Annotated in this window: 34 protein-coding genes (1 of these 34 only partly in view); 10 read left to right on the top strand and 24 right to left on the bottom strand. The window is 66.2% G+C overall.

The window, feature by feature from the left end:
• Together D1610_RS04170 and D1610_RS04165 are read left to right on the top strand one after the other, a co-directional pair.
• On the top strand, window positions 1–1,749 hold the 3' portion of the coding sequence (locus D1610_RS04170) for a glycoside hydrolase family 2 protein (RefSeq protein WP_245941973.1). 258 nt of this gene lie to the left of the window's left edge; only the last 1,749 of its 2,007 coding nucleotides appear in the window; its start codon lies off the left edge, out of view; it ends in the stop codon at window positions 1,747–1,749.
• A gap of 133 nt (window positions 1,750–1,882) precedes the next feature.
• Window positions 1,883–3,508, top strand: a complete 1,626-nt coding sequence (locus tag D1610_RS04165; protein WP_118862813.1) for a DUF6311 domain-containing protein — start codon at window positions 1,883–1,885, stop codon at window positions 3,506–3,508.
• 16 nt (window positions 3,509–3,524) lie between these two features.
• On the opposite strand, the gene D1610_RS04160 is transcribed toward D1610_RS04165, so the two are convergent.
• The 10 genes from D1610_RS04160 to D1610_RS04115 all read right to left on the bottom strand — a co-directional run bounded on the left by D1610_RS04160 (window position 3,525) and on the right by D1610_RS04115 (window position 23,137).
• The gene (locus D1610_RS04160; protein ID WP_118862993.1) at window positions 3,525–5,834 is read right to left on the bottom strand and encodes a GH92 family glycosyl hydrolase; all 2,310 of its coding nucleotides are present in this window, start codon (window positions 5,832–5,834) and stop codon (window positions 3,525–3,527) included.
• Between the two features lie 2 nt (window positions 5,835–5,836).
• Window positions 5,837–6,805: an ROK family protein gene (locus tag D1610_RS04155; RefSeq protein WP_118862812.1), complete on the bottom strand. Its 969-nt coding sequence runs from the start codon at window positions 6,803–6,805 to the stop codon at window positions 5,837–5,839.
• On the bottom strand, window positions 6,802–9,144 hold the full coding sequence (locus D1610_RS04150; protein WP_118862811.1) for a GH92 family glycosyl hydrolase: 2,343 nt from the start codon (window positions 9,142–9,144) through the stop codon (window positions 6,802–6,804). Before D1610_RS04150 ends, D1610_RS04155 begins: the two co-directional genes overlap by 4 nt.
• Window positions 9,145–9,146: 2 nt before the next feature.
• Window positions 9,147–10,577, bottom strand: a complete 1,431-nt coding sequence (locus D1610_RS04145; RefSeq protein WP_118862810.1) for a glycoside hydrolase family 125 protein — start codon at window positions 10,575–10,577, stop codon at window positions 9,147–9,149.
• A 4-nt stretch (window positions 10,578–10,581) separates the two neighbouring features.
• Window positions 10,582–12,903 (bottom strand): GH92 family glycosyl hydrolase, encoded by a 2,322-nt coding sequence (locus D1610_RS04140; RefSeq protein ID WP_118862809.1) that lies wholly within the window; start codon window positions 12,901–12,903, stop codon window positions 10,582–10,584.
• Window positions 12,904–12,973: 70 nt separating this feature from the next.
• Window positions 12,974–14,023: a glycoside hydrolase family 43 protein gene (locus D1610_RS04135; RefSeq protein WP_118862808.1), complete on the bottom strand. Its 1,050-nt coding sequence runs from the start codon at window positions 14,021–14,023 to the stop codon at window positions 12,974–12,976.
• A 146-nt stretch (window positions 14,024–14,169) separates the two neighbouring features.
• Window positions 14,170–17,070, bottom strand: a complete 2,901-nt coding sequence (locus tag D1610_RS04130; RefSeq protein ID WP_245941985.1) for a TonB-dependent receptor — start codon at window positions 17,068–17,070, stop codon at window positions 14,170–14,172.
• A gap of 298 nt (window positions 17,071–17,368) precedes the next feature.
• Window positions 17,369–19,321 (bottom strand): glycoside hydrolase family 2 protein, encoded by a 1,953-nt coding sequence (locus D1610_RS04125; RefSeq protein ID WP_182466688.1) that lies wholly within the window; start codon window positions 19,319–19,321, stop codon window positions 17,369–17,371.
• The gene (locus D1610_RS04120; RefSeq protein ID WP_118862806.1) at window positions 19,318–21,711 is read right to left on the bottom strand and encodes a GH92 family glycosyl hydrolase; all 2,394 of its coding nucleotides are present in this window, start codon (window positions 21,709–21,711) and stop codon (window positions 19,318–19,320) included. The genes D1610_RS04125 and D1610_RS04120 overlap by 4 nt, the downstream gene beginning before the upstream one ends.
• A gap of 202 nt (window positions 21,712–21,913) precedes the next feature.
• A complete protein-coding gene (locus D1610_RS04115; protein ID WP_118862805.1) occupies window positions 21,914–23,137 on the bottom strand; it encodes an ROK family transcriptional regulator in 1,224 nt (407 codons plus the stop codon).
• 65 nt (window positions 23,138–23,202) lie between these two features.
• Here D1610_RS04115 and D1610_RS04110 point away from each other — a divergent pair, with 65 nt between their 5' ends.
• Window positions 23,203–23,940 carry a copper homeostasis protein CutC gene (locus tag D1610_RS04110; RefSeq protein ID WP_118862804.1) on the top strand — a complete coding sequence of 246 codons (738 nt, stop codon included), beginning with the start codon at window positions 23,203–23,205 and terminating at the stop codon, window positions 23,938–23,940.
• On the top strand, window positions 23,933–24,937 hold the full coding sequence (locus D1610_RS04105) for a glycosylasparaginase (protein ID WP_118862803.1): 1,005 nt from the start codon (window positions 23,933–23,935) through the stop codon (window positions 24,935–24,937). Before D1610_RS04110 ends, D1610_RS04105 begins: the two co-directional genes overlap by 8 nt.
• Here D1610_RS04105 and D1610_RS04100 read toward each other — a convergent pair.
• Both D1610_RS04100 and D1610_RS04095 read right to left on the bottom strand, forming a co-directional pair.
• Complete coding sequence (locus tag D1610_RS04100) at window positions 24,934–26,445, bottom strand: MFS transporter (protein WP_118862802.1); 1,512 nt, start codon at window positions 26,443–26,445, stop codon at window positions 24,934–24,936. The two genes, D1610_RS04105 and D1610_RS04100, sit on opposite strands and share 4 nt — an antisense overlap.
• Window positions 26,442–27,293, bottom strand: a complete 852-nt coding sequence (locus D1610_RS04095) for a helix-turn-helix domain-containing protein (RefSeq protein ID WP_118862801.1) — start codon at window positions 27,291–27,293, stop codon at window positions 26,442–26,444. The genes D1610_RS04100 and D1610_RS04095 overlap by 4 nt, the downstream gene beginning before the upstream one ends.
• Window positions 27,294–27,532: 239 nt before the next feature.
• Here D1610_RS04095 and D1610_RS04090 point away from each other — a divergent pair, with 239 nt between their 5' ends.
• The 4 genes from D1610_RS04090 to D1610_RS04075 are packed head-to-tail and all read left to right on the top strand — an operon-like array spanning window position 27,533 to window position 31,861.
• Window positions 27,533–28,345, top strand: coding sequence for a phytanoyl-CoA dioxygenase family protein (locus tag D1610_RS04090; protein WP_118862800.1), 813 nt, complete (start codon window positions 27,533–27,535; stop codon window positions 28,343–28,345).
• Complete coding sequence (locus tag D1610_RS04085; RefSeq protein ID WP_222926924.1) at window positions 28,342–29,460, top strand: alcohol dehydrogenase catalytic domain-containing protein; 1,119 nt, start codon at window positions 28,342–28,344, stop codon at window positions 29,458–29,460. The genes D1610_RS04090 and D1610_RS04085 overlap by 4 nt, the downstream gene beginning before the upstream one ends.
• Window positions 29,460–30,293 carry an alpha/beta hydrolase gene (locus tag D1610_RS04080; protein WP_118862799.1) on the top strand — a complete coding sequence of 278 codons (834 nt, stop codon included), beginning with the start codon at window positions 29,460–29,462 and terminating at the stop codon, window positions 30,291–30,293. The genes D1610_RS04085 and D1610_RS04080 overlap by 1 nt, the downstream gene beginning before the upstream one ends.
• Window positions 30,290–31,861 (top strand): alpha-amylase family glycosyl hydrolase, encoded by a 1,572-nt coding sequence (locus D1610_RS04075; protein WP_118862798.1) that lies wholly within the window; start codon window positions 30,290–30,292, stop codon window positions 31,859–31,861. The genes D1610_RS04080 and D1610_RS04075 overlap by 4 nt, the downstream gene beginning before the upstream one ends.
• A 29-nt stretch (window positions 31,862–31,890) precedes the next feature.
• Here D1610_RS04075 and D1610_RS04070 read toward each other — a convergent pair whose 3' ends face one another.
• From D1610_RS04070 to D1610_RS04020, 11 genes are all read right to left on the bottom strand, one after another.
• Window positions 31,891–33,204: a Gfo/Idh/MocA family protein gene (locus tag D1610_RS04070; protein ID WP_118862797.1), complete on the bottom strand. Its 1,314-nt coding sequence runs from the start codon at window positions 33,202–33,204 to the stop codon at window positions 31,891–31,893.
• Entirely contained in the window at window positions 33,201–34,034 is an 834-nt protein-coding gene (locus tag D1610_RS04065; RefSeq protein WP_118862796.1) for a 3-keto-disaccharide hydrolase, read from the bottom strand. The genes D1610_RS04070 and D1610_RS04065 overlap by 4 nt, the downstream gene beginning before the upstream one ends.
• A gap of 444 nt (window positions 34,035–34,478) precedes the next feature.
• Window positions 34,479–35,498, bottom strand: a complete 1,020-nt coding sequence (locus D1610_RS04060; protein ID WP_118862795.1) for a YihY/virulence factor BrkB family protein — start codon at window positions 35,496–35,498, stop codon at window positions 34,479–34,481.
• A 30-nt stretch (window positions 35,499–35,528) separates the two neighbouring features.
• Window positions 35,529–39,641 (bottom strand): translocation/assembly module TamB domain-containing protein, encoded by a 4,113-nt coding sequence (locus tag D1610_RS04055; protein ID WP_245941970.1) that lies wholly within the window; start codon window positions 39,639–39,641, stop codon window positions 35,529–35,531.
• Between the two features lie 74 nt (window positions 39,642–39,715).
• Entirely contained in the window at window positions 39,716–41,884 is a 2,169-nt protein-coding gene (locus D1610_RS04050; RefSeq protein WP_118862793.1) for a BamA/TamA family outer membrane protein, read from the bottom strand.
• A gap of 472 nt (window positions 41,885–42,356) precedes the next feature.
• Window positions 42,357–43,253: an SDR family NAD(P)-dependent oxidoreductase gene (locus D1610_RS04045; protein ID WP_118862792.1), complete on the bottom strand. Its 897-nt coding sequence runs from the start codon at window positions 43,251–43,253 to the stop codon at window positions 42,357–42,359.
• Window positions 43,254–43,327: 74 nt separating this feature from the next.
• Window positions 43,328–44,014, bottom strand: a complete 687-nt coding sequence (locus D1610_RS04040; protein WP_425453197.1) for a TetR/AcrR family transcriptional regulator — start codon at window positions 44,012–44,014, stop codon at window positions 43,328–43,330.
• 64 nt (window positions 44,015–44,078) lie between these two features.
• The gene (locus D1610_RS04035) at window positions 44,079–45,665 is read right to left on the bottom strand and encodes an AMP-binding protein (protein WP_118862790.1); all 1,587 of its coding nucleotides are present in this window, start codon (window positions 45,663–45,665) and stop codon (window positions 44,079–44,081) included.
• Complete coding sequence (locus tag D1610_RS04030) at window positions 45,662–47,290, bottom strand: carboxylesterase/lipase family protein (RefSeq protein WP_118862789.1); 1,629 nt, start codon at window positions 47,288–47,290, stop codon at window positions 45,662–45,664. The genes D1610_RS04035 and D1610_RS04030 overlap by 4 nt, the downstream gene beginning before the upstream one ends.
• Window positions 47,287–48,591, bottom strand: a complete 1,305-nt coding sequence (locus D1610_RS04025) for a spinster family MFS transporter (RefSeq protein WP_118862990.1) — start codon at window positions 48,589–48,591, stop codon at window positions 47,287–47,289. Before D1610_RS04025 ends, D1610_RS04030 begins: the two co-directional genes overlap by 4 nt.
• Before the next feature lie 4 nt (window positions 48,592–48,595).
• On the bottom strand, window positions 48,596–50,899 hold the full coding sequence (locus D1610_RS04020) for a TonB-dependent receptor (RefSeq protein ID WP_118862788.1): 2,304 nt from the start codon (window positions 50,897–50,899) through the stop codon (window positions 48,596–48,598).
• A 49-nt stretch (window positions 50,900–50,948) separates the two neighbouring features.
• On the opposite strand from D1610_RS04020, the gene D1610_RS04015 reads away from it, so the two are divergent.
• Entirely contained in the window at window positions 50,949–53,933 is a 2,985-nt protein-coding gene (locus tag D1610_RS04015; protein WP_245941969.1) for a TonB-dependent receptor, read from the top strand.
• Window positions 53,934–53,974: 41 nt separating this feature from the next.
• Complete coding sequence (locus D1610_RS04010; protein ID WP_118862786.1) at window positions 53,975–55,417, top strand: sulfatase-like hydrolase/transferase; 1,443 nt, start codon at window positions 53,975–53,977, stop codon at window positions 55,415–55,417.
• A 107-nt stretch (window positions 55,418–55,524) separates the two neighbouring features.
• Here D1610_RS04010 and D1610_RS04005 read toward each other — a convergent pair whose 3' ends face one another.
• Window positions 55,525–57,624 carry a CehA/McbA family metallohydrolase domain-containing protein gene (locus tag D1610_RS04005; RefSeq protein WP_147414258.1) on the bottom strand — a complete coding sequence of 700 codons (2,100 nt, stop codon included), beginning with the start codon at window positions 57,622–57,624 and terminating at the stop codon, window positions 55,525–55,527.
• Between the last annotated feature and the right edge of the window lie 47 nt (window positions 57,625–57,671).

Raw genomic sequence — 57,671 nt, 5'->3', positions numbered from 1 at the left:
TGGCTCAATCTGAACGGCCATTGGGATTACGCCATCACCCCGGCGACCGCGGCGGGCGCGCCCGCCGCGATGGACGGCAAGATCCTGGTCCCCTTCGCGGTCGAATCGAAGCTGTCGGGCGTCGCGCGCAAGCTGCTGCCCAATGACCGGCTATGGTATCGCCGCAGCTTCACGCTTCCCGCCAACTGGCCGGGCAAGCGCACCTTGCTGCATTTCGGCGCGGTCGATTTCGAATCCTTCGTCTGGATCAACGGCGTGCTGATCGGCAGCCACAAGGGCGGATCGGACCCGTTCAGCTTCGACGTCACGCCGCATCTGAAGCAGGGCGCGAACGAGATCGTCGTCAAGGTCGCCGATCCCACCTCGACGGGCGATCAGCCGCGCGGCAAGCAGACGCTCGAGCCGCGCGGCATCTGGTACACCGCGGTCAGCGGCATCTGGCAGACGGTGTGGCTGGAACCGGTGCCCGATCTGCATATCCAGGAGCTCCGCGCGACTCCCGACATCGACAAGGGCGTGGTCACCGTCGATGTCCTGCTCAACTCGGCGACGACGCCCGGCGATGCGGTGCGGCTGACCGCGCGCGCCGGCGATCGCACGGTGGCGACGGCGCTCGTCCGCGGCAATCGCCGCGCGACCCTGTCGATCCCCAAGCCGCGGCTGTGGTCGCCCGATGATCCCTTCCTCTACGATCTGACCGCGGAGCTGGTGAAGGTCGACACGCCCTGGATGGAGCTGCCGCCGCGCGACCAGCCGCAGCCCATGACACAGGCAGAGGCCGAGGCCTACGCCAAGGCGCGTGTCGCCGAAGGCGGGCGCGACCGCGTCGAGAGCTATTTCGGCATGCGCAAGATCTCGACCGGCAAGCATCCGCGCACCGGCCGGCCGGCGATCTTCCTCAACAACAAGCCGATCTTCCAGAACGGCACGCTCGATCAGGGCTGGTGGCCCGAAAGCCTGCTCACCCCGCCCTCCGCGGAAGCCGCGCGCTACGACATGGAATGGCTCAAGAGCGCTGGCTTCAACATGCTGCGCAAGCACATCAAGGTCGAGCCGGCGCAATATTATCACGACGCGGATCGCCTCGGCATGCTGATCTGGCAGGACATGCCCTCGGGCGCGTTGGGCGACCAGGCGGTGCGCCGGCCCAGCGATCGCGAGGCGACGATGTCCTCCGAAGCGATGTCGCAATACCAGCTTGAACTGTCGCGCGTGATCGGCGCGCTCCGGCATTTCCCTTCGATCGTTATGTGGGTCACCAACAACGAAGGCTGGGGCCAGTATGACGCCAACGCCGTCGGCGGCCTCGCCAAGGCGATGGACCCGAGCCGCCTGGTCAATTCGGCGAGCGGCTGGTTCGATCGTCCCGGCATCATCTCCGACGTCTACGACATCCACACCTATCACGAGGTGCCGGTCGCGCCCGAGCCGCATGGCGACAGGCCGCTGGTGACCGGCGAATATGGCGGCGTCGGCCTGCCCGTGCCGGGGCATCTGTGGTTCACCGATCGCGATGCGCGCATCTACCAGTTCGCCAAGGACCCCGCCGACTATCGCGCCCGCTACAAGCGCAAGTTCGACGAGATCATCCGCCAGGCGAAGGAAATCGGATTGAGCGCCGCGGTCTATACGGAAACCAGCGACGTCGAAGGCGAGCTCAACGGCCTGCTCACCTATGATCGCAAGGTCGCCAAGATCCCGCCCGCAGACCTCAGGGAGATGGCCGCACCGCTGTTCGAACAGCCGTGAGGCGCCATGACATCATTGTCTGATGCCTGCCGATCGAAGTAGCACCCTGCGCCAACGGTAGATCGTTGGTCGGGAGAACCGGATGTCCGCGCGTGATCGAAGATTGGTTACGCGCTTGAGGCATCGGGAACGCTTGGCGGAGCTCCTCATCGGCGCGCTGCTGGCGCTGACGTTCTTCAATGCCTGGATGCATTGGGAAGTCCTCGCTCCCGGGAATGTCGGATGGCTGCTCGACGGCAATGATCGCGGCATCACGCTGATCGGGCTGGCCGCCTATCTGAGCGGCCAGCCGGTCTGGCCATCGCTGCACAATTCATTGTTGATGGCGCCCGAAGGCATCCCGGTCGCCTTTACCGACAGCAATCCTCTGGCGGCGCTCCTGCTTCAACCTTTCGCCACCTGGCTGCCGGTGGATGTTCAGTTCATCGGCATCTGGCTCCTGCTCTGCGCTGTCCTGCAGCTTCTCTTCGCCTGGCTCCTGCTGCGCCCCTATGCGCCGGGCCCGGTGAGCGCGATGGCAGGGGCCTGCCTGCTCGCCTTCATGCCGGCGCTGATCAACCGGCCGGGGCACGTCAACCTGTGCGCCCATTGGCTCATCCTCTGGGTGCTGTGGACCTACCTCGATGCGAAGCGGAGCCGTCAGCCGCAGCATTGGATCGCGATCCTCGGCTTGAGCGTGCTGATCCATCCTTACCTGCTCGTCTTGACGGCCGCCTTCTGGGGCTCGGCGGTGCTGCGTGCGATGGCGACCGAGAAGGATCGGGCGTCCGTTGCGGCCAGGGCAGCCATTGTCGCCGGGACGATTACGGCGATCGTCGTCTGGGCCGGGCTGCTCACGCCAGCGATTCCGACGCTCGGCTACGGCGTGTTCGGGATGCCGCTCGATGCGCTGTGGAATGTCGGCAAAGAGGGATATTCGGCCCTGCTGCCGCCGCCTCCGCCTGCACCCGGCGTCAATGATTTCGAAGGACTGAACTATCTGGGCGCGGGCTTGCTTGCGCTGTTGGTCGCCATGCCGGCGCTGCTCATCATCGAGCGGCGGTCCGGCCAGGACGGGATTGAGAGCCTCAGGCCGCTGCTATGGCTGATCCCCGCCTTCGTCGTGCTTACGACGGTTGCAATCGGGCCAATGGTCGTCTGGCGCGGCCAGATTGTCGACGTCATCGACATACCCGAACGGCTGCGGGCCGCGCTCGACCCGGTGCGCGCGGCGGGAAGGCTGTTCTGGCCCGTCGGTTACACCATCGCCTTCGCGGCGATCGTGGTGACGTGCCGCTCGCGCGCGGCGCCGTTCCTGCTGGCCGGCGCGCTGGCGCTTCAGGCGATCGACCTCAAGCCGATGCTTGAAAGCGTGCGGGAACAGTCGGCCAATGCCCTGGATCGGCGGACCTACCATCGCACGCTCGATCCGCGTTGGAAGACGCTGATCGACCGGGCGACGGACATACAGTTCGAGCCCGCGGCGATCTACATGGATTTGGGCCTTCAGGAAGAGATCGCCTGGCGCGCGATCACGGCATGCCGGCCGGTTCCGCTCCGCTTCTTCACCGTCTCGCGTGAGATGGAGCCGATCCGGCGGAGGCTGGAAGCCGATGCCGCCCAGCTGCGCGCAGGACATCCCGCGCCGGATCGTCTCTACATCTTTCTCCAGGGCAAAGTTCCGCCGCCGCTCACGGCGCGCGCGATGATCATCGACGGAGTCGCGGTCATCCCGCCGCTCAAGCCGCGACCACCGCCAGACTGCGCCCGCCCGAACTGAGGCGCCCCCAATCGCATCAACGCCGGCTCATCGAATAGGGCCGGTCGGCCTGCGCCACGGCCCATGTCCGGTTCGGCTGCGCCTGCATCTCGAAACGAAGCTCGCCGCCGGCCATGATCTCTTCGTGCCGCAGATAGCTGCGCGTCAACGGACGGCCGTTCAGCAGCACCCGGCCGACATAAGGCCGGTCCTCTCCGACATTCGCCGCGATCGTGAAGCGCTTGCCGTTCGGCAGGTTCAGCGTCGCCCGTTCCACGAACGGCCGACCGATGACATATTCCAGGCTCCCCGGCGTGACGGGGTAGAAGCCGAGCGCGGTGAACATCAGCCAGGCCGACATCTGGCCCAGGTCGTCGTTACCCGACAGGCCGTCGGGCGTCGGCTTGTACTGGCTGTCGACGATCTGCTTCAGCCGCTCCTGCGTCCGCCATGGCGCGCCCGCATAGTTGTAGAGATAGGCGACGTGGTGGCTCGGCTCGTTGCCGTGGATATATTGGCCGATCAGCCCGGCGATGTCCTCTGCATGGCTGTAGTCGATGCCCGACATGTCGAATTCGAACATCTCGTCGAGCTTCTTCACCACCGCCGCGTCGCCGCCCATCACGTCGAACAGCGCCGCCTGATCGTGGGGGACGAACCAGCTATATTGCCAGGCGTTGCCCTCGGTATAGTCGGAGCCGTAGTTGATCGCGGTGGGATCGAACGGCACGCGGAAGCCGCCGTCGCTCTTGCGGGCGCGCAGGAAGCCGGTCTTGGCGTCGAAGCTGTTGCGCCAGTTGCCCGCGCGCTTGGAAAAGGCCGCGGCGATATCCTTGCGACCCATCGCCTCGGCCATGCGCGCGATGGTCCAGTCGTCATAGGCGTATTCGACCGTCTTCGACGCCGCTTCCGGCTCGCGGTCGATCGCGACATAGCCCAGCTTCATATAGTCGCCCAGGCCGCCATAGGGCGCATAGGTGGCGCTCGCGACCATCGCCTCGAGCGCCTCGTTCGCGTCGAACCCGCCGATGCCCTTCAGATAGGCTTCGGCGATGACCGGAACCGCGTGGTAGCCGATCATCGTCCAGGTTTCCTGCCCCTGGAACTGCCAGACCGGGAGGATTCCGTGCGGGCTGGCCTTGCGGCTGGCGATGAGCGAGCGGACGAAGTCGCTGTTGGTCTTCTCCGGCTGGATCAGCGTCAGCAGCGGATGCTCGGCGCGGAAGGTGTCCCATAGCGAGAAGGTCGAGCGGAAGGTGAAGCCGTCGGCCCGGTGGACCGCATTGTCGGGACCGCGATAACGGCCGTCGGCGTCGCCCGCCACCGACGGCGCGAGCAGCGTGTGATACAGCGCCGTGTACAGATTCTTGCGCATCGGCGCGGGCGCTTCGATCTCGACTGCCGACAGCGCCTTCTCCCAGGCCGCTCTGGCGTTCGCCCGCACTGCGTCGAAGCCCCCCGCCTCACTCTCGAGGTTGGCGATCGCGCCAGCTTCGTCGACCGATGAGAGCGCGACCTTCACTTCGAGCGGCTCGTCCAGCTTGCCGAAGTCGAAACGCCCGACCAGCGCTCTGCCGGATCGTTCGGCCACGTTCTCGGTGCCGTGCCCCGGCGCCCGGAACCCCTTGTAGGCGACATCCTTTTCGGTGCTGATAAAGGCGTGATCCTTGAGTGGCGCCGAGAAGCGCATCGCGAAGAACAGCTTGCGCGCGGGCGCCCAGCCACGCGTCTCGCGCGAGCCGGTGATCGTGCCGTCCGGATGGAGCCGGAGCGAGGACCACAGGATCTTGCCCGGATAATTGTACAGCGAGCTGCGCAGATCGAGCACCAGATGCGCGGCCTTGCCTTTTGGGAAGCTATAGCGGTGCACGCCGATGCGCGTCCCCGCGGTCATCTCGGCGCGCACGCCCGGATCGCTCAGCGTGACCGCATAATAGCCCGGCTGCGCGATTTCGGTGTCGTGGCTGAAGCGCGACCGATAGCCGGAGCCCGGCTTCTTCGCGTCTCCCGGCTCGATCGGCACGGCGTCGCCGGCCACCGGCATCAGCAGGAAGTCGCCCAGGTCCGAATGGCCGGAACCCGAGAAATGCGTGTGCGAGAAGCCTTGGATCGTCGGGTCTTCGTACCGATAGCCCGCCGCATGGTCATAGCATTCGCGGATGACGCAGCTCGTATCGGTATCCGGGCTCAGCTGCACCATGCCAAATGGCGAGACCGCGCCGGGAAAGGTGTGCCCCTCCCCGCCCGTGCCGATGAACGGGTCGACATCGTCATACCCCTGGGCGACCAGCGGGGCGGCGAGGATGAGAGCGAGCGCGGCGGCGAAGCGGGGGCGGAACATGGCCATGATCATCGCCCGAACGCCCGGTCATGCAATGGTGAAAACTCGATCTGGCCGCTCGCGCTTTCGGCCGCGTTGGCGGCCAGCGCGATCGATCCGAGCGGCCCGGCCGAGACCCCGAGCAGCGGCGCGACGATGTAGTCGCCCGATTTCGGCAGGTCGAGATAGCCGTTGAGGCTGTCGATCAGCCTTGTCTCGATCCGCCCCAGCAGATGGGACTGCCCCGACACCACCCCGCCGCCGATCGCGATGCGGCGCGGACCGGTCGTGCAGACCAGCGCGTGACACATTGCCGCAAGCGCGTCGACGATCGGCGTCCAGACCGGATCGTCGGGGGGAACGTCGCGCACCGCGCGCCCGCCAAGCCGCTCCACCAGCGCGGTGCCGGAGGCGAGGCCCTCGACGCAATCCTCATGGAAGCCGCACACGCTTTGGTGTGTGTCGCCCACCGTTCGCGGCACGCGCAAATGGCCGATCTCGCTATGGCCGATCCCGCGCGTCGGACGCCCATGGACGATCAGGCCGACACCGACGCCGGTGCCGACGGTGACATAGGCGAAATCCTCCAGCCCGCGCCCGCAGCCCCAGCGAATCTCGGCGAGGGCAGCGCCGTTGACATCGGTGTCGAACGCGGTCGGCGCGTCGAACGGCGCCGACAGATGGTGCAGCACGTCGATGCCGGACCAGCCCGGCTTGTTGGTGCTGAGTATCTGGCCGTACCGGCTGGACGCGGCGTCCAACTCCAGCGGGCCGAACGATGCGACGCCGAGGGCGCGAAAGCCGCTCCCCGCCCGCCATTCCCGCAGGATCGCGACGATCGCCGGCAGCGTCTCGTCGGGCGTGGTCGTCGGAACCGTTCGCTGGTCGAGGATCGCGCCGGGACCGTGCGCAAGGGTGACGATGCATTTGGTGCCGCCCAGCTCGACGCCCGCAAGCGGCAAAAGCTGTCCGCGTCTGTCGGTCGATGCGACGCTCATTCGCCTGTCTCCGCCGGCCGGCCGAAGGACGGCGGACGGTCCGCCTTGGCCGATCCGAAGCGCGAGGGGCTCGCGCCCATCTCGAATTCCAGCTCGCCGCCCTGGGCCAGCGTGGCATGGCCGATCCAGTTGCGGGTCCACGGCTCTCCGTTCCAGCGGACCGACTGGACATAAGGCGCGTTCGGCCCGTTGCCGCGCGCACGCACGCGCAGCGTCCTGCCGCCGCCCAGGTCCATTTCGGCATCGTCGAACAGCGGCGATCCGAAGACATAGACCGCGCTCACCGGATCGACCGGGTAAAAGCCCAATGCGGAGAGGACGAACCAGGCGCTCATCTGGCCGCAATCGTCGTTGCCGATCACCCCGTCCGGGGCGGCCTTGTACATCTCGGTGAGCAGCCGCCGCACCATCGCCTGCGTCTTATGCGGCGCGCCGGCATAGGCGTAGAGATAGGGCGCGTGCTGGTCGGGCTCATTGCCATGCGCATATTGCCCGACCAGCCCCGAGATGTCGGGCGGCGCGTTGTCGGGCAGCGTCGAGGGCGCGTTGAAGAAGGCGTCGAGCTTGTTCTCGAACGCCTTGTCGCCGCCGAACAGCTCGATCTGGCCGTAAATGTCGTGCTGGTTGAGGAAGGTCGTCTGCCAGCCGTTCGCCTCGGTATAGTCGCGATGCTTCTTCGGATCATGGCCGATCTGGATCGGATCGTAAGGCGCCCACCATGTCCCGTCGGAGAATTTGGGCCGGGCGAAGCCGATCGAGGCGTCGAGGACATTGCGATAGTTCAGGCTGCGCTTGCGCAGCGTCTCCGCATCCTCCCCCGCGCCCGCCGCATCGGCGAGCACCGCCATCGCCCAGTCGTCATAGGCATATTCCTGGGTGCGGCTGACCGACTCCCACACCTTGTCGGCGGGAATGTAGCCGAGATCGTAATAGTAGCCGCGGCCAAGCGAGCTGTCGCTGTCCTTGAAGCTGCGGTCGAAGGCGCGGCGACGGATGTTGGGCCAGGCGGCGGCATAGTCCGCCTCGATCCCCTTCGCCTTGGCCTCGGCGAGCACCACCACCGAATGCCAGCCGATCATCGTGCCGGTCTCGACTCCCTGCAGCGGCCAGACCGGCGGGCCATAGGGGCTTTCCTGCGTCTGGCGGATGAGGTCGCGGGTGAATGTCGCCGAGCGCTCGGGCTGGACCAATGTCAGCAGCGGATGCAGCGCGCGATACGTGTCCCACAGCGAATAGGTGGAGAAGGCCAGCTCGCCCTCGGGCGCCTGGTGCACCTGCCGGTCGAGGCCCATGTAGCGGCCGTCGCGGTCGGTGAAGAGCGTCGGCGCGAGGAAGCAATGATAGAGCGCGCTCGCCATGATCGTGCGCTGGTCCTTGGTGCCGCCCCTGACGCGCACCAGGTTCAGCTCGCGCGCCCAGACGTCGCGCGCCGCCTTGCGCGCGCCGTCGAAGTCCCAGCCCGGCGCTTCGGCCGCGAGCGCCGCCTTGGCGCCTTCCAGCGCGACACCCGACAAGCCGGTCTTGATCAGGATCGGCTCGCCGCCGGCATCGTCGAAGAACAGTGCGACCTTCAGGCGCTTGCCGGCGATCTCGGTGGTGCCGTCCGCTGCCGGCGTGTCGCCGTCGCCGAAGAACTGGATGTGGTCGGGTTTGCGCGACAGCCGCATCGCGAAATGGATGTGCCGCCCCTTGGCCCAGCGGTTGACCTGGCGGTGGCCGGTCAGCGTGCCGTCGGCCTCCAGCGCCATCCTCGCCTGCTCAATCAGCTCGCCCTTGTCCCATGAATCGAGGATCATGTGCGCGAAGTCGATCAGGATATGCCCCGGCCCCTCCGGGAAGCGATAGCGGCTGATCCCGCATCGCTCGGTCACGGTCAGGTCGGCCTGCACCCCGGATTCGAGACCGACGCGGTAATAGCCGGGCTCGGCGAACTCGTCGGTGAAGCGCTGTCGATAGCCCTCATCGGGGCTGCCGAGCTTGCCCGGCACGAGCTCGAGCTTGCCGCGCGTCGGCACCACCAGCACGTCGAGCATGTCGCCGATGCCGGTTCCCGACAGATGCGTATGGCTGAACCCCATGATCGAGCCGTCGGTGCGGTGATAGCCCGAGCACGCGTCCCAACGGGCATTGTCGGTGTCGGGGCTCAATTGCGCCATGCCGAACGGCAGCGACGCGCCGGGAAAGGTGTGGCCGTGCCCGCCGGTGCCGACGAACAGGTCGGGCCTGCCCGCAACCGGCGGTTCGTCCCACAGGTCGTTCGGCCCGCATCCGGCGAGCGCGAGCATTCCGGCGCCGCCGAGCAAGCCGCGACGGTTGATACGCAGCACATCGTTCCGCATCGTCAGATCCGCCCCGCGATGATCGCCGGCTTGCGGCGTTCGAGGTCGAGGATCAGGTCGCCGAACAGGCCGTTCGCCCAGGCGAACCAGCTCCGCGTGAACTTCGCCGGATCGTCCTTGTGGAAGCTTTCGTGCATGAAGCCGGTGCCGCCATGCGTGGTCTTCAGCCATTTGAGGCACTGACGGATGGTGGCCTCGTCATCGCTCAGCAGCGCGCGGGTGATCAGCGACATCGGCCAGACCATGTCCATGCCGATATGCGGGCCGCCGATGCCCTCGGCCGCGGTCCCCTTGAAGAAATAGGGGTTGCGCTCGCTCCAGGCGAGCGCGGCGGTGCGGCGATAGAGCGGATCGTCGCGCTCGGCCGAACCCAGCAGCGGCAGCGCCGAAAGGCTGGGGACGTTGGCGTCGTCCATGAAGATCGCGTTGCCATAACCGTCGACCTCATAGGCCCAGACCTCGCCGCCCTTGCCGTCGGGCATCTTGCCATGGGCATTGAGCGCCGCCTCGACCTCGCCAGCCAGCGCTTCGCAATCGCGTGCGAAGGCGGAATCGTCGCGCGTGTCGCGCAGCACGGTCGCGAGCATCCGCAGGGCCGAGACCGCGAACAGGTTGGACGGGATCAGGAACGGGAATTTGCAGGCGTCGTCCGATGGGCGGAAGCCCGAATGGATCAGCCCCACCTTGCGCGTCGGCGCGCCGAAGCCGTCGAACATCAGGGTTTCGGTCGGCGACTTGTCGACGCGTTGGAAATGATAGGGCCCAGGCCCGTCCTTGCGCTGCTGCACCCTTAGCGTGTCGACCGCAACGCGCATCGCCTGCGCCCAGACATTGTCGAACGGCGCCTTGTCGCGCGTCTCGGTCCAATAGGCATGCGCGAGGCGCATCGTGTAGCAGAGCGAATCGATCTCCCATTTGCGCTCGGCGACGCCGGGGCGCATCTCGGTCAGGTCGTTGATGGCGGGCAGGTTCGATCTGGCCGACGGGTCCATCGTGTAGGCGTTGGCATAGGGATCGCTCAGGATGCAGCGCGCCTGGCGCTGGATCGCCCCGTGGAACAGCCGCCGGAGGTCCGCATCCTTGCCGGTCAGGTGGACATAGGTCTGGAGCTGCGCCGATGAATCGCGCAGCCACATCGCGTTGATGTCGCCGGTGATGACGAAGGTGTCGGGCTTGCCGCCGACCTCGCCGGTGAACACCGTGGTGTCGAGCGTGTTGGGGTAGCAATTCTCGAACAGCCAGGCGAGCTCGGGATCGCCGATCTTCGCCTTGACCCGCGCGATCTCCGCCTCGACGGCCTTGCTGGTGAAGCGCCGTTCGCCCTTGGGCGGCCGCTTGCTCACCTGCTGCGCGGCGAGTGCGGCGCCCGAAAGCGTGGCCGACAGGGCGAGCGCGCCCGCGCCCGACATCATATCGCGACGGCTGAGATTCATCGGATCAATTCCCCTTGGGTGCGCTCATCGAGAAGGGCGCGGCCGACTGGCCCGTGCCCCATTGCTTGTTGGGTTTCGGCCCCATGACGAAGGTGAGCGTGCCGCCCCGCTGCAGCGCCTCGCGGTCGAGCCAGGTCTTGTCGTGCGGCTGGCCGTTGAAGGTTACCGACTGGATGTAGACATTCTCCGGCCCGTTATTCTCGGCCTCGATGGTCAGCTGCTTGCCGCCTGGCATGGTCAGCTCGACTTGTCTGAACAGCGGGCTGCCGATCGCATATTGGCCGACCGCCGGCGTCACCGGATAGAAGCCGAGCGCGGAGAAGACGTACCAGGCCGAGGTCTGGCCGTTGTCCTCGTCGCCCGGATAGCCGTCGGGCGCGGAGGAGTAGAGCTTCTCCATGATGTTGCGCGCATGATACTGCGCCTTCCACGGCGCGCCGGCCCAGTCATAGAGATAGATCATGTGCTGGATCGGCTGGTTGCCATGGGCGTACTGACCCATGTTGACGATCTGCATCTCGCGGATCTCGTGGATCGTCTGGCCGTAATAGCTGTCGTCGAACAAAGGCGGCGTGGTGAAGATCGAATCGAGCCGGTCGACGAACGCCTTGTCGCCGCCCATCAGGTTGATCAGGCCCTGCACGTCCTGCATCACCGACCAGCTGTAATGCAGCGAATTGCCCTCGGTGAACGCATCACCCCATTTCAGCGGGTTGAACGGCGTCGCCCAGCTGCCGTCCTGGTTGCGCCCGCGCATCCAGCCGCTCTCAGCGTCGTACAGCTTGCGATAGTTCTGCGCCTGTGCGGCGTATTTCTTCGCGTCCTCGGTCTTGCCAAGCGCCGCCGCCAATCGCGACAGCGCGAAATCGGCGGTCGCATATTCCAGCGTGCGCGCCGCGCTCTCGTTGATGCCGACATTATAAGGGACGTAGCCGAGCCGGTTATAATATTCGACACCCTCGCGCCCGACGGCGGTCAGCACCCGGCCCCGGTCGTCGGTGGGCCGGCCCTCGGAGGTGGTCGCGTTCTTGACCATCGCCTCGTACAGTGTCTCGACGTCGAAGCCGCGGACGCCGTTCAGATAGGTGTCCGCGATGATGATCGCGGAGTTCGATCCGATCATCACGTTGCGGTGGCCGGGGCTCGCCCATTCGGGCAGCCAGCCCGATTGCTTGTAGGTGTTGACCAGCCCCTGCATCACCTTGCTGTCGAACTCGGGATACATCAGCGCGAAGAAGGGGAAGACCGCGCGCCAGGTGTCCCAGAAGCCGTTGTCGGTGTAGAGATAGCCCTCGTGCACCTTGCCGTCATACGGGCTGTAGTGCACCGTCTTGCCCGCCGCGGTGATCTCATGCAGCGGCCGCGGGAACAGCAGCATCCGGTAGAGCGCCGAATAGAAGGTGCGGCGGTTGTCGATGTCGGGATCGGTCACGCGGATGCGCGACAGCTCCTTCTCCCATTCGGCGCGCGCCTTGGCTTCGGTCTGGGCGAAGCTGTCCTTGCCGACCTCGCTCTCCAGATTGCGCACCGCCTGCTCGGGGCTGATGAACGAGGATGCGACCTTGACGCCGACCTGCTCGCCCTTCTTGGTCTTGAAGCTGACCACCGCGCCGACATGCGCGCCCTCGCTCTTCAGCGCGTCGTGCAGCTGCCAGTTCTCGTCCCAGGTGCGGGTTACGGTGAAGGGACGATCGAACTGAAGGACGAAATAGTTGTGGAAATTGTCCGGCACGCCGCCGCTGTTGTTGCGGGCATAGCCGGTGATCCGCCGCTTCTTCGGGTCGATCGTCACCATCGAGCCTTCGTTATAGGCGTCGAGGACGATGTGCGCGTCGTCGCTTTCGGGGAAGGTGAAGCGGAACTGCGCGGCGCGGCTGGTGGGGACGACCTCCGCCGTCACGTCATGATCGGCGAGATAGACCTTGTACTTGTAGGGGCGGCTTTCCTCGGCCTTGTGGCTGTACCAGGATGCGCGCTCCTCCTGCTTGATGCGCAGCGGCCCCGTCACCGCCATCAGCTCGAAGGCGGCATAGTCGTTCATCCAGGGGCTCGGCTGGTGGGTCTGCTTGATCCCGCTGATCTTGTAGGCGTCGTAGGTATAGCCCCAGCCGTTGCCCATCTTGCCCGTGACGGGGGTCCAGAAGTTCATGCCCCAGGGCACGGCGACCGCGGGATAGGTGTTGCCGTAGGACAGCGCGAATTCGGAATCGGTCCCCATCAGCGGATTGACCAGATCGACCAGCGCTTCCGGGGCGGCTTGCTGCGCAAGCGCCGCGCCGGCCAGCGGCGCGGGCAGCACGAGGCTGGCCGCAAGAAGCGCCGTCATCGCTCCGCGCAATGTCGTGGTCAGGCCGTTCCTCACAGTCTCTCTCCCCTTTTGTCCGCCGCGCGCACGATCACGAACCGCCCAGCGGGCGCGGCTTCACGCCCTCGTTGGTCATCACCACCGGCCGGATCGTGCCGTCCTTGTTGAAGATCATACGGTCGATCGCGATCTGCCGGTGCTCGCCCCTGTCGGTGTCGAGCGGGCGGCGGTGATAGGCGATATACCATTCGTCGGTGCCCGGCACGTTGACCACCGAATGATGGCCCGCGCCGCGCGCGATGCTGAAATCCTGCTTCAGGATGACGCCCTTGGGCGTGAACGGCCCGACCGGGCTCGGCCCCATCGCATAGGCGACACGGTAATCGGGGCCGGTCCAGCCGCCCTCCGACCACATCAGATAATAGACGCCGCCCCGCTCGACCATGAACGAGCCTTCGACATAGCCGGGCGGGGTGATCTCCTTGAATATCGTGCCGTCCTCGAACGGCTCGATCGAGGTCAGGTCATCGCCCAGCCGCACCACGTTGCAGTGCTTCCAGCCGCCATAATAGAGGTAATGCTGGCCGTCCTTATCGCGGAACACGAACTGGTCGATCGGCTGCGCGCCGTTGTGGAACTGGCTGATCAGCGGCTTGCCGATCGCGTCCTTGAACGGCCCCGCGGGGTTGTCGGCGACCGCGACGCCGATGCCGCCGAGCTGGTCGTTCGACTGAATGTCGTTCGCGCCGAAGAAGAGGTAATATTTGCCGTCCTTCTCGATCGCCGACGGCGCCCAGACGGCATAGGCCGCCCAATCGACATTCTCGACGTCGAGCACATGGCGGTGCTTGGTCCAGTTGACGAGGTCGGGCGAGGAGAAGGCGTTGAAGAAGGTCTGGATGGCGTAGGACGGGCGCACCATCTGCTGCTTGCGCAGTTCCTGCTGCTTTTCCGAGAAACGCTTCGACACGTCGGGCGTGTCGGTGTGGTCCGAATAGGTCGGGTAGATCCAGTAGCGGTCGCCGAACACGCGGATCTCGGGATCGGCGTACCAGCCGGGAACGATCGGATTCTGCGCAAGCGCCGCGCCGGGCATGGCGAGCATCGATCCGGCGAATAACGTCAGCAGCAGCCTTCTCATCCCGATCCCTTTCGTCCAGCCCCATGGGCGCCGCTTATCGAGCGGCGGATCGCCCGGAGGCAAGCGATCGGCAAGAAAAGACGGGGTGGTCCCTGGGGGAGATGGGGAGAGGACCACCCCGGACACGTCAGCGGAAACGCGACGCGTCAGAAGTTGTAGGTGATGCCGACATAGGCGCGCCGGCCGAAATAATTGCTGCGCACGAACCGGTCGTCGGTGTCGTTGCCCAGATGCTGGCGCTCCACCGATTTGGTCAGGTTGATGACCGACGCGTTGAGCAACAGCCCTTCCATCAGCTCGTACGATGCGTTGATGTCGACCTGCTCATAGGGGGCGTCGTAGACGTTCAGGCCCGAGGAGAGGCCCTGCACCTGCTCGCCGCGGCGGTTGTACGACGCGCGCAGCAGCATCCGGTCGTTCTCGTAGAACACCGATGCGTTGATCTGCGTCTTGGCGCTGCCGACCAGCGGCGATTCGCCGACATCTTGCCCTTCGAGCGTGATGACCGCGGTCGATGTGTCGTTATAGGTGAAATTCACCTGCGCGCCGAGCCCGAAGTCCAGCGTGTGCTGGGCATAAAGCTCGATACCCTGCGACACCGCGTTCGAACCGTTGGCGATGGTCGAATAGGGCTGGATCAGCACCTGCTCGCCATTCACTTCGCGGGTCACGTCGATCACCAGCGGCACGACGAAATCGGACACGTCCTTGCGGAACAATGTCGCACCGATCACCGAGCCGCGCTTGAAATACCATTCGAGGCCCAGATCATATTGCCAGGCGGAGAATGGCAGCAGCTCGGCGTTGCCGCCGCTGCCCGACCAGCCCGGGAACTCGCCGAACTGGTCACGGTCGAAGGCATAGGCGTCCGACCGGAAAGTCAGCGAACGCTGTCTTCCGAGATCGTTGATGGACGGACGGGCGATCACCTTGGCGACGGCACCGCGGATCAGCAGATTGTCGGTAATCTCGTACGACGCGTTCAAGCTGGGAAGCCAGTCGGTATAGGTCTTCGACTGATCGGCTCGCGTGTTGACGATCGTCTCGCGCTGATCGAGCGGCAGCACGAGGCAGTTGCCGTCAGGTCCGATCGGCGGCGGCAAAAACGGATCGCCATTAGTGTTCACGCAATAGTCGTTCAAATATTGCAGCCGATCCGAGGTGTTGCCCGACTGCCGCGTATTGGCGACGCGCAGACCGACATTGCCGCGGAAACGGTCTGTTGCGAAATTGAGCTGGGCATAACCGGCCCAAACCCGCTCGCCGATATCATAGACGAAATCCTCCTCATAGACTCGCACCGACGGTCCATAGGTGGTGTTGAGATAGTTCAGGTAATTCTCGAAATTGATCCCCGGAAAGACATTCGCGCTGACGCCGCCGACGACGTTGCCGATCGGTTCGTCATAGAAGAATTCCGGGCGCGCCACCGCACCTTCCGGCGTGTCCTGATAGCGCAACTCGGTCGCCGGATCGGCATACCAATCGCTGCGTCCGGTTTCGCGGCCAATGCTGAGGTCGCGCCATTTGACGCCGGCCTGGATCGATCGGAGGAAGCCGTCGAATTCCTGTGTCAGATCAAGCTGCGCATAGCGCTGTTCAATCTCGCTGTTGGTGAAACTTGAACCGGTTTGACCGACGTCGATCTGAGCGATGCCATTCTTGATGTTTTCCTGGATCTCGGGGGAGAATTCCATGTTGAGGTTGCCGCCGGTAAAATCCCATGCGCTGTAAAAGTTGCCGTTCTGCTCGGCTCCCGTCACCGTCAGACGCGGCTTCGAAGCCACATCAAAGCGCATCGACGGACCGCCGGTCGCCCTGGTCTTGCCGAACTTCAAAACGGCGCCAAAGCGATCACCCTCGTACTTAACCTCGGTTTCGAACGTATTGGAGACTTGTTTTTCCCGACTGTAGGTGCCGAACATTTGCGGTGTTTCCATCGTACACGGCGGGCTGGCGGCAAGGCACTCGGTTCCCGCAGCCGGCACCTCAAACTGTGCCGACTGAAAAATGGTGCCGCTGGGGTCGAAGGTCGCCCCTGTAAAGAAATTGCCGTAACCCCATTCAGGGATCTTCACGACGTTGCTTGTGAAATCGCTGCTATACTGAAAACGAAAGTAGTTAGAGGTGACGGTGACGTTCTCGAACGGTTTCATCTGCACCGTCGCTTGGATGCCGTACCGCTCGCGCTCCTGATTGAACACTTGGGCTTTCACCGTTTGCGGTGCCCAATATCCAGAATAATGAGTGTTAGCGCGGGTGGTGACCCCTTCGCCGGGCCAATAGGAGATGGCGTCGTCGTTCGCGAACGGGTTGCCGTTGACGTCGGTCGCGGGCGTCAGGATGTTGCCATCCTCGTCGCGGTCGCTCCACCAGCGCCAGGTCTCGATTTCGCCGCGGATCTCGCGGTTGGAACGCTTCTGATAGACGCCGCCAACGAGAACGCCGAACGTCTCGGCCTCATTTTTCCACGACAGCTGCCCGCCGAATTGGGGGTCGAATTTCTCGGTCGTATCCGAATAGGTGCCCTCGGCGGAAACGAAACCCGACCATGCCGGAAGATCGAACGGCCGCCGGGTGTTGAGGATGATCGTGCCGCCGACGCCGCCTTCCTCAAGCCGCGCCTCGGGCGACTTGTACACCTCCGTGCTGGCGATGAAGTTGGACGGCAGCAGCACATAGTTGAACGAACGCTGCGGATCGCCGCTGTCCGCGCCGGCAATGAAGTTGCCGTTGAGCAGCGTCAGGGTTAGGCCGGACTGGAGGCCGCGGATACTCACCCTGCTGCCCTCGCCGCCGTCACGCGAGATGATGACGCCCGGCACGCGCTGCAGCGCGTCGGCGACGTTCTTGTCGGGGAACTTGCCGATATCCTCGGCGGTGATCACATCGACGAACGCGTCCGCCTCGCGCTTCTGCGCCAGGCTTTCCTCGATCGAGGCGCGGTAGCCGGTGACGATGATCTCGTCCTGCGCGGCGGGGGCCGCCGCCTGGTCCGCGGCCGCCGGCGGGGCTTCCTGCGCCGTCGCCGTCTGTGCCTGCGCCATGCCGGCGAAGCCGACGATCATGCTGGCCGACAGCATCAGCTCGCATGTGAGGCGTCCGCCTGCGGCGCGACGCGAAACCTGCATAAGGCTATTCATTTCAGACACTCCTCCCTCGTGCATGGGGAGCGCCCGCTCCCCTCCCTTGCAGATCCCCGCGACGTTTCTGGATCAGCCGCCGTCGTTGGCGGCCAGTCGCTTGTGGAACCTGTATTCAGAATAATAAAAACAAATTGTCAATTAAATTACGGCGCGACTTTGGCGCGGTTCGTCGCAACGCCCCGCCCAATGCGGGGGGGTTCTACCGATCGGCCTCCTTCTCCCAGAGCGGCGCGGCGATCTCGGCGAGCCGCTCGGCCGGCGCCTTGGCGCGCGCGCGGTCATAGGTCAGCAGCCCGTTGATCTCGCCCTCGACATCGCTCGTCTGGGTGTAGACCGAGGCGCTCAGGCCGTGCTCCTTCGCCTGGCGGATGACCTCGTCCATCTTGCGCTTGTAGCGCGCGATATAGTCAGCCTGGTCGGTCGCGGTCTGGTATCCCCAGTTGCGGTCGCCCGGCTGCCACAGATGCCCTTCGACCGGCAGGCCGATGCCGCCATATTCGCCGAGCACGATCGCGCGGTTGCTTTGCAGCGGCGGCCGCCGCGGCACGTCCTCATAGGTGTGGATGTCGAGCACGTCGGACACTTCGGGCGCGACGTCGAGCCAGCCGCTCGCCGCGTTGACCAGCCGGCTGGGGTCCATGCCGCGGACATAGTGCGCCAGGGTCGCGGCGTCGTACTGGCCCCAGCCCTCGTTGTTGACGACCCACATCACGATCGACGGGAAGGCGCGCAGGTCGCCGATCATGCGGGTCAGCTCGTCCTGATGCTGCGCCATCATGTCTGAAGACATCACCGCCTGGGATTGGCTGGTGCCGGTGACGAACTGGTCCTCGCCGCCGCCCGAGGGCATGTCCTGCCAGACCAGCACGCCCAGCCGGTCGGCGTCGTAATAATAGCGCGCGGGCTCGATCTTGATGTGCTTGCGGACCATGTTGAAGCCCGCCTTCTTCAGGAATTCGAGATCGTAGCGCATCGCCTCTTCGGAAGGCGGCGTATGCAGGCCGTCGGGCCACCAGCCCTGATCGAGCGTGCCGTGCTGGAAATAGGGCTTGTTGTTCAGGAGCAGCATCGGCTGGCCGGCGATGGCGCCGGGCCCGACCGAGATCTTGCGCATGCCGAAATAGGTCTCGACCCGGTCGCGCACAGCGCCCGTGACCTGCGCGGCGGCATAGGTCTCGCGCTCGCCCTCGGTGAAGCGCGCGTCATAGGCCTTGCGATCGCGCTCCTCGAGCCCCGCATAGGGATCGCGTACGGTCACCAGCTCGGCGACGAGGTCATAGAGATACGGGTCTTCCGGCGACCAGAGACGCGCATCGGGGATCGCGAGCGTCGTCTCTCGATTGGCGCGGATGATGGTGGAGGCGATCGTCTTGCCGCCCGACCGCGCGGTCAGCCGCACCGCATCGGTGTCGTTGGCCCAGCCGCTCAGCGCGACTTCGACCTTCAGCGTGCCGCGATCGATATCCGGCGTGGCGCGCACATCGGCGATGTGCAGCTTGGGCACCGGCTCCAGCCAGACGGTCTGCCAGATGCCGCTGACCGCGGTGTACCAGATGCCTTCGGGCTTCAGGATCTGCTTGCCGCGCGGCTGGCTGCCCGCGCTGGTCGGATCGGCGACCTGGACGACCAGCTCGTTCTCGCCCGCGCGGAGATAGTCGGTGATGTCGAAGCCGAAACTGTCGAACCCGCCCTTGTGCCCGCCGACCATCGCGCCGTTGACCCAGACATTGGCCTCGTAGTCGACCGCGCCGAAGTTGAGCATGACGTTCTGCCCGGCCCAGTCGGCCGGTACGGTGAAGCTGCGGCGATACCAGACCCGGTCCTCGGGATCGACGCGCCGCGCCACGCCCGACAGCCGCGATTCGACCGCGAAGGGCACCAGGATCTTGCCGTCCATCCGGGTGGGCCTGGCGACCGACGGCGCGGTGATCGCATAATCCCACAGGCCGTTCAGATTCCGCCACTTGGCGCGCTTCAGCTGCGGGCGGGGATAGCTGCGCCAGGCATTCTCGGGTGTGACCTTCTTGCCCCAGCTGGTCATCACCTCGCCGGTGAAGACCTTCTCGCCGCGGACGGGCGCGCTCTCCTGCGCCTGCGCGCCGCAAGCCGCCCAAAGGGCGCAAAGCATCGCCGCCAATATCCGCATGGTCATGCTCCCGTCCTTCCTGCCGCCGGCGACATCGAAGGCGGCGCGGCGTCCGGCGCGCTGCCCCAGGCGGGATTGGGCTTGGGCCCCATCACCAGCACCAGCTTCGCGCCGTCCTTGATGTCGTCATGGCTGAACCAGGGCTTGTTCCAGCTACGCCCGTTGAGCGTCGCCGACTGGATGTACATGTTCTTCGCCGAATTGTTCCGGGCGACGATCTCCAGTGTCTTGCCGTTCCCCAGCCGCATCTTCACCGTGTCGAAGATCGGGCTGCCGATGATGTAGTGCGGCGTCGAGGGATCGACCGGATAGAAGCCCATCGCGCTCAGCGCGTACCAGGACGAGGTCGCGCCCTGATCGTCCATGCCGGGATAGCCGTAGCCCGCCGCGTCGCTGCCGTAGAGCGTGTCGAGGATGCGGCGCACCAGACCTTGCGTCTTCCACGGCTGGCCGCTCCACGCATAGAGATAGGGCGCCTGCTGATCGGGCTGGTTGCCGTGGACATATTGGCCGATCATGCCGGTGCAGTCGCGGCAGATGCCCTTGGGATCGTAGGGCGTGCTGAAGAACCGATCGAGCTTGGCGTTGAACGCGGCGCGCCCGCCCATCAGGTTGATCAGCCCCTGCACGTCGTGCGGCACCAGCCACACCGTCGACCAGCCCGACGCCTCCTTCATCATGAAGTTGTAATAGGGCTCGCCGGGATCGAACGGCGATATCCACGTCCCGTCCTTGGTGCGGCCGCGCATGAACCCGGTCGAGCTGTCGAACACGTTGCGGTAGTTGCCGGCCCGCTTCAGGAACATCCGATAGTCGTCGTTTCTGCCCAGCCGCCGCGCCATCAGCGCCAGCGCATGATCGTCCCACGCATATTCCAGCGTCTTGTCTGCGCCGGCCTTGCCCCCCGCATAGGGCGGGCTCGGATTCCCCTCGGGGACGATGTCCGAAATCCAGCCCTTGGCGATATACTCGTCGAGATAATCGCGCGGTCCCTTGGTGTCGGTCGCGTTCTTGCGCAGATATTCGTAGGCGGCGGCGTAATCGAACGGGATGCCGCGCTCCATCGCGCCGAGATAGAGGAACACCGCATTGTCGCCGTGGAACGAGGTGTTCATGAACCCGCGCTCGCGCGCCATGTCGAGCTCGGATTGCATCACGTCGCGCGTCAGCTCCGGCTCCATCAGCTCGAGCAGCACGATCTGGTTGCGGCCGGTATCCCAGAAGGGCACCGGGCTGTAGCGATCATAGCCCGCGGTCTTCACCTCGCCGTTGCGGGTGGTGAACCGCCCGCCCTTTTCGGCGATCAGCCGCGGGCTGGCGAAGGACTGGAACAGCGTCGAATAGAACAGCCTGCGCTGCTTGGGCGTCCCGCCGGTCACCTCTACGCGGTCGAGCAGCTTGGCCCATTCGGCCCGCGCGGAATCGTGGACGCGCTTGAAATTCCAGCCCGGGTTCTCCGCGCGCAGGCGCTGCTCGGCCTCGGCATAGCTGTGGCCGTGGGCGATCTTCATCAGCACCTGCTCGCCCGCCTTCGTATGGAAGGTGACATAGCCGCCCGCATAATTGCCCGAGACGATCCGCCTGCCCGGCTCGACATCCTTGGTGCCGATGCCCCAGCCCTTGTCCTCCAGGTTCGCGCGGAAGGTGCCGTGCGCGGCGAAGGGCCTGGAGAATTCGGCGACGAAATAGGATCCGTCCGCGCCGCCCCGCTTCTCGGCGGAAAGCCCGCGCACGGTGCGGTCGCCGACGATCTCCACCTCGCCGCCCTCGCGCGGCAGGTTGACGATGACGTTCGCCCGCTCGGTTTCCGGGAAGGTGAACCGCATCATGCTGGTCCACTGCGTCGCGGTCAGCTCCACCTGGGTGCGAAAGGTGTCCAGATAGACCGAATAATAGCCCGGCGACGCCTTCTCGCGCGCCTTGTCGTAATAGGCCGGCGTGTAGGCGGGGGGCACCGTCCAGTCGCCGACCACCGGCATGATGATCGGCTTGGCGTTGCCGCCATAGGTGGCGCCGCCGCCGCCGGTGAAGCCGAACATCGTCGGATTGGGATAATGATAGGGCGCCGGAACGCCGTTGGGATAGGTGAGCTCGAGATTGACGTTGACCGGCGCCGCCTCGACCGAGCTGTGCGGCAGCCGCGCGCCCGGCGAGGTCTGGCCCGAATAGACCGGCTCGCCCGGCGGCGGCGCGTTGCCGATCAGCTCGGGCTTGTCGAGCGGCGCGGTGCCGACAAGGGGGTTGGCCAGGTCGACGGGCCGTTGGTCGGATCGCGCGCCGTTCTGGGCGACGCCCGGCGCGCCGGCCAGGCTGACGCCGGCGACGGCCAGGCCCAGCGTCCGCGTCCAATCCCGGATCGGCGACCTGCGGCTCGTCCGCGCATGGCCCTTCGTCATCAGCCCCTCCTTGTTCCGAAGGAGTCGGCAAACGCACGCCCCTCCGGCGCCGTGCGGATTTCCTCCGCTCCGGCTGTCGCCGCAGTTTCTCGATTAAATAAATCTATTTGTCAAATGAATGTTTGAGATGCGCAGATCATCGTGCGCTGCGCTGTCATAAGCGAGAGCTTCGAGAAGTTTCGCAGCCGAAGCGCTGCCTGAATCAGCTGAGCGAACGGCTCTCGGCGATCCGCCCCTGCGCCTTCCAGAGCGCGTTCGGCTTGGGCAGCAGGAAGTGGCTGAGCGGCAGGATCGCCGCGCCCACCGCCGGGGCGTCCTCGGCGAGCATTGCGCGCTTGATCGGCGCGAGCACTGGCGCGTTGAGCGCCCGCTCCCCCAGCAGCGCGCTCAGGCGGTCGGCCAGCCGATCGACATATTCGCCCGGCAGGCGGCCGCCGATCAGCACCGCGGCGGGATTGATCAGGCAGTTGATCGCCGTCAGCGGCTCGGCCAGCCGCTCGACCGCGTCGTCGATCCACGCGTCGACGATCGGCTCGATCCGCTCGTCGCGTCCGCCCGCCTCCAGCATATCGACGATGGTCAGCCCGGCCGCCTCGAGCGGGCGCGCAAGGCCGGACAAGGAAACAAAGTTCTGGATCTGGCTGCGCGCACCTCGCCCGTCGTCGCTCATCAGGAAGCCCAGTTCGCCGCTCCGCCGGTCCGCGCCCCGGAAATAGGCGCCGTCGATCACCAGGCCGCCGCCCAGTCCCGACGATATCAGGATATAGAAGAAGCTGGAGAATCCCTGGCCGAGGCCAAGCTGAAGCTCGCCCATGGCGGCCGCCGCGGCGTCGTTCTCCACGAACACCGGAAGGTTGAGCGGCTCCGCGAACAGCCGCGCGACGTCCGCCTTCTCCCATTCGGCATAGGCCGCTGGGCGCCCGGGCAGGTCGACCAAGCCCAGATCGTCGGGACGCGCGATCCCGACGCCGACCAGCTGCCCGACATCGACCTTCGCGCGCTTGATCAGCTTGTCGACCGAGCGCTGGTAGAAGGTCCTGATCTCGCCGGGCAGCGCGAACTCCACCTCGCGGGATACGCGCGCGACGGTCTGGCCGACGAAGTTCACCACGACCATCGTCACATGATCGCGGTCGATGTTGACGCCGATCGAATAGCGGGCGTTCGGGTTGATGACGAGCTTGGTCGGCGGCTGCCCGCGCCCGCCGCGCAGCCGCCCGGCCTCTTCGATCAGCCCTTCGGCAAGCAGCCTTTTGGTGATGTTGGCGATCGTCGCGGGCGTGAGGCCGGTGATATGCGCCAGATCCACCCGGGTCAGCGAACCGGTGACACGGATCGCATGAAGCGTGACGCGCTGGTTGTGATCGGCCGCCCGCTCCAGGTTGGTGCCGGAAAGGCCTATGCGGGCAGGCGAAGCGCCGGTCATCCTTTGTCCTCCACTCACGTCCTTGCGCTATATGCGGCTGCGGATCAAACCAATGAAACGAAACCATGAACACGCTCCTCGAAATCTGCGTCGATGATCCGATGGGGATCGAAGCGGCCGTCGCCGGCGGCGCGGATAGGATAGAGCTGTGCTCGGCGTTGGAGCTCGGCGGCCTCACGCCCTCCCCGGCCCTCCTCGAAAAGGCGCTGCGGACCGGTTGTCCGACGCACATGATGATCCGCCCGCGCGCGGGCGGCTTTGTCCTGTCGGAGGACGAGGCGGCGCTAATGGTCGAGGAGATCGGCCTCGCAGTCGGGCGGGGCGTCGCCGGAATCGTCGTGGGTGCGCTGCGTGCCCAGGGCGGGCTCGACGGCGAGGCGCTGGCGCGCTTCCGCGATGCCGCGCGCAATGCGACGATCATACTCCATCGCGCGATCGATCTATTGCCCGATCCCGTCGCGGCGGTGCGAGAGGCGGTTGCGCTCGGCTATGACGGCATCCTGAGCTCCGGCGGCGCGCCTTCCGCGATCGAGGGCATGGCGACGCTCGCCGCGATGGTCGAAACGGCCGGGGACCGGCTGTCGATCATCGCCGGCGCGGGCGTCACGCCCGACAATGTCGCGCGGCTCGTCGCGACCACCGGAGTGCGCGAGGTGCACGCGTCGGCGAGCCGCCCCGGCCCCGAGCCGGACGGCGCCACGCTGCGGCTCGGCTTCGCCAAAGGCCCGCGTCGCGCGACGGACGAGGCGATCGTGGCACAGCTGCGTGCAGCGCTTGCAGGAAGGACGATCGGGGATGAATGAAGCAATTTCGCGCCGCACTGCACTCACGCTCGGCGGGGCGACGCTGACGGCGGGTGCGACGAGGGCGGCGGCCGCCGACGATCCGGTCGCCGTGGTCTCCACTTGGGATTTCGGCAAGGCGGCGAACGCGGCCGCGCTCGTCCGTCTCCGGGCCGGCGACACGGCGCTCGACGCAGTCGAGGCTGGCGCCAGGGTGCCCGAAGCCGATCCGGCCAACCATTCCGTGGGCCTTGGCGGCTATCCCGATCGCGACGGCAACGTGACGCTCGACGCCATCATCATGGACGATCGTGGCAGCGTCGGCGCGGTCGCCGCGCTGGAGCATGTCGTCCACGCAATCTCGGTCGCGCGACTGGTGATGGAGAAGACGCCGCACACGCTGCTGGTCGGCGAGGGCGCCACCCGCTTCGCGCTCGATCAGGGCATGAGGCGCACCAGGCTGTTGACGCCCGATGCCGAGAAGGCGTGGCGCGAATGGCTCAGGACCGCGCGCTACCAGCCGGTCGCCAATGTCGAGAACCGGCTGCCCGCACCGCCCGGCTCGGCGCTCAACCACGACACGATCGGCATTCTCGCCCGCACGCTCGACGGGCATATGGCGGCCGCCTGCACCACCTCCGGCATGGCCTTCAAGATGCGCGGCCGGGTCGGCGATTCGCCGCAGGCGGGCAGCGGCCTTTTCATCGAGAGAGGCGTCGGGGCGGCGGCCGCGACCGGCGTCGGCGAGGAGGTGACGCGCATCGCCGGCACGGCCCGCGTGGTCGGCTCGATGCGCGCGGGCCTTTCGCCCCAGGCAGCATGCGAGGAGGCGGTCAGGCACATCGCCCGGCTGCGCGGCGAGGCGATCATGGGGTTGCAGGTCGGCTTCCTCGCGCTGGGCCATGACGGCCGCGTCGGCGCCTATGCGCTGCTGCCCGGCTTCACCTATGCGGTGACGCGTCATTCGGGCGCGGCGGAGATATTGCCTGCGGCAAGCCTGTTCACCCCGCCGGCTTAGGCGGTTCCATCCTCTGCCAACAGCCGCACGGCGGCGGCCGCGGCCAGCATGAACGCCGCGGCGATGACGAAGCCGAACACGGGATCGTCCGGATATAGGGCGCTGCCCAGCGCGCCCATCACCGTCGAGACGACCAGCTGCGGCAGCACGATGAAGATGTTGAACAGCCCCATATAGACGCCGAGCTTGTTGGGCGGCAGGCAGTTGCTGAGGATGGTATAGGGGATGGTGAGGATCGACGCCCACGCCATCCCGACGCCGATCATCGAAACGAGCAGCAGATCGGCGTCGCGGGTCAGCGCAAAGGAGACGAGCCCCAGCGCGCCCGCGATCAGGTTGATCGCGTGCAGCCGCCGCATTCCGATGCGGCGGGCGAGCGCGGGGATCGCGAACGCATAGACCGCGGCGACCGCGTTATAGGCGCCGAACAGCACCCCCACCCAGTTGGCCCCGTCATTATAGGCGGCCGATGCGACGTCGCTCGCGCCAAAATGGTGACGCGTCACCACCGGCGTCGCGTAGATCCACAGCACGAACAGCCCGAACCATGACAGGAAATGGACGATCGCCAGCCGCCGCATCGTCGCCGGCATGGTGTTGAGGTCGCTCAGGATGTGGTTGAGCAGCCGGTCCCGGCCAGCGGACAGGCGCAATCGGTTGATCATCTGGGCCAGGCCGAACGCCGCCATGCCGAAGCCCAGGATGTAGAGCGGCTGATCGAGACCGAGTGTCGCGACCGATGCGGCTATGGCCGCGCCTATGGCGATCCAGCCCGCCGCCTGCCGCCACCCCGGCGCGGCCTCCGCCGGCGGCGCTGCGTGGCCGGTCGCGTCGCCGAAGGCGCGCAGCGTGTCGGGCGGGAATTCGCGCGTCGTGACCACGGTCCACGCGATCGTCGCGACGAGCACCGCCGCGCCGCCGTAAAAGGCCCAGCGCACCGACGGCGGCGTCTCGCCCAGCGGCGCGGTGTTGGCAATGCCGAAGCCGTCGGTCAGGATCGCAGGGGCGCAGGCCGCCAAGACCGCGCCCGCGCCGATGAAGATCGTCTGGAACGCGTAGCCGCGGCTGCGCTGCCGGGGATCGAGCATGTCGCCGACAAAGGCGCGAAACGGCTCCATCGAGACGTTGATCGACGCGTCGAGGATCCACAGCAAGGCGGCCGCTACCCACAAGGCCTGCGCATGCGGCATCGCCACCAGCGCGAGCGCCGCCAATATCGCGCCCGCAAGGAAATACGGCCGTCTGCGCCCCAGACGTCCAAGCCAGGTGCGGTCGCTGAAATGACCGACCAGCGGCTGGACGATCAGTCCCGTCACCGGCGCCGCGATCCACAGGAAGGGCAACTCCTCGATGGTAGCGCCCAACGTCTGGAAGATGCGGCTGACATTCGCCCCCTGCAGCGCGAACGCCACCTGGATGCCGAAGAAGCCGAACGACAGGTTCCACATCCCTGCGAAACCGAGCAGCGGGCGAGTGGCCGCGCCCTCGTGCACGCTTGGCGCGGTCATTCGCCCCGCCCGCGCGCGCCGCGACGATAGTCGCGCGGGGCCATGCCGAAGCGTTCGTGGAACCGCTGGGTGAAGTGCGACGGACTGGAAAAGCCCAGGTCGTAGGCGATCTCGGACACCGGCCGGCGCGTGCCGACGATCCGCCGCGCGGCGACATGCAGCCGATAGGCGCGCGCGTAATCGGTGAAGTTCATTCCGAACACCTGCTTGAACCGGCGGGAGAAATAGGCGGGCGAAAGGCTGCACATCGTCGCCGCCGCGGGCAGCGGGATCGCCGCACCGGGATCGCGGCGCAGCCGGTCGAGCGCCGGCAGCAGGCGATCGACATCGGCGTCGGCATTGCCCGATTCGGAGCTGCGCGCCTCGGGCGCCTGGGCCACCGCGGTCAGCAGCAGTTCGACGAGGCGCCCGACCAGCGGACCCCGCGCGTCGGCTGCGGCGGCGTCCTGCAGCCACTCGGCGAGCATCGCCAGCCGCGCGAACTCTGACGCTTTCGGATGCGCGCAGAACGGCCGCGCCAGCCGGGCGCCTTCGGGCCGCACCGCGATCTGCTCGACGATATAGGGATCGACCTGCACCAGCCGCCATGACTTGGCGCCCGCATCGAGCGCAAAGTCGTGGTGCCGCATCGAAGGGACGAAGGCGATGCTGCCCGGATCGAGCCGATAGCGCTTGCCATCGGCGAAGAACCAGCCGTCGACCGCGTCGAACAGCACCAGCTCGCTCACGTCGTGGAAGTGGAGCAGCCGCCCGAGCGACGGCGAGGATGCCGGATGGGTCACCCGGTCGACCACGACCGATGCCCCGGGCGCCAGCTCCACCGGCTCGCAAATTGGTCGTGCCGCCATGACAAGAGAGTGATAGTATTTCGCGCAAGGGGCAAGCGGGGGCGTCGCTTCGAAGTCGCCGTGCCCCGATCGAACGCGCGGCAAATGCGCGCCTAGCCTCCCATCCAGGTCAACATCTCGACAGTTTTTGGCGGGCCGGACGACAGCCGCGCCTGATGCGCGCGGCCGGGCGAGGGTCTAGCTTTCGCGGCAAGAGGTCGGCCGTCGTAGCGGCCGCGCCCGCGTGGAGTAGTCCGGACATGACAATCGACATCGACCGCCCCTATCCGGTGACGCCGGGCCAGGTCGCCGCCTTCCGGCGCGACGGCTTCATCCGCCTGAAGCATGTCTTCAACGCCGAGGAGCTGCGCCATTACGGCGAGGAGATCACGCGGCTCACCATTGCGCTCAACACCCAGACCGTGCCCCTCGAAGAGCGGTCGACATACGACAAGGCGTTCCTGCAGATCATGAACCTGTGGGAACAGGGCGGGCTTGCGCGCGAATTCGTCTTCGGCAAGCGGCTGGCGGGGATCGCCGCCGCGCTGCTCGAGATCGACGGCGTCCGGCTGTATCACGATCAGTCGCTCTACAAGGAGCCCGCCGGCGGCATCACCCCGGCGCATGCCGACCAATATTACTGGCCGGTCTCCAGCGATCGCACGGTCACCGCCTGGGTTCCGCTGCAGGCGGTGCCGCAGGACATGGGGCCCCTCGCCTTCTTCGCCGGCAGCCAGACGGTCGAGTTCGGGCGCGATCTGGGCATTTCGGACGAAAGCGAGCGCGCGATCACCGAAGACATGCAGCGCCAGGGTTTCCCTATCGTCGACGCGCCGTTCGATCTCGGCGAGGTCAGCTTCCACCTCGGCTGGACCTTCCACCGCGCCGGCGCCAACCGCTCCGTCCGTCCGCGATCGGTGATGACGGTGATCTACATGGATCGCGACATGCGGCTGAAGGCGCCGACCAACGAGATGCAGCAGGCCGATTGGGAGCGCTGGTGCCCTGGCGCGGAAGTGGGCGCGATCATCGACACCCCCAAAAACCCCGTCCTCTACGAGCGCGGCGCGTGAACGCCGGCGCCGTGCACGGTCCGGCGGCAATCGCCAACGGCGCGGGCGGCTTCGTGATCGACACGATCGAGGTTGCCGCACCGATGCCGGGCGAGGTGCGGGTTCGGCTGGCGGCCGCGGGGCTTTGCCATACCGACTATGCCTCGCTCAAATGGCCGGGCCCGCTGGTGATGGGGCATGAGGGCGCCGGGCATATCGAGGCGGTCGGCGAAGGCGTGACGCATCTGACGCGCGGCATGGCGGTGCTGCTCAACTGGGCGATTCCGTGCGGGGCGTGCCCGCAATGCGGGCGCGGAGAGGATTCGCTGTGCGATCGCACGCACGAAACCGATCCGGCGCGCTTCGGCACCAGCCGCGTACATCGCGGCGCAACGCGCTGGCAGGGCGCGGCGATCGATCGCTCCTTCCATCTGGGGACCTTCGCGAAATACACGCTCGTTCGCGCGGAGGCGGTGACGCCGCTTCCCGGCTGGTTTCCTCCGGAACAGGCGTGCGTGCTCGGCTGCGCGGTGATGACCGGGATCGGCTCCGCGATCAACGTCGCTAGGGTCGCGCCCGGAGATAGCGTCGCGGTGATCGGCTGCGGCGGCGTCGGCCTCAACGTGGTGCGCGGCGCGGCGATCGCGGGCGCCGGCCGGATCATCGCGATCGATCGAAACCGGCAGGGCCTCGATCGCGCCGCGAGCATGGGCGCCACCGACCTGCTGCTTGTCGACGACGCGGACGATGGCGGCGCGGCGCTCACCGAACGCGTGCGCGCGCTGACCGATCGTCAGGGCGTCGATCACGCGTTCGAGGCGACCGGCGTCGCCGCGCTCGCCTTTCTGCCGCTGCGGCTCGCGCGCAACGGCGGCAATGCGCTGCAGGTCAGCGGCGCGCACGGACAGGTCGAAGTGGCAATGACCGATTTGTTCTGGAACAAGCGCTACGTCACGCCGCTCTACGGCGGATGCGTTCCCGCGCGGGACTTTCCCCGCCTGTTCGACTGGGTCGAGCAGGGCGAGATCGATTTGGGCGCGCTGATCTCCCGCGAATATTCCCTGGACTGCCTCGACGATGCCATTGGCGACATGCTCGCCGGCCGCACCGCCAAGGGCGTCATCCGGATCGGCTGATGGCGGGCTTTCGCACCATCGAGCTGTCGGACCCCGGGATCTCGGCGGAAGGCCTGCGCTTCGTCACGGTCAAGAGCGCGGCGCTCGGCGCGCGCGCCGATCTCTGCATCTGGGTCGCGCCGGGTGCGGAGCCGGGAAGCGCCGCGCCGCTGATCGTCCTGATGCACGGCGTCTATGGCTCGCATTGGGCGTGGGCGCTCAAGGGCGGCGCGCATCTCTGCGCTGCGCGGCTGGTGGCCGAAGGCGCGCTGCCGCCGGTGGTGCTCGCCATGCCGTCAGACGGATTGTGGGGCGATGGATCGGGCTATGTCCCGCACCAGGATCGCGATTTCGAACGCTGGATCATCGACGAGGTGCCGCTGGCCGCCGCCGAGGCGACGCACGTCTGCGATCCGCGATCGCCGCTGCTGCTCGCCGGGCTCAGCATGGGCGGTTTCGCGGCGCTCCGCCTCGCGGGGAAATATCCCGGCCGGATAACCGCCGCCGCCGCGCATTCGGCCGTGACCCGCGCGGCAGCACTCGACCCGCTGATCGCCGAGAGCCGCGAGCACTGGAGCATGCGGCCAGAGGATGTCAGCGTCGAGGTGGCGCTGACCGCCGCGCCGAAGCCCCTCCCGCCGCTGCGCTTCGATTGCGGCCGCGACGACCCCTTCCTGCCAGACAATCGCGCGCTGCACCTGGCGCTCGACCACGCCGGGATTCCGCACCGCTACCGCGAGGCCGAGGGCGGGCACGATTGGACCTATTGGTCGCGCGAGATCGAACGGACGCTCCGCTTCTTCGGACGCGTGCTCGCCGATACCACAGAAGGAAAACAGGGAGAGGATCGATGAAGACGATGCGGATGCTGCTACTGGGCGCCTGTCTCGCGGCGCTCACGCCCGCCGCCCACGCCGCGCCGGCCGTCCAGGCCCAACGCGCCCAAACCGGCTCGGAGGTGTTCTATCACATCTTCATGCGCAGCTTTCGCGATTCGGACGGGGATCGCGACGGCGACCTCAGGGGGTTGACCGAAAAGCTCGATTACCTCGTCTCGCTGGGCGTCACCTCGATCCTCTTGACCCCGCTCCAGCCCTCGCCCTTCTACCATAATTATTTCGCCACCGATTTCCGCGCGATCGATCCCGATTTCGGCACGATGGAGGAGTATTTCGCCTTCGTCCGCGCGGCGCATAAGCGCGGCCTCAAGGTCTATCTCGACCAGGAGATCCAATATGTCGCCGAGGGGCATCCCTGGCTGACCGAGGCGCGCGGCAATCCGCGGCACCCGCAGAGCGAGTTCGTGCTGTGGAACCGCCCCGGCAACCAGGAGCCCGAGCCGTTCCTCAAGCTGCCCGCATGGCCCAGCTATGACGGCAGCTATATCGGCATCGCGATGATCGACATGCGCAAGCCGGCCGTGAAGCGCTATTTCCGCGATCTGCTGCTGTTCTGGCTCGATCCGCACGGCGACGGATCGCTGCGCGACGGCGTCGACGGCTTCCGCATCGATCATATGATGGACGATCTCGACCATAAGGGACGGCTCACCAATCTCTTCGCCGATTTCTGGGCGCCGATCTTCGCCGCGGTGCGCGCGCGCAATCCGAAGGTGCGGCTCCTCGCCGAGCAGGCCGATTGGGGCTATGGCGAAGACTGGCTGAAGCGCGGCGATGCCGATCTCGCCTTCGCCTTTCCGCTGCGCGGCGCGATCACCAAGTTCGACAAGCGCGAGATCATCGCCGCGCTTCGCGAAACCAGGGCGCGCACGCCCGCCGGCAAGGGGCAGATCATATTCGTCGAGAACCATGACACGGACCGTTTCGCGACGCTCGCCGAATCCGATCCGGCGCGGCTGCGCGTCGGCGCCGCGCTCAACATCCTGCTCAGCGGCGAACCGCTGATCTACTATGGCCAGGAACTGGGGATGCGCGGCCGCACGCGCACCGGCGGGCTGTCGGACGCGGCGCACATCCCGCTGCGCGAGGCGTTCCGCTGGCGGCGCGATCTGGAGGCGGAGGGGTCGGCGATCTGGTACAAGAGCGGCCGTCCGGGCTGGACCCAACGCTACAACCGCAGCGGCGACGGCGTATCGCTCGAGGCGCAGGAGGACGATCCCGCCTCGCTCTTCAACTGGTACCGCACGCTCCTGAAGCTCCGCGCGGAGCGGCCGGAAATCCGGACGGGCGAGCAGCAAATCCTGTGCGACGACGCCGGGCCCTTGCTGTGCATCCTGCGCCAGGAAGGAGACAGCCGGACGCTGATCGTCGCGAACCTGGGCGAGGCTCCGGCCGAGGTGGCGTCCGGCCTGAAGGGCGCGGTGCAGGCGCCGCTATACGACCTGATAACCCCGTCCGATCGGCCGGCCGACATGACGGCCATCCTGCAGCCCATGGAAGTCCGCATCCTCGGCTCGAAATAACCGGCTCATCGGGCGCTTCGTGGCCCGCATCAGATCGTCACCGCCCATCCCGGCTCGTAATCGACCGCCCACAGCTTCATCGCCTCGGCGTCCTGCGGGCGGCCGGTCGCGGGATCGATCCGCAGCTCCTTGCCGGTGCGATAGGCGATGTTGCCGAGATGGCAGAGCGTCGTGCTGACATGCCCGTCGCGCACCGGCGAGGCCTGCCGCGTGGCGGTGCCGCGCACCGTATCGGCGAAGTTGGCGAAATGCCGGAAGTCGAGATCGCCTGCTCCCACCGTGTTGGTCGTGGCGCTCTTCGCCGCTGCTTCCACCTTGGCGATCTGCTTGCCGGCCAGGTCGAACATCTCATAACCGTTGCGGTCGACCACCGCGCTGCCCTTGGTGCCGTAGACCAGCACGCCGCGATCGCGGCCGTATCGCCGCTGCGCGTTGCAGCTATGGCCGTCCCAGCGGATCAGGCGCTTGTCGGGATATATCAGCTCCAGATTGAGCGTGTCGTACATCTCCCAATCGTCGCCGCGGTGGAATTGCCGCGATCCGCGCGCCGAGACCTGCTCGGGAAAGCCGACATCCATGATCAGCCGCGCGATATCGAGCTCGTGCAACGCATTGTTGGTCGTCTCGCCAGTCCCGTACCGCCAGAACCAGTGCCAGTTATAATGGACCAGGTTGGTGCGATACCGCCCGCGCGGACGCGGCCCTTGCCACAGATCCCAGTCGAGATGCGCCGGCGGCGCGGCGTATTCGCCCTTGCCGATCGATCCGCGATTGTTCGCATACCAGGTGTCCGCCTGATAGATGTCGCCCAATCCGCCTTCGCGGACGATGCCGACCAGTTCCTGCGTTTCTCGGCTCGATCGCTGCTGGTTGCCCATCTGCAATACGCGCCCGCTATCCTGCTGCACCGCGATCAGCGCCTCGCCCTCCGCCGGGGCCAGGCTCAGCGGCTTTTCGACATAGACGTGCTTGCCCGCCTTCAGCGCGTCGATCGACGCCTTGACGTGCCAATGGTCGGGCGTGGTGACGACGAGCGCATCGATATCCTTTCGGTCGAGCGCGCGGCGATAGTCGCGGTCGAGGGCAGGCGCCCGCCCGCCATCCGCAACGGCCTCGCCGGCGCGCTTCTTCAACACCGTCGAATCGACGTCGATCAGCCGGGAAAGCTCGTTGTTGGGCGTGCCTGCCACCGCCTTCATCAATGCCGATCCGCGCCCGTTCAGACCCATGACGGCAACGTGCAACCGGTCGTTCGCGCCCAGAATTCGCGCATAGCTCATCGCCGGCGCCGACAGCGCCGCCGCCGCCACGCCTCCACCGATCAGGGTGCGCCGGTCGATCATGCGCCCTCTCCCTTCGCGGCCGCCGGAAGCGGGCGGATCTTGATGTTGCGGAACGACACCAAATTGCCGTGGTCCTGCAGCAGGATCGGGCCGCTCGGCCATTCGCCGAAGGATGGCCATTTGGCGTATTTGCTTTGCGCCACCAGCGCGCGGAATTCGGGCGAACCGCGCTCATATTCCACCACCTTCACGCCGTTCAGCCAATGCTCGACATGGCGGCCGTCGACCAGGATGCGCGCGGTGTTCCACTCGCCGATCGGCCGAACCGGCTTCGGCTCGCCCGGATTCTCCAGGTTGCGCGCCGGGATCAAATCATAGAGCGAGCCGACGGTGCGGTTGCCGTCGCGGCCCATCTTGGCGTCGGGGTGGCGCTCGTCGTCCAGGATCTGGAACTCCAGGCCGATCGCCGATCCCTCGCCCTTCAGCAGGTCCGGATCGACGAAATATTTGATCCCGCTGTTGGCGCCGGGGGTGATGCGGAAATCGATCAGCAGCTCGAAGTTGGAGAATTCCTCGGTCGTGATGATGTCGCCGCCGTTGCGCGATTCGGCGCCGTCGGACGCCAGCACGCTGAACACGCCGTCATCGATTTCCCAGCCCTGTGCCGGAAAGCCGTCACCCTTCGCCGCCTTCCAGCCGGCGGTCGTCTCGCCGTCCCACAACAGCCGCCACCCCTGCGCACGCTCCTCCGAGCTAAGCGTGTTTTCCACGTCCATCGATTCGTCTGCGACATTCTCGGACGCGTCCTCCGGGGAATGGCTGGCCGGCGGGGCGCACGCGAGCAGCGCAAGGCAGACCGGCAGGATGGTTGTCCTTGTGAACGGTGTCATATCACTCTCCCGATATGCGAGGCTGCGAAAGAATGTGGCTCGGCCAGAACGGTGCGTCCAATGCGCCAGCTATTTATCGTATATATCGCCTATATGACTGGAGGCGGTGCTGGCAAGCGGGAGGCGATCCGATGCATCGGCCGCGATTTGATGGCGACGAACAAAGAAATCGCTTTCCTACATCGAAGCGATGATATATGTTCCATTTTTGTTCTTTTAACCGTCGAAAGCTCCGACCGTGCGTGGGCCGCGAACATGCAGTCACGCATGTGGAACGGCCAAAGGTAAAACGCAGCGCGAAAAACCGTTACCTTATCGCGCGAAAATGCAGTTTTCTGCGGGAGTCCGAGGGGACTCGGCCTAGGGTTTGCGGATGACGCTGACCATGTCGGTCCGATCGTTCCATGACTGAACATACTGAACTTCGCGTCGTGCGGAATGAGATCATTCCTGAGGTGCGACGGCGACGAGATCGGCAACCGCCGCTCCCCGCTTTCCGGCTGCTCGCGACCGGCCTGCCGTCGTGTCGATCGCCGTCTGCTTCTCCAGCTCGGCATTCACTTCAGCGCCAATGCACAACAGATAGGCGAGGAGATACAGCCACAACAGGAACACGACGATGGCGCCGAGCGCGCCGTAGGTGGCGTTGTAGCTGCCGAAATGGGCGACATAGGTGCTGAAACCGGCGGTGAGGATCAGGCCGCCGATGGTCATCAGCAGCGATCCGGGCGTGATCCAGACCCATTTGGCGCGCGCGCGATCGGGCGCGTAGCGATAGGTCACCGCCACGAGGAACGATAACGCCGCGCCCGCCAGCAGCCAGATGACGCCGCGCGCGGTCCAGATGACGGCCTCGTGCCAACCCGACAGCAGCGCCTCCATCGCCACCAGCAGCGAGGACAGCAGGATGAGGCCGAGCCCGGCGACCACCAGGCCGGCCGTGAAGGCGAGGGTCACGACATTGAGCCAGAGGAAGGAGCGTGTCTCGCTCTCTTCATAGGCGATGTTCAACGCCATGATGATGCCCGACGAGGCGCGCATTCCGCCATAGAGCGAAGTGGCGAGCGCGAGCGCGAGCGCCCAGCCCTTGGTGGTCGATGCGGTGGCGACCAGATCCTGCAGCTGGCGCGAGACGATCGACGCGGCGTCGGCCGGCATCAGCTCGAACAGGTCGCGCACCAGGCTGGCGATCGACGCGGGGTCGGCGGCGAGGCCGTAGATCAGCACCACCGAGCCGATCAGCGGGACGAACGACAGGAAGGCGAAGAACGCGACGCCGGCGGAGGCGAGCGATATGTTGTCGGTGCCCGTCTCCACCCAGACGCGCTTCAATATCTGCCACCACGCGGCGCGTGGCATCGCCCAAGGCGAATGCGCGTCGCGACCCGGCGCGCCGTCGTCGCGCGCCCTCACCATGGGGGCGACGTCCTCGGTCTGGGCGACGGGCGGAATCGGCTGGTCCATCGCCTACCAACGAAGGCCGTTGGAGGGGGTTCAATAGTCCTTGGAATATCGCAGGTTGACCGCGGTCCCGTTCGATCCGCCGGTCCGGCTGAGGATCGAAAGCGCTTCGCTCAGCGCGATCTCCAGCTGGGTCGCGGTGAAGCCCTTGGCGTCGGTGATGATCTCCACATAGATGTCGTTGGAGATATATTGCCCGGCGGCGACCGCCGTGCCGCGGCCGGTGGTCTCGTCCGCGCCCAGGATGCGCAGCCGGTCGATGCCCGCTGCGCCGCGCAGCTTGCCCAGCGGGTTGAGCCCGCCGCCCGAGCCGCGCAGGCTGTTGAGCGCCGCCGCCAGCTGGATCGCCTGGGTGGCCGAGAGCTCGGTCACCGAATTGCCGAACAGGATGCGGCTGAGCAGCTCGTCCTGCGGCAGGCCGGGCGAGCTGCTGAACGCGATCTGGGGATTTTGCGCACGACCCGTGATGTTGATGGTCACGTCCGTTCCCTGGATATCCGACGTCGCGGCGATCTGCAGCGACGGGTTGCTCACCTGCCCGCCCTCGAAGCGCACCACGCTCGAATCGTCGAGGTCGAAGCGACGTCCGGCGAAGCTGTAGGTGCCGCGCACCAGATCGACCGTTCCGGTGACGACCGGCGCCGCGGAGGTGCCGCCGACGCGCAGGTCCGCGCCCCATTCGCTCTCCAGGCCCATGCCCGAAACGTACAGACGCTCCTCGGCGATGATGCGCAGATCGAGGTTGAACAGCCCCGGCGGGCCGGCCGCCGCCGCCTGCTGTGCAGCCTGCGCGCGCGTCGTGCCCTTACGACGGACGCCCTCCAGCTCGGCGATCTCGGCGGCGCCCTGGCGGATGATCTCGTAGCGCACCTCGGGCAGGCGCAGCGTGCCGCGGACATACGCTCCTTCCGCATTGTTGGTGATCGCTATGTCGCCGGAAACGCGTGCGGAAACGGCGTCGCTCTCCGCCAGCTGGGCGTTGTTCAGCGTCGCGCGAACGTCGATGGGAAAGCCCGAATTGGCCGCGAAGCCGACGTTGCCGCGCGCGCTGACGGTGCCGTCGCCGGCGCGCCCGGTAAACTCGCTGATCTCCAGCCGGTCGTTGGTGAAGCGCCCGCTCAGCCGGATCTGGCTGATCCGCGTGCCGTATGTCTCGTTGTCGTAGGTCAGCGCGTTGGCGCGGATCACGCCCGTCGCGCGCGGCTGGCCGACCGTGCCGGACACATCGGCGGCGATGCCGATGGGGCCGGACAGCTGCTGATCGGGGATCGCGGCGAGGCTCCACAGCACGTCGGCCGGGCCGTTGTAGCGGATGCCGCCGGACAGGCCACCATTGGCGAGCTGGGTGGTCCACGCGCCGCCGCCAGCCGGCTGCAGCCGAATCCGCGCGCGGCCGATCGTCGCGCCGCCGCGTTTGATGAGCGCCGCCAAGGTGCCGCCTTCGGGGCGGAGCGAGCCTTGCGCGGTAATATCGACCGGCGTCGAGACGATCGCCGCGCCGGAGCGGGTGAAATTGTCGATCGACAGCCGCAGATCGGCACGCGGGAAGGCGACGCCGGACGCCTGGGCGAAATCGAGCGCTCCGGTCGCGCGCCCGCCGATGCCCGCGCCCGCCGCGAAGGCATTAAGTGCGGCGAGATCGAAGTTCCGGAAGCGCGCCTGCGCCTCCAGCCCGGCCCCATATCGCCCGGCGACTCGCACCTGGCCCTGCGGCGCGACGATGGTGACGGGCAGCAGCCGGTAGTTCGCCCCCTCGGCGCGGATGACGGCGGGCTGCGCGAGACGGAACGGCACGGTGCCGACCTGCCCCTGCGCCGCGACGCGGTACAGGCCAGGCGAAAGCTGCGCGTTGGCGGCGATGCGGAACGCGGCGCCCGAGCGCCCGCTCGCGACCAGCTGCGCGGTGCCGCGCCCGCCGCGATAATTGACCTTGGCGCGCGCGGTCTGGATCAGCAGCTCGCCCTGGCGGACGCCCGCCAGCTGGATGTCGGCGATCACCTCGGGCGTGTCGTAGAGCGTCGCGGTCGCCTCGATGATCGCGCGGTCGATCACCAGTCCCGCCTGCCCAGGAATGCGCGCGCCGTTGGCGCGGGCGGAGATCACCGCGCGCTGATACTGCCCGACCGCGGCCAGCGTCACCACCCCGTTGATGCCCGATCCATTGGCGGTCAGCCGTCCGGTGAACGGCCCCGCCGCCGCCTGGCGTACGGTCCCCGCGAAATCCACTCCGGCAAAGCGTGCGCGGTTTATGTCGATGGTCAGCGGGCCACGCCCGGTGCGCACCAGCACGTCCGCGTTGAACGGCCCGTAAGGCGATCCACCGGTCGCGGTGACGGCATAGCCCGCCGCGGTGCCGCGGATGACCGCCTCCACATCGTTCAGCTGCACGCCGACATTGGGCCGCGACGCACGCAGTCGAACCAGCGGCCGCTCGACCGTGCCGGATATGTCCACCGCCAGCGGCCCGTATTGATCGGAGCCGCCCCGCGCGGTGAAGGCGATGCGGCCGTCCGGCCGGTACGATCCGCGTCCGCCGCTCAGCCGGAATCGCGGCGCGTTGACGCGCAGATTCTCGATCACCGCGAGACCTTCCGGATCGTAGCGGATATTGCCCGCGATCACCGTGCGCCCGCCCAGGAATTCGGCCGCGCTCTCATTGTCGATGCGTACGGTGGTCACGCCGAAGCGTCCCTGCAGTCCGAACCCGCCCGATGGCGCGGTGACAAGGTCGATGTCGGTCGTCAGGTTGATGATGCCGACGCCCTCGATCCGGTAATCGTTGACCCTGCCCTTCAGCGCGCCGCGATAGATGCCGGTCGACAGGTCGGCGACGACGATCGCCGTCGCATCGATCTGTGGCGAACGAACGCGCAGATTGTCCGACAGGATGGTGTCGCCCTGCATGGCGAAGTCGCCGTCGATCGCAACGTTGGTCAGCAATCCTCCGGCGGCGGCGTTGAGCCCGGTAACGCGGGCGATCCGGGCGGAGACGGGAACGAGGATGCGGTCCGCATCCACCCTGCCGCGGCCTTCTGCGTAGAGGCCCTGCACCACAGTTTCGCCGAAGCCGATCGCCGCGGCGCGCACCTTGTAGTCCACCACCGGCGTCGCGAACGCGCCGTCGATCAGCAAGGAAGCGCGCACGTCGCGGCGGTTGAGGTTCTCGGCGATCGCGCCCGGCGTCAGCAGCCGCGCCTCGACCCGCATGTTCCCGAACCGGCTCTCGGCCAGATCGATCAGCCCGTCGGCGGTCACCGCCAGCGCCTGGGAGCGCAGCGAGAGCCGAGTGTCGGCGCGGCGCTCGGCCAACGTCGCCGTAAGGTTCAGAAACAGCTCGGGCGCGGTCAGTCGCTCGACCGGCCCTTGCATGATCAGGCCGGGCCGCAACAGCCCCCGCACGTCGAAGGTGCCGTTCCGCGCCGTCAAGTCCAGCCCGGCGAGCGGTTGGCCGCCCAGCCGGGCATCGAGCTTGCCCTGCCAGTTCGCCCAGCTGCCCTTGCCGCCGATCGTCGCCTCGAGCGGTTGGGTCAGCCCGGCCATGCCCGCCACGATGCCGCCGGTCGGCGCCGCCAGCCGCGCGTCGATCACCAGCCTATTATCCTCGGGCACCGCGTCGAGCACCAGCGCCAGCCGGTCGCCCGTGCCTATCGCGGCGGCGTTGGCCGTCACTTGCGCGCGGCCGTCGGCGATCGCCGCCTTGCCGTCGATCGTCATCACCCGCCGCTTGCCCGTTACCGGCGCGCCCAGCACCAGCCGGTCGACCTTCAGCCGGCCGATATCGATGTCCAGATCGGGCAGCAGCGGCGCGGTGGGATCGCTCGGCGTCTCCTTCAATTCTGGAAGCCGGCCGAGCGTGAACAGCGGCGTCGTCGCCGAACGTACATCGACATGGTTGCTGATGAAGGCGAAGGGACGCCAATCGAGGTCGATCCGCGGCGAGTAGGCGAACACGCCCTTCGGATCGCTCAGCCTGAGCTCGTAAATGGTCAGCTTGCCGTAAAGTGATCCATCGAGTTGTCCGAGGTTGATCTTCAACCCCGACGCCAGCTCGTATCCGTCGAGGTGGCTGACCAGGAACCGGCGGCCCGGCGCAGTGTTGAGCGCGAACACCGCCAGCACCGCGAGCAGTACCAGCGATACGACCACGATGCCCGCCCATTTCGCGATCCGCCAGCCCGGGGGGGGCTTGTCGCGAATGGCCGGGGGCTCCCCCTCGTCCATCAGAAGGCCTGCCCGATGGAGATATAGACCGCGATCAGCGATTCCCCCTCGCGTCGGCCGATCGGCGTGGCGACGTCGAAGCGCAGCGGGCCGAAATTGGTGTAGTATCGCCCGCCGATGCCCGCGCCAAAGCGCAGATCGCTGAAGCTGGGCGTGCTCGATTCATACGCTTGGCCGACATCGACGAACGGCACGATGCCGAAATTGCCGAAGCGATAGCGCGCCTCGATCGCGCCTTCGAACAGGCTGCGCCCGCCGATCGGGCGGGTAATGGTCGCGGGATCCTCCTCCTCGGGATCGGTCGGGTCGAAGTCGGGATTCGGCTCGATTACGCGCGGACCCAATTGCTGATAGCCGAAGCCGCGCACCGATCCCCCGCCGCCCGCATACAGCCGCCGCGACGGTGCGATCGAGTCCCGCGGTGCGCCGATGATGCTGCCGAAGCGGAGCCGCCCGGCGATCACCAGGCTGTCACCGACCGGATGATAGGCGCTGCCCTCGATCAGCCCGCGGGCATATTGGTTGTTCGCACCCTCGCTCTGGGAAATCTCGGGGCTCAATCGCGCCAGCGCGCGGAATCCCTCGGTTGGATCGAGCAGGCTGTCGCTGCTGTCGAAGCCCAGCTGGCCATTCACCCCGGCGATGAAGAAATTCTGCCGCGCTCGTTCGCCCAGCGCCGGATCGTAATCGGTCGTTTCGCGCGTTGCCAGCGCCTCGAAGCCGTATGCCCAGGTCCAGCGCTTCTGCCAGATCGGCGTCGAATCGAGGCTGATACGACCGTTAATCCCGGCCGTTAGAGCCTCATACGCATCGTAATCTTGTCGGTTGGCGGCAAGCGACAGCAGCACCGTCCGGTCGCGCCGCCCGGCGTTGGATCGGCGGAAGGTGCCGGTCAGCCCCTGCTCTTGCGTACCCGCGACGCCGGTGACGATCAGCGCGCCCTCGGGCGGGAACAGGTTCTTGTGCGTCCAGCTGCCGTCGATGCGGAAGCCCTGGCCGGTCGAATAGCCAGCGGTCGCCGCCAGCCGCCGCGCCGGCCCGGCATTCTGGGTCACCAGCAGGTTGACATATTCGGTACCGTCGGGGGCGATCTCGCCGGTCCGCTGCGGCTCGATTGCGACTGAATCGAACAGCCCGGTCGCGACCATCGCTTCGCGCAGATCATCGACCTTGCGGTTGTCGTACAGTTCGCCGCGCTCGAAGCGCGACAGCATGCCGACATGCTCGGCGTCAAACGCCAGCGTTCCGGTCGTGGAATAGCCGCCGAAGGACGACCGAGGACCCGGATCGACCGGCAGCGTGTAATCGCCGGTATGATCGGCATCGTCGAGCACGATATCGCGCGCGCCGACCTCGACGAACGGGTAGCCTCGCTGCGGCAGCTGCAGGCTGATCCCCGCCTCCGCCCCCTCGATCGCCGCCGCAACGATCGGATCGCCGGTCTTCAACGCCAATATCTCGCGCGGCATCCCAGGCGGTACCGTATCCGGTCCCTCGATAGCGATACTGCCCAGCGCATAACGTTGTCCGGGTGAAGCGCTGATCGTCGCTGTGGCGCGGCCGGGCTGACCCTGCACCGGTTCGACCAGCGAGGTCACGACCGCGTCATAATAGCCTTCAGACCTGAGAATGCGCAGCGCCAGAGCCTCGTCCTCGCGCGCTCGCGCGGCGATCACCGCTCCGTTGGCGCCCTCGCCATCGCCATCCTCGAGCGCGGAGAGCGCGCGGAACCGGTCCTCCAGCCCGACCGCGTCCATGCCCTCGACCGCCAACGTGTAGCGGACCGCGGGCGCTGGCGTCGCCTTTTCCTCCGCAATGGCCTGCGGCGGCTCGACATCGAAAGTCGCAAGCGGCGGCAACGGTTGGGTCAGCGCCGGATCAGGAGCGGTAGTCACAAGGGCCGGCGGCGTTTGGACTGGCGCTTCGGCTTGCTGTTCGGGCGGAAGCGCATCGATATCGTCGATAGGGTCGAGCGGCTGAGACAGCTCGGCGTCGATCGGCGGCAGCGCTTCCTCGAATTGCGAGTCCGAAATGATCTGATTGGTTTCAGGCGGCGTTTGGGGTGCAGATTCGCGCGCTTGCTCGACCGGGTCCGGCCCACGTTGCGGCGTGGCCGCGAGCACAAGCTGCGGCAGGCAGACCGTGACGAGGAGCAGCGGAAATTTCATTGCACCTGAGAACTGTCAATAAGTTCAACTACATCTACAGGCGCGCCTAGGTCGATCCTGTCCGGTTGGCAACTGGATGCTTTGGAGGAGCGAGGTTGCCAAGCGCTTGCCGGGACCAAGGATTTCGGCCGGGCCGGCCCCGAGGATCGCCACCCGGCTCCAGGTTGGCGCCCACACGATGACCAAGTCCAGACGACATCAGGGTTCATCGCGTCCATTTGCCATAAACAGATGATCGGCTGGTTGGCTCCAAGCCGGCGATAATCCTCTCGATCAGCGTTGGATGTGCGCCAAAACATGCGCGTGTACGATGGATCGCGGCTCCCGGAGCCAACTATTGTGGAAGCTGAGCGACATTCGGATCAACCATGTCCTGAACCTTGGTCGCGTACGGCCATGCACCTCGATGGGACGCGCCGATGTACGCCGTTCCATCACTCCGCCCGGGATGAACTCGAGCGCACGGCGCCCGTCATCCCGCCGAGGCGATAACGGGCATGGCCAAGCCGGCGCCGGCGAGTTCACGTTCCGCCTGGGTGAAGCCGTAAGCCGGCACGATTTCACCTGTTCGATCGGTCGCGTCGCTCCAACGCGCAATCAATTCCTCGCCCGCCGCCTCGACCTGGCCGATATGGAGGCCATCGGTCAGTGTGACGTTGGCTGTCGCAAAATGCCCGGCGCCGGCGCACAAGATCGTCCGCGTCGGGGCGTTGTCGCTCACCAGAGCGAGCAGCCCGGGACTGACATGTGCTGGGTCGAGCGCGGCGAGGCTGGCCTGTGAGAGCACGCCCTCGGTCATCTGCGTCGCAGCGGTGGGCGCAAGGCAGTTGACGCGGATGCCGTATCTCTCGCCTTCGATCGCCAACGTTTGCATCAGGCCCACCAGCGCCATCTTCGCCGCGCCATAATTTGCCTGGCCGAAATTGCCGTAAAGGCCGGAAGACGACGTGGTCATCACGATACGGCCGTGGCGCTGGACGCGCATGATTTCCCACACCGCTTTACTGCAAATCGCGGCGCCCATCAGATGGACATCGACGACCAGTCGGAAATCGTCGAGACTCATTTTCGCGAAGCTCTTGTCGCGCAGGATACCAGCATTGTTGACGAGGATATCGATACGTCCCCAGGCATCCATCGCCGCCGCCACAACCGCCCCGATGGCCTGTTCGTCGGTTACCGAGCCGATGAGCGCGAGCGCCTCGCCGCCACGTTCCACAATCTCGGCAGCCACGCGTTTCGCTGCTTCCGCGGCTAGATCGTTCACGACCACTCGGACGCCCTTATCGGCCAAGTATAGCGCATGTGCACGGCCCAGCCCGCCACCGGCGCCCGTGACGATTGCAACGCGTCCTTCAAGCGACGGCATCTGATCCTCCTGAACTTTGATAACTATGTCATGAGTGAATGATAAGCACGGATGAAGGCCGACCCGCAGTACCGCTAGTCTTGCCGTTCATTGCCACAGATCTGGCGGAAGCCGGCCGCCATGAACGAGGCCATACGCGCCTTGACCGCGGCGAAATCGTCCGATCTGCAAACGCCGCTCGACAGCTTGTCGATGCGGCCAGTGCGCGCAAGCGTGACCATCAGCGCGCCCGTGACGAAGTGATAGCCCCAGAAGATGTTCTCCTCGGAACAGTCGGGCAGCGCCTTTTTGAGCAGTTCGATCAGCCGCAGGACGACGGGATCGAAATGCGTGTCCATCAGTTCCGCCCCCCATTCGGGCGTGTTCGAGACAAGCGCGCCGAGCGCGCCATAATTCTTCCAGCCCTCGCCTCCTTCAATGTACAGGTCGAGGTCAGTGTCCAGGAACGCATGGAGCGCGCCCTCCAGCGTAGGCTTTCCGCCGGTCGCCGCGTCATACTCGTCGAGCGCGCGAAGCCGGCGCTCGCTGGTCACCACTGCGCGGCGAGCGAACACGGTATCGAACAGCTTCTTCTTGTCGTCGAAATAATAGTTGAGCAGCGTGTGATGCACCCCGACGCGCTTGGCGACGTCCTTGAGCGTCACACCGTGAAGCCCGTGCTTCGAGAAGAGATACTCCGCCACGTCGAGGATCTGCTCCATCGTGTCGGCGCGCTGCTCGGCCTTGGTGGTGCGTCGCTGCGATCTCGCTTTCTCCGGCACTAGGCTGTCATTCCCCTGCTGGGTGGATACCGCCGGACAAAAGTCGGCCCGGTCACTCCGCGTCTCAAGCGCTTCCATATTGTGCCCGCAAGCGAATCTTGTCGATCTTCCCCGTAGGCGCGAGCGGCATGGTCTCGAGCCGTACCACCGCATCTGGAATCCACCACGGCGCCACCCGCCCGCGCAGCGGCTCCAGCAGCGCTTCGTCGCTGATCGCTTCGTCGCGCATCTCGACAAGCAGGACGGGCCGCTCGCCCCATTTGGGATCGGCGCGTCCGATCACCGCGGCGAGCGACACCTGGGGCAGCGCGCCCACCACCGCCTCTATCTCCGCTGGATTGATCCACTCGCCGCCAGACTTGATAAGGTCCTTGGCCCGTCCGGTGATGACCAGGTTCCCGTCGCTGTCGATCCGCGCGAGATCGCCGGTCGAGAACCAGCCTTCAGCATCGACCGCCGGCTCCGTTTGCCCGAAATAGCGCTCGATCACCGCGGCACCGCGCACGCGCAGATGCCCTTCGGCTTCGCGCTGTTCGGGCAACGGATTACCGTCGGCGTCGGTGATCGACAGATCCACGCCGATCGCCGGCCGGCCCGAGACCGCGGCGGAGCGCGCCGGGTCATAGGGTAGCGCAACCGTGCCCGATGGCGACAGCTCGGTCATGCCCCAGCTCGTCTGGACGGTGACGCCGAGGCGCTTCTCGATCCGCTCCATCAGCGCGGGGGCGAGCGGCGATCCGCCGACGATGATTCGTTCGAGGCTGGGCAGTGCCGCGCCGGTCGTCTCGAGATGCTCGACCAGTCCCAGCCAGACGGTCGGCACCGCGACGCCTATGGTCACGTCCGCCGCGGCGATCAGGCGGGCAAGACTCGCCCCGTCGGCATGGCGACCGGGAAGTACCAGCCTGCCGCCCGCGGCGGGCAGCGCGAACGGCAGCCCCCAGGCATTGGCGTGAAACATCGGCACAACGACCAGCACGCTGTCGGTCGCGCGGATCGCCATCACATCGGCCTGCAAGCAGCGCAGCGTGTGGAGAAAGCTCGAACGGTGGGTATAGGTCACGCCCTTGGGGGCGCCGGTCGTGCCCGATGTGAAGCAGAGCCCACACGGCGCAGTCTCCTCAAAGCCGCCCCAGGTGACCCCGCCGGAAGCGCTCGCGATCAGAGGTTCGAGTGCGGTCACCTTGCACCGGTCCGACACGAAGGAAGGATCGGCCAGTCCGTCGATCACCAGGATACGCTCGATACCCATTGCGCGCGCGGCGACGTCGCACGCAAGCGGCAGCAGGTCGGCGCTCGCGACGAGCAGCCGCGCCTCGGATTGCACCACCATCGCGGCGATCTGCGCAGCCGTCAGCCGCGGGTTCAGCGTGTGACAAACCGAGCCCATCCCCATGATCGCGTACCAAGCCTCGACATGCGCCTGGCTGTTCCACGCGAGCGTGGCGACACGGTCGCCCTGGCGCACGCCGAATCCCGCCAGCAGCGCCGACACGGCGAGCGCGCGAAGCTTGAGATCGGCATAGCCGATCCGGTCGATCGCGCCGCCGTCGCGGGCGGTCACGACTTCCGCTTGCGGATGCCATTTGGCGGCGTGGTGCAGGAACTTGTCCAGCGTCAGCGGATAATCCTGCATGCTTCCGTCGATCATCGGCAGCCCGTCGCCTGGCGCAAGACCGGCGACGCGACGCCGGTGTTCCAGTTCCAAGGCTGGTCGCCCGTGGCGCGGCGACGGCAGACCGCCGCTTCGTGCAGCGCGAACATGCCGGGCATCAGCCGCGTGCCTGGCTTGGGTTTCCCCGCAAAGCCCATGTAGTTCGCCGCCTCGCCATAGGGCTTCCATTCCGGCCGTCCGGTCGCCGCCGGCGCACCGGTACGGGCAAAGGCGGTCCAGTAGTCGATCATCGCCTCGGACAGGCGACGATCGACGACCCCGTCGGGGATCTTCGGCCAATAGGCCGGCGTCTTTCCCGCGGTTCCAAAAACATAAGGGATCTCTGCGGCGTGAAAGGCGTGCAGCCCGTTATCGTCTGCGGCGGGATAGCCGTGATCGAAGAGATAGAGATAGCCGGGCTGCCCGATTGCGGTCTGGCCGATCGCAAGCCGGGCGGAAGTCCAGCCATAGAGCGCGTCACGGGTGGCCGCGAGCATCGATTCCGCGACATCGCTCGACGGGTACAGCCGCAGGAAATGCTCCGCGAGATCGCCGTAGCGCACGCGGATCGCCTCCTCATAGGCGGCGGCGCTCGCCGGCGCTGGGGGCAGCAGGACGCGGAGGGAGCGGATTTCGCCCGAATTGAACCCGGCGAGCACCGGCACCGGCGCCTGCTCGCCGCGGTCCCAGGTCTCGACCAGCTGGTGCGGCAGCACCTTCCCGTCGATCGTGCCCCAGGGACCATAGCCCTTTGCTGCGGCATTCTCGGTGAGCGTCTCGGCATCCATTGCACGCAGCCTGGCGATGTTCGCAGCGCCAAGCGCGCCCATCATCTGCATTCCCGCCGCTTCGGCCGAGGGAAGACCGTGCCGGCCCTGTTTCAGCTCGGGCGTGGCGATCATATAGGCGCTCTGCGCGATCGCCTTGTCGAACAGCCCGCGCGCGCGGGGCGAGGCCATCAGATACATGACGCTCAGCGCGCCCGCGGACTCGCCCGCGACGGTCACGTTTTCGGGGTCGCCGCCGAACGCCGCGATGTTGCGCTCGATCCAGCGCAGCGCCGCGATCTGGTCGAGCAGGCCGTAATTCCCCGAAATACCCTCGGCGGACTCCGCGCTCAACTCGGGATGGGCGAGATAGCCGAGGATGCCGAGCCGGTAGTTGATCGAGACGACGATCACACCGCCCCGCTCCGTCAACCGGGCGCCGTCGTACATGTCCTCATGGCTGTAGCCCGCGGCCAAGGCCCCGCCGTGGATCCAGACGAACACCGGGAGCTTCTTGGCTTCCTTCGGCGCCCAGATATTGAGCGTCAGACAGTCTTCGCTGACCTTGTCGGGCGGATTGGTGTAAATGCCCGCATTGCGCCCGCGAGGCTGGACGCAGGCGGGGCCGAATGCGGTCGCCTTGCGCACCCCCTGCCATGCCGGCATGTCCGCGGGCGGCTTCCAGCGCATCGCCCCTGTAGGCGGCAGGGCGTAAGGGATGCCCTTGAACACGCGGACATCGCCCTGGCGGACTCCCTCCACCGACCCGGCGGGCGCGGCGACAACCGGCGCCTGCGCCAGCGCGGGTACCGCCGGCATCCACGCGACCAGTGCGGCGAACAGGAGCCTCCTCATGCCCGGGCCTCCGCCCTCACCTGCTCGCGGCGCAGCAGCCGCGCCAGCCGCAGAAACAACGCTATCGCGACCAGGTAGAAGGGCGCCAGCGTGTACAGCGCGGATTGCAGGCTCTGCGTGTCGCCCTGCGCCATGAACCAGTCGCTCGCCAAGCCGACCCAGGTCGGGCCGAGACCGAGCCCGATGAAGTTCATCACCAGCAGCAGCAATGCGCCCGACAGCACGCGCTGGTTGGGCTTCACTTCCTCCTGCACCAGCGCCACCGACGCCGACAGGTAGAAATAGTTGAACACCATCACCACCGCGAGCAGGGCGAGCGCGAGCGGCCACCCCGGCGCCCAGACGAACCCAATGTAGAAGGGCATGGCGATTGCGAGCGACATCGCCGGCGCGACCGCATAGCCGGCGCGCGACCGGCGCGTCATCCGGTCGATCACGCGCCCCGAAACGACCATGCCGCCACCCATGCCGAGCGCCAGGACGAGCGCGTACCACACCGCGACGTCGCCCAGTTCCATACCCTTTTCGCGCATCAGGAACAGCACGGCGAAATTGCCGAGGCCATAGGTGACGAACTGGGTCGCGGCGCTCCCCAGCGCCGCGAGCATCAGCACCGGATGCGACAGGAACATGCCGACCGTCGGCCAGAAGCGCGCCTTCTCGGCCGCCCCGGCATCCCGCACGATGTCAGTTCCGCCACGCTCCGGTTCGCGAACCGTGAGCCAGACGAGCACGGCGGTGACGACGCCGACCGCGCCGATGATGATGAACGGCATGCGCCAGCCGAACCGTTCAGCGACCGCGGCGCCGAATGCGACGCCGATCGCAGCGCCGATCGCCGGGCCCAGGTTGAAGATGCCCAACGCCGCCGCGCGCTTGCCGGGCGGATAGGTATCGGTGATGATCGCATAGGATGGCGGCACGCCGCCCGCTTCGCCGAAGCCCACGGTCATCCGGGCCACCACGAGCTGCCCATAGGTCGCCGCCATGCCGCATGCGACCGTCGCACCGCTCCAGATCGCGCAGGCGAGCGAGAGCACGCCCACGCGGCTGGTACGGTCGGCCAGCCACCCCACCGGGATCGCGATGAAGCAGTAGAACATCGCGAAATAGAGACCCCCGATAAGCCCCAGCTGGCCGTCGGTGATGTCGAGCGAGTCCTGGATCGGCTTGGCGAGGATGCCGATCAGCTGCCGATCAAGGAAATTGAGGACATATACGAAGGTGAGCGCGGCCAGGACGAAGCCGGAGCGTCGGGTTGGCGTCGTCACGCGCATCGAAACATCGGGCGTCGCCGACATGGCGTCAGATCCCATAGCCGAGGCGGACGCCCACGGTGCGCGGGCGAAGCGTTCCGAAGCGGCTGACCAGGAACGCCTCGGGGTGGATGTAGACCACCGAGTGATCGTCGAAGAGATTCTCGACATAAAGCTGCGCCGACAGATCGCCGCGCTCGATGCCCAGGCTCAGGTTCAAGTTCACATATTCGTCGGTTTCGCCGAAGGTCGACAGCCGCACGCCAGGCCGGCCCGGCGTGTTGGGAAACGAGCTGTTGTACGAGCCGACATATTGCGCGTTGACCGCCAGCGTTCCCCGCGCGAGGTCGCCGAGATCGAAGCCGTAGGACATATAGGTCGCGCCCTGAAGCCGCGGCGCAGACAGCCGGTGGCCGAGCACGGCGCCCGAGATCGCCGCCTCTTCGGCCGACAGCTTCGTGATCTTGGAATCGTTGTAGGCGGCGTTCAAACCGATGAACACGTCGGTCGCGGGGATCAGCCCCATCTCGACTTCGAAGCCCTTGCTTCGCGCCGCGCCGATGTTGGTCGCGAACTGCACCGAATCCGAGACTCGATTGGCCTGCGCCTGGATGTTGCTCCAGTCGATCAGGTAGATCGCGGCGTTCATCGTCACGCGCCCGTCGAGCCAGCGCGCCTTCGCGCCGACCTCGTAGCTCTTGAGGTCATCCGACTCCGCGCCATAGGGGATGATGATGTCGTTCTCATCCACGAGGCTCGGCCGACCGGCGAAGGCGTTGACGATCGGGGCGCGGAAACCGGTCGCGAAGGTGGCGTAGGTGGTGATCGTCTCGTTCGGCTTGAAGCTGGCGCTCGCCTTCCAGGACGGCTTCGATCCCGTCGCCTTGACCCCTTCGACTGCCTCATAGGCGGTGAAGGTATCGAAGTTCACCGGAAGGCCCAGCAACGCATAATCGTAATAGTTGAAGCCGAAAGCGGTCGCGAGATAGCCGCCTGCCTCGGTGAAGCCCTGCGCGGAGGTGCGCCCATAGCGCATGCCACCGGTCAGCCAGAACCTCTCCGAGAAGCGATAGGTCAGTTCCCCGAAACCGGCGAGCTCCTCGCTGATCTGATGCGTGTACTGCTTCTGGAAATACTGATCGGGCAGCCCGGTCAGTCCGCGCTCCGCAAGGAATTCGGGGCTGGAGCGATAGAAATAATCGACGTCGCGCCGGCGGTTGAGGTAAAAGCCGCCAACCACGAACTGGAACGGTCCGTCCAACGTGGAGGACAGACGCGTCTCCTGCACGAACACCTTATCGTACGCGTCTGCGTCGAGCCCGAACGCTATAGGCGCGCCGGGGAACGAACCGGGCGCAAAGGTGCCGGCCAGATCGACATAGAAGCGCTGGTCGAAATCCGAATAGGTGGACGAGCTGGTGAGCTTTGCGAAGTCGAACTCGTAATCGACCGTAGCGTTGAAGATGGTCTGCTTACCGGTAAAGCGGTCCGGTTGGTCCGAAACACGCTTCTCGCGACCCAGCGACGGGCTGGTGAGCGACGAATCCTTGGGGTCGCTGTCTTCGTAGGACCCGAGCAAGCGGACCGACAGCCGGTCGGTGGGGCGCCACAAGATGATCGCGCGGCCGCCCCAATCAATCAGCGTGTTCGAGTTGTGGACGCCCGTCCCGACGTTATCGAGATAGCCTTCCTCGTCCCGGTAGAAGCCGACCGCGCGGATCGCGAGCTTGTCGGTCACGACGGGGACGTTGACCATCAGATTATAACGCTGGCGCAAGCTGTCCGAGCCGGTGAGACCGAGGTCGACCAGGGCCGAGACATCGAAATCATTGAGGTCCGGACTTTTGGTCAGGATGCGCATCGCGCCCGAAAGCGAGCCGGAGCCGAACAGCGTGCCTTGCGGGCCGCGCAGGAACTCGACGCGCTCGACATCGAACAGATTCGGATCGACGACCGTGGTGTTGCCGATGGTCGAGACCGGAAGCTCATCGATGTAGACGGCGACCGAGCTCTGCAGATTGGCGTTGTAGCCGTTGGTCGCGATGCCGCGCGACGTGAAATTGTTGAAGTTCTGCGTCGGCCGGTTGAGCACGACGCCGGGCGTCTCGCGCGCGATGCCCTCGAAGCCGACGATCCCCTTCTCGGTCAGCTCTTCCTGCTGAAACGCGCTGATGCTGATGGGGACGTCCTGGATGCGCTCCTCACGCCGGGTGGCCGTGACGATGATGTCCCGCTCACCATCGGCTTGCGGCGCTGCGTTCTCGGCGCGGGAGCCGGAATCCTGGGCCTCCGCGGATGTCGGGACAATGAAAAGCGCGACTGCGCAGGTGGAAGCAAAAAGCCATGCCCTCATCTGACCTCTCCTTGTCGCTTCGATCGTGCGTCGAGCTGACGGTCACACTGTGCGGCATAAATCGCGAATGTCAATATTCACTCTCTTGTGTGTGAATGAAATAACGAGGGCGCAAAACAACGTCCTATTTATAAGATTTATCTTGACGTGCACTCATTGGCCCGATCATTTGAAGCCCAATGGCGCTGTAGAGCGCGCAAGGGGAGAGAAAGGTGCGCAAAATCCTGCTGCCGGCCGTGTCGGCCACCGCGATCCTGGTTGCCGGTCCGGTACTTGCCCAAGACGCGATACCGGGACAAATCAGGAAGAAGTCCCGGGGGAAGCGATGGCGCCGCCTTCCGAAGGCGAGCCCGGGCAAGACATCGTCGTCATCGGCGTCCGCCAATCGCTCGAACGGGCTGCGGAGGTGAAGCGCGACGCCGTGCAGGTCGTCGACGCGGTGGTCGCCGACGATATCGGCAAATTGCCCGATCCCACCGTTGCCGCCGCATTGCAGCGTGTTCCCGGCATCCAGGTCCAGAATGACCGCAACAATGAATTGTCGGGCGTTCGCATTCGCGGCCTCACCGACATTCTCACGACGGTCAACGGCCGTGAGGTGATCACCACGACCGGACGCGGTTTCGACCTTCAGGACGTTCCCGCCGAGGCTTTGGCTCGCATCGACGCCTACAAGTCACAAACGGCGGATCAGATCGAGGGCGGTATTGCGGGGGCAATCGACCTGCGGCTCAACCGGCCGTTCAACTTCAGGGATCCGACCCTGGTGCTGACTGCGCGGCAGAATTATGCGGTTACCGCGGATTCGGGCAATCCGCAGCTCGGCTTGCTGGCGGCGGGCAAGACCGACTCCCCGATCGGCGAGATCGGCGCGCTCATCAGCGCCACCTATTCGCGGGCGGATACGATCCGCAGCCAGAGCAACCTGACCGAGCGGCGCTACTCCGACTCCGGGCCGCTGAACACGCCCGGCTACCTTATCCCGCAGGTCGTACAGAACATGCCCGACGTGGGCCGTGTCACCCGGCATCAGGTGAACGCCGCCTTCCAATGGCAGGCCACGCCCTCGCTCGAAGCCTATGCCGACGGGCTTTACACCTATTTCAACACGACCACGGGCTTTGCCGGTTTCAACGTCCAGCCATTCACCAATGGCACGCGCATGACCGAGGTGACGGCGAGCGACTATTGCTTCGACGCGCGCGTCAACGCGAACGGCACGAACCCGCAGATTATCAGCCGTGTCGACGAAGAGGGAAATGTCACCCGCGAGCTCCAGCCGTTCGAAGTCCAGCGCGTCTGCGAATTCGAAAGCGCTCGCTTCGAGAATGCCGTCATCAACCAGAACTCCTCTTCCCGGGATGTGACGCAACGGAACAAGATGATCGCAGGAGGGCTCAATTTCGACCAGGGTGGCACGAGCGCCACGCTCGACGTCGCCTATCAGACGTCGCGCGCCGTCACCGAGAATTTCAACGCCGAGGTCGGACAGCGCGTCGCGAGCGTCTTCGTCGAATCCGACGTCGACAATGGGCAGCGGACGACGATCGACCCGTCGATCCCGCTCAGTTCCGGCAATCTGTCGCTGCGCAACTCGATCAACCAGAATTTCTCACGCGGCGATGGCGAACTCTTCCAGGCGCGCGCCGATTTCGCGCAGGATCTGAACGGCCTCCTGTCCACGCTGAAGGCGGGCGTGCGCTACGCCAATCGCGACGCCAGGTTCCAGAACGTGCAGCAGGTCAACACGGTCGGCTCGATCGGCTTCGGCAATATCGGCACGCCGACCGAAGCCAATGCGCGCCTCGTCTCCAGCCTGCCGTTATCGCCCGACTTCATCGGCGTCATCGGCACCGCGCCGCGCATCAACGACGGCATGGCCTTTGTCGGCCCCAATCCCGAATATCTACGCTCGGAGCGCGGCCGCAACGAACTGCGCGCCCTGTTCGGCCTGCCGCTCAAGGCGCCGGCCTATGATCCGACCAAGGAGTTCAACGCCAACGAGGCGACCTATGCCGGTTATGTCGAAGGCGCTTATGAGGTTCCGATCGGCGACCTGACGCTCGACGGCGTGGTGGGCGTCCGCATCGTCAAGACCGAGCGCACCATCTCCGGTTTCGAACGGGATGAGGACGTCCTGACCCCGGTTACTGCCGAAACGTCGGACACCGATGTTCTCCCCAGCGCCACGGCGCGCCTCAAATTTCCCGGAGGCTTCCAGACGCGTCTGACCTATTCGCGTTCGATCCGCCGGCCAGACTTCGATTCACTCAACCCAACCGAATCGCTGACGCTGGTGGGCAATGTCTTCCTCCTGAACAACGGCCAGCGCGGCAATCCAAATCTGCGGCCGCAGAAATCCGACAGCTTCGATGCGACCGCCGAATATTATTTCGACAGCGGCTACATCTCGGTGACGGGCTATTATCGCTCGATCAAGGACCGCGTCGTGACGTCGAACACCCAGGAGGAGATCGACGGCCTCAACTATCTCATCTCGACCCCGCGTAATGTCGGCGCGGTCGACCTGAAGGGAATCGAGGTCAGCGGTCAATATTTCTTCGATTTTCTGCCCGGCGCGCTGTCCGGTTTCGGGGTCCAAGGTGCATTCACGCTTGCGGATTCGAAGATCAAGGGCGACGATCCGCTTGCGGGCAATCCGCTGGTCGGCGTGTCCAAGTATAACTACACGACCGGCCTGCTCTATGACAAATTTGGATTGAGCGGTCGTCTGATCTGGACCCACCGATCCAGCTATATCGATGCCGACAACACCGGCGGCGTGCAGTTGCGCCCCTTCGATCCGGCTCGGGAGGACGAGGCCTATCTGCCGGTGCTCCTGTCCTATGCGCGTCCCGCCGGCCGCCTCGATTTCAGCGTCGCCTACGAAGTCACCGAGGCGCTGCGCCTTGACGTCGGCGGCACCAACATCCTGCGCAATCGCACCTCCATCTATCGCGGCAATGAACGGATCAACTTCGCGCTATTCGGGGACGAGACCGTCTACACGATCGGTGCACGCGTCAAATTCTAGACGATCGCGCAGTGCGTATTGATGCGACAAGGAGAGACGGAATGGGCTTCAAGCGCGCCGTTCGACGTAAATTTGCTCAACTGATGGCCGCATCGATCGCCGTTGCGTCAGTGGGCGCATGCTCCGCGGGAACGGTTGCGGAAACCAGTCCGGCACCGGCGCGACAGGCCGCGAAGCAGCCCAATATATTGTTCATCCTCGTGGACGACATGGGGTACGCCGACCTGTCGCTCACCGGCAACCGGCTGGTGCGAACGCCCAACATCGATGCGCTCGCCCGCGACGGTATGGTGATGACGCGCTTCTACGATGCGGCGCCGATCTGCTCGCCTTCACGCGCAGGCTTCATGACGGGGCAGTTCCCGGCCGAGCAGCGCTTCGTCACCTATATTTCGGATCGACAGCGCAACCGGCGCTTCGGCCAGGCCGACTGGCTGGATCCGGCCATTCCCGTGCTTCCGCGCACCCTCAAGAAGGAAGGCTATACGACGGGGCATTTCGGGAAATGGCACTTGGGCGGCGGCCGCGACGTGGCCGATGCGCCGCTGCCTTCCGCCTATGGGATCGACGAAAGCTACACCCAGTTCGAGGGGCTGGGCCCGCGCCTGCTGCCGAGCGATCTTGGCGGCAATCTGGCGCAGCAGAGCGCGGCGCTTGGCAAGGGACCGATCGAATGGGCGCCCCGTGCTGCGGTCACCGCCCGTTACGTCGACAAGACGCTCGACTTCATCCGTCGCAGCAAGGACGGCCCCTGGTTCGCGCAGCTGTGGCTCGACGACGTGCATACGCCGTGGGCGCCCAGCGCCCAGCAACTGGCGGCGGTGAAGGGCAAGGGCCGGAACGAGCGGGAGGACAGGTTTCTCGCCGTGCTTGTCGCGATGGATGCGGAGATCGGCCGTTTGGTGAACGGCATGCGACAGGCCGGTGAACTCGATGAGACGCTGATCGTCTTCACGTCCGACAATGGGCCCACCGTGGGCAAGGGCACGCCCGGCTCCGCAGCGCCCTATCGCGGACGCAAGGCGAGTTTGTACGAGGGCGGCATCCGCCAACCGCTGATCGTGCGGTGGCCCGGCCATGTGAAGGCCGGTAGCCGCGATACGACTACCGTGGCGCAAGCCGTCGACCTGTTTCCCACACTCGCTCGCATCGCGGGCGCGCAGCCGCCGCCCGAGGGCGACGGAATCGATATCGGGCGCGCTTGGCAGGGACGGCCGATCGCCGATCGGCCCGATTTCTACACGCACATCGCCCGCCCCGCCCGCGAAGCCCGGTTCGGCCCACTTTATTCGATCCGTTCAGGACCTTGGAAATTGCTGGCGAACCGCGACGGCAGTGGCGCCGAACTCTACAATCTCGAAACGGACCCGGGGGAACGGAACGATCTGTACGCCAAGGAGCGTGCCGTGGCTGCCCGGCTGGGGAGCCAATTGCGTAGCTGGGTAGCGTCGCTGCCTGCGCCGGGGCCGGCGGTCGGGCACTGAAAGACGTCGCCACGGGTTGTCGGATCTCGCCAGATGCGATGCGCGCAGACGCGGGCGCGAACAGCCACCACTGAGCCGTCGCGCCGCCGGTCTAGGCAGAGCTGCACTCATTGGCGGAAGAAGACGGGCTGAGTAAACGCGCCGTTCGCCGCGACGTCCCACACCTCCAGGCGCGCCCATTTGCGTCCGCGAAGGTCAAGCGTCTTCGAGATCGTGGCGGTTCCGAACACGCCGCGGTCGGTCAGGTCGATCCGGTCGCGATAGACCTTGGTGCCGTCGCCGCTGACGATCTCGGCGAAGGCGAGGGGGAAGGTCCATTCGATCGCGGCCTGCACCGTCGCCTTGCCGCCCGACGTGGCGGTTTCGCCGCTCTCCGCGCCGTTGATGGTGAAGCTCGGGATCAGCACTTCGCCCGTGGTGGTGAAGAAGGCGCCGCCGCGCAGCGCGTCGAGCACCGGCTGCCAGCCATCCTCATATTTCGGCACGGCGTCGAGCCGCAGATAGTTGATGTTCATATGGGCGTAGAGTTCGCTGTCGTCGTCGATCTGGAACACATCGACTTCGCCCGGGGTGAACTTGCGTTCGCCGGGGTTCGCGGCCCAATTGTTCATATCGTCGAGCAGGTCGATCACGCGCCAGCCCAGCGTGTCGCGCGAATAATCGGCCGGCATCGCTTTCCATGCGCCGCCCAGATAGCGGTCGCTCTTGAAGAAGGGCTGGTCGCGATATTTGTCGGGGAAACCGGTCGAACCCTTGATGCGCGGATGGGCGGCCCACATCAGGCCTTTCTCGGCTTCCATCAGCTTGAGGACGTCGTCCGGCGATCCGACATGATAGACCTTGCCGAGCTCGGGATCGGTCTCGACGAAGGGCTGGCCTTCCTTGCGGTCGAGCGTCCAATAGACCGGCTTGGGAAAAAAGCTCATCCAGTGGCCGCCGAGATGCACGTTCGGCTCCTCGCCGGGCAGCAGCAGGAATTCGTCGTCCGAAAGCCGCTTGGTCTCTTCATGGATGGTCTTGAGGAGCGTGAGGCGATCGCCCGCACGGTCGAGCTCCTTCTGGCCAAGATGCAGCTCGCCCAGATGGACGATCTCGACGTTCATCGCCTTGAAGCGATCGATGAATTCGGGACGCTCCAGCCCGTCGGGAACGCCGGTGGATTGCTGGAACCGCTGCTGGTTCAGGAAATCGACCGCATGTTCGACATGATAATGGCTGGTGAAGGTGCGGTGGCCCGGCAGCGACTTGAGGCGGTCGCCCCGTGTGTATGCGAAGGCCGCTTGAGTCGCGCTGGCGGCATCGCCGCCGTCGAGCAGGTAGAAGACGCCCATGTCCTGCTCGGTCCCCGGCGGTGCGTTGACCCAGGGCACGTAGCGGCGGTCGCCTTCCAATGTCTGGCGGACGCCGAAGCCGACGCGCCCCTCCAGATCGCGATAATCCCGGCCGTACCAGACGCTGTTGTCGTTGTTGGCATAATCGACCGGGTAGAAATATTGGTGCGGCGGCGGCAGCATCACCAGCGCGCCGCCGGTCGCGCCTTCGGCGATGACCATCCGGCCGCGCACCCTGGGCGAAGCGGCAGGCTGATCGATAGCGTCGCCGGTGACGCGCACCAGCTCGTCGGAAAGGTCGGTATAGGCGATGGCGCGCCATGGCGCATCGGCCGCTTCCGCGACGCTCAATCCGGTGTCGAAGGTGTAGGCGGTCGCGTCGCGATCGGTGGACATCACCATTGCCGATCGGATCAGGCGCGATCCGGGGTAGATGGTGAATTCATAGGCGCCGCTGAACGGCCCCGCCGTCGCGCCGTCGACGATGACCTTGGTGTAGCCGCCGGCCTGTTCGACGCGGATCGCGTCGCGCTTCAGCTCGAGCGGGAAATGCTCGAACGGGCGGTTGCGCGGATTGTCGAAGAACACCGTCCAGCCCTGGCGCAGGTCGCGGGTGCCGATGGTGATCACCGCGGCCGGATCGATCCCGGCGAGGATCGTCCGCTCGCCGATGCCGAGCGCGCGGATCAGCGGCTGGTCCTTGGCGAGCGACAGCACCAGGCGGCCGCGCTGGCCCTCGCCCGCCGGCCAGCTGATCGCGACGCTGTCGTGCGCGCGATCGACGCGCACGTCGCCGGCAAGCGACTTCGCGGGAGACTTGAGCGCCGTGACCGCACGTTGCGCATGCGCTTCCGTCGTGCAGACGGCGATGGCCATGGTCGCGCATGCGAGGCCGAAGAGCGCCCCCTTGAAGCAATCTCGCA

It is taken from the genome of Sphingomonas gilva (assembly GCF_003515075.1).
Classification (GTDB): Bacteria; Pseudomonadota; Alphaproteobacteria; order Sphingomonadales; family Sphingomonadaceae; genus Sphingomonas; species Sphingomonas gilva.
Note: the sequence above shows the minus strand (reverse complement) of the source record. Positions and strands in the feature narration are given on the sequence as shown.

What these genes read in the sequence shown, in the direction of transcription:
- D1610_RS04150 (WP_118862811.1), bottom strand. Translation starts at nt 9,144, where the DNA reads ATGCGGAACGATGTGCTGCGTATCAACCGTCGCGGCTTGCTCGGCGGC.
- D1610_RS04160 (WP_118862993.1), bottom strand. Translation starts at nt 5,834, where the DNA reads ATGGCCATGTTCCGCCCCCGCTTCGCCGCCGCGCTCGCTCTCATCCTC.
- D1610_RS04060 (WP_118862795.1), bottom strand. Translation starts at nt 35,498, where the DNA reads ATGGACCAGCCGATTCCGCCCGTCGCCCAGACCGAGGACGTCGCCCCC.
- D1610_RS04030 (WP_118862789.1), bottom strand. Translation starts at nt 47,290, where the DNA reads ATGAGGAGGCTCCTGTTCGCCGCACTGGTCGCGTGGATGCCGGCGGTA.
- D1610_RS04095 (WP_118862801.1), bottom strand. Translation starts at nt 27,293, where the DNA reads ATGGCGGCACGACCAATTTGCGAGCCGGTGGAGCTGGCGCCCGGGGCA.
- D1610_RS04110 (WP_118862804.1), top strand. Translation starts at nt 23,203, where the DNA reads ATGAACACGCTCCTCGAAATCTGCGTCGATGATCCGATGGGGATCGAA.
- D1610_RS04005 (WP_147414258.1), bottom strand. Translation starts at nt 57,624, where the DNA reads ATGGCCATCGCCGTCTGCACGACGGAAGCGCATGCGCAACGTGCGGTC.
- D1610_RS04140 (WP_118862809.1), bottom strand. Translation starts at nt 12,903, where the DNA reads ATGACGGCGCTTCTTGCGGCCAGCCTCGTGCTGCCCGCGCCGCTGGCC.
- D1610_RS04070 (WP_118862797.1), bottom strand. Translation starts at nt 33,204, where the DNA reads ATGATCGACCGGCGCACCCTGATCGGTGGAGGCGTGGCGGCGGCGGCG.
- D1610_RS04145 (WP_118862810.1), bottom strand. Translation starts at nt 10,577, where the DNA reads ATGAATCTCAGCCGTCGCGATATGATGTCGGGCGCGGGCGCGCTCGCC.
- D1610_RS04130 (WP_245941985.1), bottom strand. Translation starts at nt 17,070, where the DNA reads ATGGCGCAGGCACAGACGGCGACGGCGCAGGAAGCCCCGCCGGCGGCC.
- D1610_RS04020 (WP_118862788.1), bottom strand. Translation starts at nt 50,899, where the DNA reads ATGAGGGCATGGCTTTTTGCTTCCACCTGCGCAGTCGCGCTTTTCATT.
- D1610_RS04075 (WP_118862798.1), top strand. Translation starts at nt 30,290, where the DNA reads ATGAAGACGATGCGGATGCTGCTACTGGGCGCCTGTCTCGCGGCGCTC.
- D1610_RS04050 (WP_118862793.1), bottom strand. Translation starts at nt 41,884, where the DNA reads ATGAAATTTCCGCTGCTCCTCGTCACGGTCTGCCTGCCGCAGCTTGTG.
- D1610_RS04080 (WP_118862799.1), top strand. Translation starts at nt 29,460, where the DNA reads ATGGCGGGCTTTCGCACCATCGAGCTGTCGGACCCCGGGATCTCGGCG.
- D1610_RS04135 (WP_118862808.1), bottom strand. Translation starts at nt 14,023, where the DNA reads ATGAGAAGGCTGCTGCTGACGTTATTCGCCGGATCGATGCTCGCCATG.
- D1610_RS04105 (WP_118862803.1), top strand. Translation starts at nt 23,933, where the DNA reads ATGAATGAAGCAATTTCGCGCCGCACTGCACTCACGCTCGGCGGGGCG.
- D1610_RS04035 (WP_118862790.1), bottom strand. Translation starts at nt 45,665, where the DNA reads ATGATCGACGGAAGCATGCAGGATTATCCGCTGACGCTGGACAAGTTC.
- D1610_RS04115 (WP_118862805.1), bottom strand. Translation starts at nt 23,137, where the DNA reads ATGACCGGCGCTTCGCCTGCCCGCATAGGCCTTTCCGGCACCAACCTG.
- D1610_RS04090 (WP_118862800.1), top strand. Translation starts at nt 27,533, where the DNA reads ATGACAATCGACATCGACCGCCCCTATCCGGTGACGCCGGGCCAGGTC.
- D1610_RS04025 (WP_118862990.1), bottom strand. Translation starts at nt 48,591, where the DNA reads ATGTCGGCGACGCCCGATGTTTCGATGCGCGTGACGACGCCAACCCGA.
- D1610_RS04065 (WP_118862796.1), bottom strand. Translation starts at nt 34,034, where the DNA reads ATGACACCGTTCACAAGGACAACCATCCTGCCGGTCTGCCTTGCGCTG.
- D1610_RS04010 (WP_118862786.1), top strand. Translation starts at nt 53,975, where the DNA reads ATGGGCTTCAAGCGCGCCGTTCGACGTAAATTTGCTCAACTGATGGCC.
- D1610_RS04155 (WP_118862812.1), bottom strand. Translation starts at nt 6,805, where the DNA reads ATGAGCGTCGCATCGACCGACAGACGCGGACAGCTTTTGCCGCTTGCG.
- D1610_RS04100 (WP_118862802.1), bottom strand. Translation starts at nt 26,445, where the DNA reads ATGACCGCGCCAAGCGTGCACGAGGGCGCGGCCACTCGCCCGCTGCTC.
- D1610_RS04125 (WP_182466688.1), bottom strand. Translation starts at nt 19,321, where the DNA reads ATGACCATGCGGATATTGGCGGCGATGCTTTGCGCCCTTTGGGCGGCT.
- D1610_RS04045 (WP_118862792.1), bottom strand. Translation starts at nt 43,253, where the DNA reads ATGCCGTCGCTTGAAGGACGCGTTGCAATCGTCACGGGCGCCGGTGGC.
- D1610_RS04120 (WP_118862806.1), bottom strand. Translation starts at nt 21,711, where the DNA reads ATGACGAAGGGCCATGCGCGGACGAGCCGCAGGTCGCCGATCCGGGAT.